The following is a 55,707-nucleotide window of genomic DNA, read 5'->3' on the forward strand; positions in this document are numbered from 1 at the left end:
CCCTTCCGGCACCCCCAGCGCCACTGACATCTGCGGCAGCAACCCGGCGGGCAGCAATTCCGTCATCACCGCCGTGAACGCCGCGGCCTGCTCGACTCGGGGCTCACGACGGAGATCATCCGCCGCATCCTCCCGTTCCTCGACGGGCCCGGCAAGATCGACCTGCACCCGGAGTGCCTCACACCCGAGCTCGTCGGCCTTCTGGAGGCCGAGGCGGACCGCATCCAGCAGCGCATCGACTGCCTGTCCCGCAACCGCGACGCCATCCACGCCTACCTGGCGGCCGTACGGGCGACGCGGCGGACGGCGGCGTCATGATCGCGCCCCAGCCCTCGCACCGCGTCGCCGGCGTGATCGCCCTCACCCCGCGCTGCTTGCCTGACCGCCGGCGGGGCAGGCTGATGTGGTGCCGACCGAACAGGAGGTGACCGGCATGGGTCGCGGAAAGCTCCTGCGCCACCACCACGAGCATTCCGGCACCATCGACCATCCACGCGCCTACGAGCTGCTCTCCCGGCTGGGCTACGCGGGGCGCCGGCGGCTGGTGTTCACGCAACTGGCCGCCCTGGCCGGCGCCGGACCCGGCGAGAGGGTGCTGGACGTGGGCTGCGGCACCGGCTACCTCACTCGCCGTCTGGCTCCGCTGGTCGCGCCGGGTGGCCGGGTCGTCGGCGTGGACCCGGCCCCGCGGATGATCGCCTACGCCCGCCACCGCTCCCCCGCGAACTGCGTCTACCTGGTGGGCGAGGGGCAGGCGCTGGACGTGCCCGGCGGGCCGTTCGACGTGGTGGTCTCCAGCCTCGCCGTGCACCACATCCCTCCCGGGGCGCGGGAGACCGCCGTGCGGGAGATGTTCCGCGTGCTGCGGCCGGGCGGCCGGCTGCTGATCGCGGAGCTCCGCCCGCCGCGGCGGCCGCTGGTGCGCCGGCTCACCGGCCCGCTCACCAGGCCGGTGAGCGGGCCGGTGAGCGGGCCGGTGAGCGGGCCGGGTGAGGCGGGCGACCCGGGTGAGGCGGGCGCCCTGGTTCGGGCCGCCGGGTTCCGTGTGCAGGCCGAGGGCGACCTGTGGCCGCTGCTGTGCTACGTGCGGGCGGTCAAGCCGTAGGCCCGCGCTGGCGCCCCTGTTGATCAAAACAGGCGTGGCGCTTCTTGCTCCTACAAGATCGCTACGTATAGTGATGGCCGATGTCACTTTCGTGATTACAGGGGGAGATCATGAGAAGTACCCTCATCGCCACCGGCGGTGCACTGGCCGCGGCGGCCGTGGTGTTCGGGGCCGGCGCGGCCGCTGCCGCCTCCGGCCACAACCCGCGCCACTGTGACCTCGCGGTGAACGAAGACTCGACCTACCACCACGTGACGGAGCACGGAAGGTTCGCCGGCACTCGCGACATCGACGCCTGCGTCCCCGGCCGCCACCACCATCACCACGACTGGCGCGGCAACCCGGACCGGGACGAGCGCAGCTGGGTCTTCGACTGGCTCAGGCGCTGATCTCCCGCCTCCTGGTCCCGGCGCCCCGCCAGGCGGGGCGCCGGGACCTCGGCTTTTCCGGTGCGTCGCCGAGTCGTTCGCGTTCGATAGCCTGACCGGGTGCGACTTGGTGTGAACGTCCCCAATTTCGGCCCTGGCACCGACCCCGGCATCCTGCGGCGATGGGCGCAGACCGCGGAGGGGCTGGGCTATGACCTGCTCATGGTCTCCGACCACGTGGTGATCACCCCCGACGTGGCGCGGAAATATCCGGCCCCCTTCTACGAGCCATTCACCACGCTGGCGTGGCTCGCCGGATGCACCGGCCACATCGCCCTCGGCACGACCGTGCTGATCGTCCCCTACCGGCATCCGCTGCTCGTGGCCCGCATGGCGGCCAACCTCAACGACCTCAGCGGCGGGCGGTTGGTGCTGGGCGTCGGGGCCGGGTGGGCGCGGCAGGAGTTCGAGGCGCTCGGCGTGGCGCACGAGCGGCGCGGCCGGCTGACCGACGAGCATCTCGCGGCGATCCGCGCGGCCTGGGCCGACGAGCGCGACTACCGCGCCGGCGACATCCCGATCTGGGTCGGCGGCAACAGCGACGCGGCCCTGCGCAGGGCGGCCCGGTTCGGCGAGGCCTGGCACCCGCTCAGGAACACCATGTCCTACCTGCGCGAGACATGGCCCCGGCTGAAAGACCTCGCGGCCGAGCACGGGCGGCCCACTCCCGACCTGGCGCCCAGGATTCTGCTGCGGATCACCACCTCGCCCGTCACGGGCCCCGACCGGCTCGCGGGCGAGGGCACGATCGACCAGGTCGCCGACGACCTCGAGCAACTGCGTCTGCTCGGCGCGGAAAGCGTCCTGCTCGACCCCTTCTCCGGCGACCCCGGCGAGACGCTCCACCCGGAGGCGGCCTGGGAGATGATCGCGGCGGTGGCCGCCCGCAGGACCGCCCGCTGATAGCGTTTATGGCGTAAAGAGTTCTTTCCGCGTGGGGAGTTCCGCGTTGGTCGTCTTCGCCGGGCAGGGTGACGCGCGCCGTTCGATGGCACTGCTGTGGCGCACGGGAGAGCCGGGCGAGGTGCGGCCCGGCCCCAAGCCTGGGCTGAGCGTCGACACGATCGTCGACGCCGCCATCGCCGTGGCCGACAGCGAGGGCATGGCGGCGCTGTCCATGCGCAGGGTGGGTGAGCGGCTCGGCCGCACCGGGATGGCCCTCTACACGTATGTGCCGAGCAAGAGCGAACTGGTCGACCTGATGTACGACCGGGTGCTGGCGGAGCTGCCCGCCGAGCACGACCTGGGCGGCGGGTGGCGGCCGGCGGTCACGTCGTGGGCCGAGCATGTGCTGGCGTTCTACCTGCGGCATCCGTGGGTGCTGCAGGTGTCTCAGGCGCGGCCGGTGCTGGGGCCGAACGAGTTCGCGATGCTGGACGGCCTGGTCCGGATCCTGCGCGAGACCGGCCTCGGGCCGCGGCGGTTGCGGGGCGTCGTGGCGCTGCTGTCCGACTTCGTACGAGGTGCGGCGCGCACGGTCTCCGAGTCGCGGTTGGCGCCGTCGGCGACCGGGGTGTCCGACGAGGAGTGGTGGCGGGCGCGTTCGTCGCTGCTCGAGGAGGTGGCGCCCGGTTTCGCCGCCAGCTACCCCATGGTGACGTGGGTGGAGTCGGAGGACAACGAGCCCGCGACGGACGAGCCCTACCTGGAGCACCGGGTCGGCGAGACGTTCGCCGTCGGCCTGGCCGTGCTCCTCGACGGCATCGAGGCGGCCGTGAAGTCCGGCTGACCGTCAGCGCGGTGCGGCGGGGTCATCGCGGCCGGAGCGCCGCTCGGACAGCTCGTCGAGGTCGCGTACGAACCAGAGGTGCTCGCCCCGGTTCGACTCGGTCACCCAGGCCTCCAGCGCCGAGCCGGGCGTGACGTGCCGGGAGATGTCGCCGACCACCGCGAGGCCGATCCGGTAGTTGACGAACTTCTGCGCGAACTCGCCCGCGACCCCGCTGCGGAGGACGAAGAAGTCGTCGTGCAGGCGTTCCACGGGGACGGCGACCCAGGTGGCGCGGCGCCCCCAGGCCTCGCCGATCAGGTCGATGGCGTCGCGGGCCTCGCGCAGGGGCTCGCCGTCCGGGTCGCAGACGTAAAGGTCGGGCATGGTGGTCTTCCTCCAGTTGGGGCCGGCACGGTCAGTCGCGCACGAGGGCGTCGACGATCCGCAGCACCTGGGCGGTCTCCTCGAGCCGGCCCAGGATGATGATCTTCAGGTGGGAGCGTTCCTCGTCGTGGACGAACTCCGCGCGCAGCCCGCGCGGCCCGCCGGACAGGGCCCCCAGGACCATCGTGCTGACGCGGTCCATGTCGCTCCTGGCGATGCCGTCGATCTGCACGATGCTCGACACCTCGGCGCGCCGGGCGGGGGCCGCGACCGGCAGGCCGGTGAACGCCTCCAGATCCTCTTTGGCGATGCGATAGCGCTTGCCGACCCGCACGGCGGGCAGCCGTCCGTCACGCACGTAGTTACGCACGGTCTTGACGTGCAGCCCCAGCCGGGTCGCCACCTGCTCCACGGTGAAATGCTCCATAACACTCCCTATTATGGAGTAGGTCAGGGAGTGATAGGGACATTCAGTGGGCTCAAGGTGGCGCAGAGCCGGAACGGCGGCGGCAGGTCGAGGGCCGCCGCCTCGGCCTCGTGGTAGCCGGCGCCCACACCGAGCCAGGCCCGGCCGCCGGTGGCGCTCGGTCAGCGCGGCCACGAACCCGCAGCTCTCCGGCCGCGGTACGCGCGCCACGCGCCGTACGCGGGTCAGGGGCGGGAGAAGACCGTGTCCAGTTCCGGGATGCGGGCCCGGTAGCCGGCGAGCAGGTCGCGGGCCACCGTCACCGAGTCGACCAGCGGGTGCAGCGCGAACGCCGCCGCCGCCAGCCGCGGCGACCCCGTCAGGGCCGCCTCGATGGCCGTCTGCTCCACCGCCTTGACCTGCTGCACCAGTCCGAGGAAGCGGCCCGGGAGCGGACTGGTGGCCAGGGGCCGCACTCCCCCGCCGCCCACCGCGCACGGTATCTCCACGACCGCCTCCGCGGGCAGCCCGGCGACCGCGCCGCCGTTGCGCACGTTGAGGATCATGGTGGACGGTTCCCCGCGCGCGAGGGCGGCCATGAGAGCGAGGGCGATGCCTTCGTACCCGCCCGCCTCCAGATCGGCGGCGTCGCGTTCGCCGGCGGCGGTCACGCCGCGGGCCTCGGCCATGTACGACTCGTCGCGTTCCCTGCGCGCCCTCTCCCATGAGTCCAGGGCGTCCGCGGGCCGCGCGCGTACGGCCGCGTAGAAGTCGTCCTGCTGGCGCAGCAAGGTCTCGCCGCGGGTGCGGCCGGAGACGGCGGCGACCGACTCCCGGGTGAAGTAGTAGTAGTACAGGTATTCGTTGGGGATCGCGCCGAGCGCGCGCACCCAGTCGGCGCCGAGGACGCGGGCCTCTTCCACCTGCCGCAGTGCGGCGTCGTCGGCGAGGAGGCGGGGCAGCGCGTCCTCGCCCTGGTGGGTGAGCCCGCACAACCAGCCGAGGTGGTTGAGCCCGACATATCCGGGCGAGACGCGGGCCGGGTCGAGCCCGAGCGCGGCGGCGGCCCGGCGTACCAGCCCGATGGGCGAGTCGCAGATGCCGATGACGCGGTCGCCGAGCACCTGGCGCATGGCCTCGGTGATCATGCCGGCGGGGTTGGTGAAGTTGATGACCCAGGCTTCGGGGGCGAGGGCGGCCACCTGTTCGGCCACCCGCACCGCGACCGGGACGGTGCGCAGGCCGTAGGCGATGCCGCCGGGGCCGGTCGTCTCCTGCCCGAGCACTCCCAGCTCCAGCGCCACGCGTTCGTCGGCGACGCGGCCCGCCAGCCCGCCGACGCGGATGGCGGAGAAGACGAAGTCCGCGTCGCGCAGCGCGGTGTCGAGGTCGGTGGTGACCCGCACCCGGGGCGGGTCGTCGTGCCGGGCGGCCATGGAGCGCAGCACGTGCCGCACGGCCTCCAGCCGCTCGGCGGACACGTCGTGGAGCACAATCTCCTCCACGCGCGGCTTGGCGGTGTCGCGCAGCAGCGCGCCGTAGACGAGCGGGACCCTGAAGCCTCCGCCGCCGAGGACGGCCAGTCTCATCCGAACCCCTTACGTGAGAAGCACCTGGGCGCCCGCCGCGGCGCAGGCGTCCAGTGTCGTCCTGTCGGCGCCCTCGTTCGTGACGATCACGTCGATGTCCTCGGGCCCGCACACCCGCAGGGCGCCGGTGCCGGGGAACTTGTGCCGGTCGACGAGCAGCACCACCTGCTCGGCCGCCGCGATCATGGCGCGCTTCAGCGGCACCTCGGCGAGCGTGGTGTCGACGAGCTGCCCGTCGGGCCGCACGCCGCTGGCCCCGAGGAACACCCGGTCGGCGACGACCTGGCTCAGCGCGGCCTCGGTGAGCACGCCGACCAGCGAGTGGTACGTCCTGCGCACCATACCGCCGAGCAGCAGCAGCTCGACCGCGGTGTCGGAGCGGAGCGCGTCGAGCACGGCCAGGCTGGAGGTGACCACCGTGACGCGCCGGCCGCGCAGCCGGCGGGCCAGCCGCATCGTGGTGGTCCCGATGTCGAGCAGCAGCACCTCGCCGTCGGCGACGAGCTGCGCGCCCCGGGCGGCCACCGCCTCCTTGTCCTGCTCGTCGACCGCGGCCACCTCGGCGAAGGGACGGTCGTCGTCGGCGTCGGCGCTGGCCAGGGCTCCGCCGCGGACCCGTCTGAGCGTGCCGTCGCGGTCGAGCACCTCGAGGTCCCTGCGGATGGTGGACGGGCTCACGCCGAGCTGGCTGGCGAGATCGCGGACGCTGGTCGCGCCGGAGAGCCGGACCCTTCGCATGATCTCGGCATGCCGGAGGCGCTGAAGCACGGCGCGAGTGTATCAGTCAAAATCGAGCAGGAGTGAGCATGTTCGAGCAAAACCAATGGCAAAGCACTTGAAGTAGCCGAGCAAACGTGCAAGATTTCCCACAATCGGAGTGTCGAGGAGGCCCCATCCCCGTGTCTGCCCAGGCGTACGACCCTCTCGCCGATGAGCGCACCCCGGAGGGTCCGCAGTTCGACGTGTTCCTGGCGGGCACCGTCTTCCTCGACATCGTCTTCACGGGCCTGCCCGCCATGCCCGCCGCGGGGACGGAGATCTGGGCCGAGGGCATGGGTTCGTGCCCGGGCGGCATCGCCAACCTGGCCATCGCGACCAGCCGGCTGGGCCTGCGCACCTCGCTGGCCGCCGCCTTCGGCGACGACGACTACGGCGACTTCTGCTGGCGCACGCTGGAGGAGCAGGAGGCGGTCGACCTGTCCAGGTCGCGGCGCTTCGAGCACTGGCACTCGCCGGTGACGGTCTCCATGGCGGTCGACCGCGACCGCAGCATGGTGACGCACGGCCACCCCGCACCCATGGCGAGCTCCGAGATGATCGGCTCGCCGCCACCCTCGCGGGCCGTGATCGTGACGCTCTCCCCCGACGAGCCGCTCGGCTCGCCCGGCGGCCTGTGCAGCTGGGCCGAGCTGGCGCACCGCAACGGCTCCCTCATCTTCGCGGACGTGGGCTGGGACCCGTCGGGCTCCTGGCCGTCGTCCATGCTCGAGCAGTTGTCCTTCTGCCACGCGTTCATGCCCAACGCGATCGAGGCGATGGCCTACACCGGCGCCGACACCCCGCGCGACGCTCTCTACGCGATCGCCGACAAGGTGCCGCTCGCGGTGGTGACCGACGGCGCCAACGGCGCCATGGCCATCGACTCCATGACGGGCGAGGAGGCGTTCGTCCCGGCGCCGCGGGTGACGGCGCTCGACCCCACAGGCGCGGGCGACGTCTTCGGCGCCGGCCTGGTGCTGGGCACGCTGTGCCGCTGGCCGCTCGCCGACCGGCTGGCCTTCGCCGAGGTCTGCGCGGGGCTGGCGGTGCAGCAGTTCGGCGGCTCGCTGGCCGCGCCGGGCTGGGGCGACATCGCCGACTGGTGGCACGAGGTGCGCGCGGCCGCCGCCCACAGCGGCGCCTACGGCAGCTCGCTGGCCCGCCGCTACGCCTTCCTCGACCGGCTGGTGCCCACCGTCCCGGTGGGCGCGGTCCGCCGCGCGGCGGCCACCATCGCCCGCTACGCCGACGTGGGCATGCCGCCCGGGTCTGCCGGGACGCAGCCGCACCACAACCCCCACGAGGCGTCAGGCCAGCCCGGCGACGGGGGCCCTGCCACGTCTCGCGTGCCTGCGCAGAAGGAGTAACACCATGATCGCCCCGACGCGAGAAGGCCGGACCACGAGATCGCCGGGCTCCAGGACACTCGCCGTGCTCGCCGCGGCGGCCCTGACCCTCGCGGCGTGCGCACCCGGCTCCTCCGCCCCGCCTGCGGCCACCCCCTCGCAGCCCGGCGCGTCGGCGGTCCGCACCGACGCCGCGACCCTAGGCGACGTCACCCTCACCGTCTGGGACCAGGAGGTACGCGGCGGTCAGGCGGCCCAGATGAAGCAGCTCAACGCCGCGTTCGAGGCGAAATACCCCAATATCAAGCTCAACCGGGTGTCCCGTTCCTTCGACGACCTCAACGCCACCCTGCGCCTGGCGCTCAGCGGCAACGAGCCGCCCGACGTGGTGGAGGCCAACAACGGCCGCTCGGCGATGGGCGCGTTCGTCAAGGCGGGGCAGCTGCTGCCGCTCGACGCCTACGCCGAGGCGTACGGGTGGAAGGAGCGCTATCCGGAGTCGGTGCTGCGCTACTCGCGCTACAGCGCCGACGGCAAGGTGTTCGGCGACGGCAACCTGTACGGCCTGCCGCAGGTCGGCGAGGTCGTCGGCATCTTCTACAACGCCGCCAAGCTGACCGAGCTCGGCCTCGAGCCGCCGAAGACCTGGGAGGAGTTCCAGGCCGCGCTGGCCAAGGCCAAGGCGGCCGGCGAGGTGCCGATGCAGCTGGGCAACCTCGACAAGTGGCCCGCCGTCCACGTGTTCGGCACCGTGCAGAGCCGCGACGTGCCCGCCGACCAGATCCGTACGCTGGCCTTCGGCCGCAAGGGCGCCTCGTGGAACACACCCGAGAACACCAAGGCCGCCCAGCAGCTCGTCGACTGGGTCGGCAAGGGCTACTTCAACAAGGGCTTCAACGGGCAGGGCTACGACCCGGCCTGGCAGGCGTTCGGCAAGGGCGAGGGCGTCTTCATGATCGCCGGCACGTGGCTCCTCGCCGACCTGCAGAAGAACCTCGGCGACGACGTCGGCTTCATCCTGCCGCCCGGCGCCACGGTCGGCGCGGCGCCCGTCGCGACCGGGGGCACCGGCCTGCCGTTCGCCATCACGGCGAAGAGCCCGCACCCGGACGCGGCGGCGGCGTACATCGACTTCATCACCAGCGCCGAGGCGATGAAGGTGCTCACCGACACCGGCAACCTGCCCGTCGCCGACACGGCCGCGCAGAAGGTGCCGGAGGGCCCGCAGCAGGACGTCTTCACCGCGTTCGGCACGGTGAGCGCGGAGAACGGGCTGGTCCCCTACCTCGACTACGCCACTCCGACGTTCGCCGACACGCTGGGCGCGGCGCTGCAGGACCTGCTGGCCGAGAAGGCGAGCCCGCAGGAGTTCCTCGCCACGCTGGAGAAGGACTACAAGACGTTCGCTGAGAGCAACGGGTGACCCAGCGTTCCGGTGCGGCGCGGCCCCCCGGGGAGCCGCGCCGCGTCGCCTACCTCTACCTGCTTCCGGCGTTCCTGGTCTACGCGGCGTTCCTGCTCTACCCGATCGGCCGCGCGGTCCACCTGTCGTTCTTCGACTGGGACGGGCTGTCGCTCGGCCGCTGGGCGGGCCTGGACAACTACGTGGCGATCGTCACCGACGAGGGGCTGCGGGCCGCCTTCGGGCACGCCCTGGTGCTCATCGTGTTCTACGCGGTCGTGCCGCTGGCCGTCGGGCTGGCGCTGGCGGCCATCCTGCACCACGCCAAGGTGCGCGGGCTCGGGTTCTTCCGCACCGTGGTGTTCCTGCCGCAGGTGATCGCCATGGTCGTGGTGGCCGTCGCCTGGCGTCGCATCTACGCCCCAGACGGCACGCTGAACGCCCTGCTCGGCGCGCTCGGACTCGACTCGCTGACGCGGGGCTGGCTGGGCGACCACACGTTCGCGCTGCCCTCGGTCGGGGTGGTCGGCACGTGGTTCGAGACGGGGCTGGTGACGGTGCTGCTGCTGGCGGGGATGAGCCGCATTCCCGGCGAGCTGTACGAAGCGGCCCGGCTCGACGGCGCCGGGGCCGTCAAGGAGTTCTTCGCCGTCACGCTGCCGTCGGTGCGCGGGGAGATCGCGGTGGCGCTGACGCTGACCGTGATCGCCGCGCTGCGCACGTTCGACCTGGTGTACGTCACCACGCGCGGCGGCCCCGGCGACTCCACGTCGGTGCCGTCGTACGAGGTGTACCACCGGGCCTTCGGGCTCAGCCAGGTGGGTTCGGCGGCGGCCATCGGCGTGACGCTCACCATCGTGATCTTCGCCATCTCGTTCGGCATCAACCGGTTCGCGGACAGGAGCACCACGTGATCTCGCGAGGGGAGCGGGTGGCCAACTACGTCATCCTGTCGGCGTTCGCCGCGTTCGCGCTCTTCCCCATCGTGACGATCCTGTCAGCCGCTCTCGGCCCCGCCGACACCGGCGGGACGTCGGGGTTCGGCAACTTCGCCGCGGCGTGGGAGATCGGGCACTTCGGCACCTACCTGCGCAGCAGCCTGCTGGTGTCGGGGTTCGTCGTGATCGTCAGCGTGGTGCTGTCTATCATGAGCGGGTACGCGTTCGGCACGATGCGCTTTCGCGGCCAGTCGGCGCTGTTCTACCTGTTCCTGCTCGGAATCATGATGCCGAGCGAGGCCATCGCGGTCCCGCTCTACTTCGACCTGCGCACCCTCGGCCTGATCGACACGTTCTGGTCGGTGACGTTGCCACAGGTCGCGTTGTCGGTGGCGTTCGGCACGTTCTGGATGCGGGCGTACTTCCGCGCGAGCAACCGGGCGATCGTCGAGGCGGCGCGCATCGACGGCGCGTCGAGCTGGCGCATCCTGTGGCGGGTGCTGCTGCCGCCGGCCCGGCCCGCCGTCGTCACCCTGACCTTGCTGATCTTCATGTGGACCTGGAACGAGTTCCTCATCCCGCTGATCATGGTGACCAGCGAGTCGTTGCGGACGGCGCCGCTGGGCCTGGCCTTCTTCCAGGGCCAGTACACCTCAGGCTTCACCCTCCTCGCGGCCGGCTCGGTGATCGTGGCCACCCCTGTCGTGATCTTCTATCTGTTCCTCCAGCGCCATTTCGTCCGCGGGCTGCTCCAGGGGGCGGTCCGCGAGTAGTCATCCGGAGGTTCCATGCATGCTACAGCCGTGGGCCGGCTGGCCGTGACGGCCGCCGTCCTACTCGCTCTCCTGCCGGCCGCACCGGCCGGCGCGGCCGGCCCGGCCGGTCCCGACTCCCCCGTGGACCTCGACGCGCTGTTCGTCGGCGCACACCCCGACGACGAGGCCTTCAGCCTGTCGACGCTCGGGCAGTGGAACGAGGACCACGGCGTGCGCACCGGCGTCGTCACCGTGACCAGGGGCGAGGGCGGCGGCAACGCGGTCGGGCCCGAGGAGGGCCCGGCGCTCGGCCTGCTGCGCGAGGCGGAGGAGCGTACGGCCGTGGGCAAGGCGGGGGTGCGCGAGGTGTTCAACCTCGACGACGTCGACTTCTACTACACGGTGAGTGCCCCGCTGACCGACCAGGTGTGGGGCGGCGACACGTTGGAGAAGGTCGTCAGGGTCGTCCGCACGACCAGGCCGGAGATCCTGCTGACCATGGACCCGGCCCCCACGCCCGGCAACCACGGCAACCACCAGCTGGCCGCGCGGCTGGCCGTCGAGGCGTTCTACGCGGCGGCCGACCCGAAGGCGTTCCCCCACCAGATCAGCCGGGAGGAGCTGCGGCCGTTCGCGCCCGCCCGGCTGCTGACCGGCGGCGGGCGCGGCACCTCCAGGAACGGCCCCGACTGCGCCTCCACGTTCCGCCCCGACAACCCGGCGCAGAACGTCTACGGCGTGTGGAGCGGGCGCGCCTCCGCCGCGCGGGGCGCCACCTGGGCCGCCGTCGAGCGTGAGGCGCAGCGCACGTACGCCTCCCAGGGCTGGGCCGGCTTCCCCGACGTGCCGACCGACCCCGCTCAGCTCGAATGCGACTTCTTCACGCAGGTGGACGCCCGGGTGCCGTTCCCCGAGCCGGGCACCGACGCCGCGGCGGCCCCCACGGCCGTCCTCGACGGCTCGCTGACCAGGGCGAAGGACGCCGTACCGCTCGGCACGCTGTTCGCCCTGCGCTCGGAGACGTTCGACGTGCGCCCGGGGACCGCGTTCACGGTCGAGGTCACCGCGACCGCTCCTCCGCGCACGGCGCTGGGCCGCTCGTCCGTGGCGCTGCGCGTGCCGGACGGCTGGCAGGTCAGCGGGTCCGGCGACCTCGGCAGGATCGGCGCCGGCCGCACCGGCGACGCGACGTTCACGGTGACGCCTCCCGAGGGCGGCGCGGGCGAGCGCGCCCGTCTCGCGGCCACGCTGAGCACCGAGCGGGGCCGCGGCTACACCGACCGCCAGGTCGAGCTCAGCCCGTCCGTACGCGGTGAGCAGCAGCCGCTCCCCCAGGTCGCCCAGTTCCGCACCTGGGTGGAGGAGGTGGGCGTGCCGCAGCTGCGCGGCCTGGTCACCCCGGTCCTCACGCTGCCGTCGGGCGGGTCCCGGCAGGTCGGCGTCGTGGTCACGAACGTGAGCGAGGACACCCGGTCGGGCACCGTACGCCTCGGCCTGCCCGACGGCTTCACCGCAGACCGCGCCGAGGCCGCCTTCGACGATCTGGCGGCGGGCGAGTCGGCGACCGTGCCGTTCACCGTCACCAACTCCGACCCGTCGCTGAAGACCTCGAACGAAGGCGGCGACTACGCCTACACCATCACCACCACGAGCGAGGACGGCTCCAGCACGAGCAGGCCGGCGCTGGAGCTCGTGCCCGCGGCCACCGTCCCGCAGGCCGGTTCCGCGCCGGACGTCGACGGCGCCGAGGGTGACGGCGAGTACTCCGGCGCCGCCCTCGACGTCTCCCGCCTGTGGGAGGGCGACGCCTGCTCCTCGGCCGCCGACTGCTCGGGCACGGCCAGGGCGGCCTGGCGCGACGACACGCTGTACCTGCTGGTGCACGTGAAGGACGACGTGCTCGGCACGCGGCTGCCCGCCTCCGACTGCAAGCGGCACTGGCGCACCGACGCGGTGGAGATCACCCTGGACCCGCGGGGCACCTCGGAGAACACCTCAACGACGTTCAAGGCCGCGGTGCTGCCGGTGACCGCCGAGGGCCCGCCGTGTTTCCTGCGGGACGCGGACAACCGCCAGGGTCCCGGTGAGGAGACCGCTCCCGGCATGCGGGTGGCCTCGGCGGTGTCCGAGGGCGCGTACACGGTGGAGATGTCCATCCCGATGGAGGTGCTGCCCGCCGCCGTCGACCCGGAGCGCCTCGGGCTCAACATCCTGGTGTACGACTCCGACACCCAGGACAAGACCGGCCAGACCCGGATCGGGTGGTCGACGTGGGGCGGCGTGCAGGGCGACCCGTACCGGTGGGGCGTGGCGACGCTGCCCGGGTACGAGCCGCCGGCGGACCGGCCGACCACGCCCGCCGACCCGGTGATCCCCGACACGGCCCTGTCCAGCCTCGACTCGCCGCAGTCGCTGGAGCAGGCGGTACGCGTGCACGTGCCGCTGGCCGGCGGCCCCGCGGCCAGGCATTCGCGCGGCGGCCAGGTCGTCTCCGCGGCGCGCGCCGAGGGCGCGGTGAAGGTGCGGCTGCGGGCGCGGGCGGCGGGCAAGGCGCACCTGTTCGTCCGCGACGGCCAGGGGACGGCGGGCGGCCGCGTCGTCACCGTGCCCCACCAGGGGACGACGACCGTGACGGTGAAACCGGACCGGGCCCTGGGCCCCGGTGCGAAGGTCGTGGCCGGGTGGGAGGCCTCCGGCGACGGGACGGCCGTCTCACAGGTGAGCGTGCGCTGACGTAAGGCAGCGGACCGCGCCCCGCCCCGGGTGTGTCACCCCGGGGCGGGCTCGCGGACCACGTCGTAGCGCAGCCAGAGCATCCCGTCGCCGCCGACGTGGGCGAAGAGCAGCCGCAGCCGGGTCGGGACCTCCCCGTCGGCGAGTTCCGGGCCGTCGAAGAGCGTCGGCGTGCCCAGCCCGCCGATGGCCGCTGGGATGACGAGCAACTGGATCTCGTCGACGAGGCCGGCCCGCAGCAGCGCGCCGTTGAGGCCGCCCCCCGCCGTCGAGACGACACAGGTGACCCCGAGTTTCTCCCGCATGCGCCGCAGGGCGGCGGCGAGGTCGACACGTTCGCCGCCGGCGACCAGGTAGGGGATCCGCTCCCGGCGCAGATGGGCCAGATAGGGCGCGGGCGTGGCACGGGCCACCAGCACCAGCAGGTCGTATTCGCCGTCGCGCTTCATGGACCACCGCACCCGGCCGCGGCTGTCGACGACCGCGAACCACTTCTCGTGCCCTGGCCGCTCGGCGACCTCCTCGGGCAGGAAGTCCGTGTGGAGCGCGTCCACCGGCTCGTCGAACTCCTCGGGCAGGCCGGTCAGCGGCCCGGCGGAGTCGGTGACGAGCGATCCGCTCCCTTCCAGGACCGCCTGCGGCCCATGCAGGCCTGCCAGCAGCGACGAACGCGCGTCCTCGGCCGCCTGCGCCCCCTCCGGCTGCATGGACCGCCAGATCCTGTGGGCGCTGTCGTCCATCAGCAGGCGGTCGCGACGGAGTGTCACGCGCCCGTCGACCGACGTCGACACGGAGACCACGACGCGTGGCCGGGGCGTCTCGTCCATGACGGCTCCCCCTCCTCTTGCCCGGGGACGTGCGGTCTCCTTCCTATCGAGTGGCACCGACAGTTTCGCGTGGGTCATCGAAACCGTGGCGTGCGCCGGCGGGGCTCAGTACGTTGACCGGATGGATCTTGACGATTTCGAGCCGCCCGCCCCGGCGTTCTTCGATCTTCACGCCGACGTGCTCGCCACGCTCCCTCCCGTGCGTCTCGCCGGCCTGCGTGAGCTGGCCGCGGGCGCGAGACGGAGTCCCGGGTTGCGGCGGGCGGCCGAATACGCCAGAAGCGCCCGGGATCTCGGGTACGACCCGGGCGACCTCCCGCCCCCGGACATCTCCGAGGAGGAGGGCAAGATGTTCACGCTCGCGGCCGATGCCGGCTTCCTGGAGGTCAAAGAGGGCTTCTTCGCGACGCCCCGCGGTGTCGCCTGGCCGGACGTCCCCGATGCCGAGGCGGCAGAGACGTGGGCCGCGGGCATGTACGGCGTCCTCGTCGGGAACGTCACCGACCAAATCCCGATCGAGCCTCTCGACGACGAGCTGCTCGATCAGGACCCCGACGGCGAGGACGCCCTGCCCAACTTTAACGACGCGTTCCACGACCTCGTCCCCGCGTTGCTGGTCACGCTGCTCCGGACGCCGGGCGGCGTGCCCGTCAGCGAGCTGCGCCGGGCCGCCGCGGAGCATACCGGGCAAATCTCCTGGGACACCGTCGCGACTCACCAAGGCGACCCGCTCGCCTCGACACTGGAGCCCCTCGCCGAGTACGGCGTCGTCGCGGTCGAGGACGACGCGGTGCGGCTGACGCCCCTCGGGCTCCACGGCACGGTGTTCCACATCCGGGAAGAGGGTCACTCAGTAGGATTATCGAACACGGCCGGCTGACGGGCCGGCCGCGGTCCCCGTTCCGGATGCCGCGTGCTGGGTAGCGGAGGTGACCGGCGTGGTCCGCCGAGGGCCCGGGGGGGGAATCATGGTCCGTACACCCGAAACCACCATCGATCCGCGCTACAGCAGCGACAACGCCGAGGCGATCCCGTGGCAGGACGCCGTCGCCGCCCTCGGGAACGCGGAGCTGTTCTGGGTGTCCACCGTCCGGCCTGACGGGCGGCCGCACGTCACGCCGGTCGTCGGGGTCTGGCTGGACGACGCCTTCTACTTCTCCACCGGGCCGGAGGAGCAGAAGGCGAAGAACCTCGCGGCCGGCCCGCACTGCGCGGTGACCACGGGGTGCAACCGGTGGAACGAGGGCCTCGACATCGTCCTGCACGGCGACGCCGTCCCGGTGCGCGACGTGCAGGTGCTGCGCCGGGTGGCCGACGCCCACACCGCCAAGTACGGCAGCGCCTGGGCCGCCGAGGTCGGCGACGACGGCGTCTTCCGCATGCACGGGCACGAACCGCTGGTGTACGAGGTCGTACCGGCACAGGCACTGGGGTTCGGCAAGACGGAGGGATTCAGCCACACCCGGTGGGGCTTCACCGCCGAGCCCGCCTGACCGGCGGCCCGGTACGACGCCCCGGACCTCACGTGCGGACCCAGCGGTGGTAGGCGTCCAGGGCGACGTTGCCGCCGCAGACGATGGTGGCCACGTGGCGCCCGGCGAAGCGGTCACGGTCCTCCATGACGGCGGCGACGCCGAGGGCGGCGGAGGGTTCGGCGACGGGCCCGGCGTCCTCCAGGAGCATCCGCATGCCCGCGACGATCGACGACTCCCGCACCAGGACGGCGTCGTCGGCCACCTGGAGAAGGTCGTCCAGGGCCGCGGGGACGGGGTGGCGGCAGCCCCAGCTCGGCGCCGCGCGGCGGTCACGGTCACCTTGCGCAACGTAGGCGGCTGGTATGAGCGGAAGGTCCGTGACGACGGCGGCGCGGCGCCGGTGCAGGACGGCGCCGGTCACGGCCTGGTCGGCATGCGGGAACGCGCCGAGCTGCTCGGTGGCTCGCTCACGGCCGGCCCGGAGGGCGACGGCTTCCGTTAATGGATGCCGTCCTCGCGTATACAGGCGACGTTGCAGCATTGCGTGGGTTTGCCCCACATGGCGGCTCCGATGTGGGGGAAGAAGGCAACCGGTCGGGCCCGTTGAGCAGATCACGGCGCGGGCATTCCGGCCGGCAACCGTCTCCCTGATCATGGTTCGACATGGCGGGCGTGGCCGATGGCGGGGCCGGCGTCGCCGGAGCGCAGGGTGCTGGTTCCCGCGCGGCGACCGGCGCCGTACAGACTTCGCCTGTCAAGTGTGCACCCGGTTACCTGGGGAATCAGGCCAATTGGCTGCTTTACGCCGCCGTACACGCGCCGCCCGGTGCCGCAGTTCACCGGCGCCACCTGGGGCGGCCGCTTCCGCACAGGGGAGATGAGCGATGCGGGTCCATGCCGTCCCTGCCCCGATGACCGTCGCCTCCGACGCCCGGCTCGCCGACGTGGTCTTCGCCAGCGACCGGGTGGACAGCGACATGGCCCTGTTCCGGCGCCGGTCGACCGGCGGCTGGCGTCCCGTGACGGCGAGGCGGTTCGCGGCCGACGTTCGCAGCCTGGCGGCCGGCTTCCTCGCCGCCGGGATCCAGCCCGGCGATCGGATCGCGCTGCTGGCCGCCACCAGCTACGAGGGGACGCTGGTGGACTACGCCCTGTGGACGGTGGCGGCGCCGCCGGTCCCGATCTACGAGACCTCCTCGGCCGAGCAGGTCCGCTGGGTGCTGCAGGACGCCGGCCCCGTCGCGGCGGTGGTCGAGCACGAGACTCGTCACCGCGCAGAAGATCGGCACGGTGGGGCCGCCCCTGCCCGGGGTCGAGGTCCGGATCGCCGACGACGGCGAGATCCTGATCAAAGGCCCGATCGTGTTCCAGGGTTACTGAGGCGCTGGCGTCGTGGAAGCGGGCCGCCGGCCGGCCCGAGCAGGACGCGGCCGAGCTTCGCGACGATCCTGACCTGCTGGCCGCGCTGCAGGCGGCCGTGGACGAGGCCAACACGACGGTGAGCCGGGCCGAGTCGATCCGCAGGTTCCGGATACTTCCGGTCGACCTGACCGAGCAGAACGGATATCTGACCCCGACCATGAAGGTCAAGCGTGCCATGGTCCACAAGGACTTCGCGGCCGACATCGAGGAGCTGTACCGCTGAGCACCAGACGCCAGGACCGGCGGATCCGCCGCGTCGCGGGGGCGCGATCGACGCTGGATCGACTGGTGGCGTCCACGCCGGCGTCCCGTGACCGGGTGGTCGACGCCGCCCGTGCGCTGTGCGTCGTGGTCGTCACCCTCTGGCACTGGACATTGTCGGTCACCCACCGCACCGCCGACGGCAGCCTGACCATGCCCAACCCGATCCATGCCGTGCCCGGTGGCTGGCTGGCCACCTGGGTGCTGCAGATCATGCCGGTGTTCTTCCTGGTCGGCGGGTACGCCAACCTGGTCGGCCGGCAACGGGCTCGGGAACGCGGGACGACCGCCGGCCGGTTCGTCCGGGACCGGCTGCGCCGGCTGCTGTGGCCGGCCGCCGTCTGGGCCGTGGTCTGGCTCGCCGGCGAGCTGATCGCGGCCGCCCTGCCCGGGTCGCATCGATGGATGTGGGAGTGGTTCCCCGGCTACCTGACGCCGCTGTGGTTCCTGGGCGTGTACGGCCTGCTGATCGCCGCCGTGCCGATCACCGTGCGCCTGCACGACCGCTACGGAGCCGGCGTCCTGGTGGCGCTCGTGCTGCTGATCGCCCTCGGCAGCGTGGCGCACCGCGGCGCCGGCCTGGCCTGGGCGGGCTGGGTGACCGCCGCCCTGGTGTGGCTGTTCTGCCACCAGCTCGGCTACGCCTGGCGCGGCTGGGAGCTGGGGCGCAGGCCGCCGGCGCAGCGGCTGGCGGTCGCCGGAGCCGGATTGGCCGGGCTGGTCGGGCTGACCGTGGGAGTGGGCTACCCCCTGTCGATGGTGTCCACCACCGGCGCCGCCGAATCCAACATCTTCCCGACCAACGCCGCCATCGCCGCCCTGGCCGTCTTCCAGCTCGGGCTGCTGGTCCTCATCACGCCGGCCGCCGAGCGCCTGCTGCGCCGACCGGCCGTCTGGAAGCCGGTCGTGGCCCTCAACGTGGTCGCGTTGACCATCTTTCTCTGGCACATGACGGCGTACCTGGTGGTGCTGTGGGCCTATGAAGGGCTTGGTGGCACGCTGGCGGCGGAGCCGACCGCCGGTTGGTGGGCACAGCGCTGGCTATGGCTGCTGGCCCCGTCGGCCGTGCTGGCCGTGCTGGCCGTCGTGTTCGCCAGGGTGGAGCTTGCCGCCCGCCGACCTCGGAAAGGGGCAGGTCGCTGAGCTCGGCACCCGCGAAAAGCGCCGCGTGTGAGGAGCGGCCGTTCCGTCACGATCTGGATCGTCACGTTCGTGATCGGATACAGAACGCCCCGAACAAGGTGCCGGTAGGTCCCGCGACCCGTGCTTCAGGCGCCTCTGGGGCTGGGGCACGCAGCGCTCCTGAAGGCCGCTGACCAGGGGCGACGGGCAGCGCGGGTAAAATGTACGGACCCCCGCACCGCCGGGGCCCTGACCAAGGGCTCCTGCCTACGGAGGTGAGCGCGTCATGGTGTTCGACCAGGCAGATCTACGCGAGCTGGCGGCCTTCGGCGACGAGGTCGGTGTGCTGTCGCTCTACACCACGATGGAGCCGGGCACGCAGGCCGGTCGGACCCGGCTGCGCAACGAGATCGCCGCGCTGCGCCAGGAGCTGGCCGCAGGCTCCGACCAGGAGCGGGCCAGGCTCGTGGACCTGCGCCTCGACCTGCTGGAGCCGCGGATCACCGAGCTGCTCGACCCGGCCGGTCCCGGTCTCGGGCGTGCCCTGTTCGCGCAGGTGGCCGGTGAGGAGGTGCGTACCGCGTGGGTTCAGCTCCCGGCGGGTGTCCTCGCCGTGCTGAAGGAACACGCTTATCTGCTGCCGCTCGTGACCGCCGTACAGGCCGACAAGCCCGCCGGGGTGGTCAGGGTGGGGCGTGACGGCGTGCGGCTGTTCGACTGCCGCTACGGCCTGGCCGACGAGCTGGAGCCGGTCGGCTTCGACCTGGCGACGGCGGGCTCGTCCAGAGAGGCGACGCTGCCGGGGCTCTCCCGGCGCGTCATCCACCCCGACCGCTTCGACCAGCGCGTGGAGGAGCACCTGACCAGGTTCCTGCGCGAGTCGGCCCCGCACGTGGCCGGGCAGGCCCGGCGGCTGGGCTGGGAGACGCTGCTGCTGGTGGGCGATCCCCGCGACACCTCGGTGCTGGGCGAGGCGCTGCCGGCGGACAGGGAGATCGTCCAGGTGGACGCCGTGCTCGATCCCGCTCTGTCGCCGTCGGAGGTGCTGGAGTTCGTCCGCCCCACACTCGACGAGGTGCGGGCCAGGCATGACGCCGCCCTGGCCGTACGCGCCCGGGACCTGGCCCTGTCGGGCGGTAACGGCGCGGTGGGCCTCGACGACATCCTCTCCCTTCTGCGGCAGGGCCGGGTCGAGCACCTGCTGCTCGACCCGGCGGGCGGGTGGAACGCCGATCCCGTCGCCGTCGCCCCCGAGGAGCTGAAGGAGGAGATGTTCGAGCTAGCCTTCGAGCACGGAGGCGACGTCACCGTGCTGGAGACCCGAGCGGCGGAGGAGCTCGCCGAGGCGGGCGGAGTGGCGGCGATGCTGCGCTGGTGAGCGGTCGCGCACTCTTTCACGTCGAGGGCCTGCGCAACCCAGCGCATCCCCGGCGCGATCGGCGGGATCGGGGACACCACGATCGTGGGCATGGCGGAACGGGTCCTCGACCGGCTCCACCCGGCGCATCCGGTGCGGGCTCAATCCGGCGGGCGGAAGGCCGCGCAGAGGCGTTCCAGGCCGATACCGCTGATCATCAGGCGTTCCTTGGCGTTGCCGAGCAGGCCGGCGGTCCAGGTGACCGATCCGCCGTCGCCGAGGTCGACGTCGTCGCCGGCCGGAGTGGCGGCGCGGATCCCGAAGCATACGCCGCCGTAGTAGCCGCGGCCGGCGGCGCGGTCGTCGTCGAAGGCGAACCCGGTACCGGGGTGCTCCTGCGCGAGCCGGTCCAGGACCTTCTCGCGCAGCGCCCGGCGGTGGCGCCCGCCGGTCAGGTCCGTGACGGACACGCGCACCTTCGTGGCCTCGTAACCGAGGGCGCGTGCCTCCCGCAGGAGGTCGAGGTGGACGCCGATCTGCTCGGTCAGGGCGGCCGTCTCGAAGGCGAACGAGCCCTCGTCGCGACCGGCGGTACACAGGCCCAGCAGCGAGAAGTGCGCCGCCATGCCCGGCCCGAAGGCCTGGGCACGCACCACGCGGTGAACGGCCCCGAGCCGGACCCGCCGGCGTGAGCGCGGATCGGCCCCGAGCAGGTCCCGCCGGCGTACCGCGCACTCCAGAGCCAGCACGTTGGTGACGTCCGCGACGACCTCCGAGGTACGGACCGTGGTGACGACCTTGTTCTGGTCCGCGGTGGCCACCGACGAGACGGTGCCCAGCGGGCACAGCGGCGACAACTGCACCGCGGTGAAGGCATGCCGGCCGAGCCGCCGGAGCACCATAGCCTCCAGGCGTGCCAGCTCACCGGCGTCCAGCGGCGACGGCCGGGTGAAGCGGTTGTCCTCATAGGCCTTCAGCAGGCGCGCGGGCGTCACCGCGGCGGCACGCCGGCGGGAGACCTCGATCAGCAGCGTCTGCAGATCGGTGGGGGACAACCGCTCGGCCAGCACATCCAGCACCTCGGGAACGGCTCCCTCGCGCAGGATCCGGCCGAGCCAACGCTCACGCGTCCGCGCCGCCGGCAGATCTTCACTATGGTCGGACGCCTCACTCATCGACCTATCGTGGCGGTTTTCCGGACGCCCTCGCACCGGGTTTTCCTACCGTCCCCATACCGCCTCCAGAGAGAGCGGCGTTTCGCGGCGGGCCTGTTGATCAGGTGGGCGACCGAATGGGCGAGGTAGCACGGCAGTGGGCGTTTGCCGACCGCCGCCAGCGCCACGCGCTTCGTCGCGGAAACAACATCCGCCGTCCAGGACGCCACCCGGGAGGTCCGTAAGATCGCCGGCGACTGGCCCGGGCCTCGTGCGAGCCGGTGGCCCATGTCACATCCGTCCTTGTCACACTTCGCCGGGCCGCTCCGTCAATGGGGTATGACCAGCGACAACGACAAGGAGCACACCATGAACGCTCGTCTCAACCTGTTCGGCAACGACTTCGCGGCCAAGGCGCTGAAGCACTTCATCGGAGTGAGCCAGGCGGTCAAGGACTCCAGCCTGCCGGCCACGACCCGGGAGCTGGTGCAGCTGCGCGCCAGCCAGATCAACGGCTGCGCCTTCTGCGTCGACATGCACACCAAGGACGCCGCGCACGCCGGGGAGAGCTCGGTGCGGCTCAACCTGGTCGCGGCCTGGCGGGAGGCCACGGTGTTCACCGAGGCCGAGCGCGCCGCCCTGGAGCTGGCGGAGGAGGGCACCCGCCTCGCGGACGCTGCCGGCGGTGTCTCCGACGACGTGTGGGCGAACGTCGCCAAGCACTACGACGAGGAGCAGCTCACCGCCCTGGTGACGCTCATCGCCACCATCAACGCCTTCAACCGCCTGAACGTCATCACCCAGCAGCCGGCCGGCGACTACCAGCCCGGCCAGTTCGGGTAACCAGATCGGGGGAAGGAACGCGGCCGCCGGCACCGGACGCCGACCGGCGGCTCACCGGTCGGCGGCACGTGCGGGGTCACAGGCCGGCGCTCGTCACTCGCCGAGGAGCCGCCACGTGGTGAGGGCGATCCTGGCCCGGGTCAGCCCGGCCGGTTCGGTGAGGTCGATACGCAAGGCCTTGCCGATCTGTTCGACCCGGCGGGCGATGCTGCTGTGGTGCAGGTGCAGGAGGTCGGCGGCCTGGCGCAGGGAACCGGTGGCGCAGTAGGCGTCCAGGGTCTCCAGGTCCTCGGGAACGCCGACCAGCCGGTCGATCGCCGCCACGTCGGGGTTGCCGCGCGCGACCTCCGGCGGGATCTCGGCCAGCAGGGCCAGCGCGCCCAGGTCCTCGTAGTGGACGACCGGCCGGCGCGGAGTGGTGTAGCGCAGGGCGGTGCGCGCCTGCTGCCAGGACACGCAAGGGCCGGCCGCGGAACCGATGCCCGCCCGCGCGCCCTCGGGCAAGCGGCTCTGGTCGACGGTGGTGGCCAGGATGACGCCCACGCCGCCGACCGGCGCCGCCCTGACCGGGCGTGTCGGGCAGATCAGGCCGCCGACCTGGTCGAGCGGGAGCCGTGACCGTACGGCGGCGACGCGTACGGGCAGGTCGGCGGCGAAGCCCAGCAGGCGCAACGCCCGGGCTCTGGCGGCGTCCTCGCTGCCGGGGCTGATCGCGAGCTCGACGAGGGCCGGGTCGGCCATGGTGGTGCTGGCCGGGCCGTACCTCTCGACGACCGCCGCGACGGCGATGGCGAGCCGGTCCAGCAGCAGCTCGTCGAGCGGGAAGGGAGGGGCGGAGCGTTCCAGCCAGACCGTGCCGACCTCCTCGTCGTCGAGGGTGATCGGCGCCGTGGTGGACGCGGGCGCCGGCGGGCCGGCCGCCTGCCTGCCGTCGGGCGAGAAGCGGACCACGCGGTCCGGGTCGTGCAGCCTGATGCCCGCCACGCAGCCGGCCAGGTTGGCCGAGGCCCGGGCGAGTGCCGGGAGATCCACCCGGCGGCGCATCAGCGTGTCGTAGAACATGACGACCCGGAGCGCCCCTCCGGCCTCCGCGTCCAGGTGCGACAGCCGTACAGCCAGTGCCTCCATGCAGGGAAGAGTACGCGACGATCGGTGCGCGGCCGAGCCGTGATGGGCGACGGATGGCGGATGACCTGGTGGGCCGGCGCCGCGAGGATGAGCGGCATGGATCCCGAACTCGAAGCTTTCATCCCGTTGTTCCCCCGAGCCGACCTGCGCGACCCGATCGCCGAGCGCGACAGCTTCGCCGTCCTGGCCGCGTCGGTGGCGCCTCCGGACACGACGGGCCTGGAGATCGAGGACCATGTCGTGCCCGCCGGCCCCGGCGTGCCGATCCGCGTCTACCGCCCCCGGCAGGCCGGCCAGGGCGCCATCGTGTGGATGCACGGCGGCGGCTGGGTCATGGGCGACCTCGACACCGAACACCCCTGGGCCGCGCGCCTGGCCGAGGTCTCCGGCACGGTGGTGATCTCGGTCGGCTATCGTCTGGCGCCCGAACACCCCTTCCCGGCCGCCCTCGACGACTCCTACGCCGTCCTCGCCTGGGCGGCCGAGCACGCCGGGCGGCTCGGCCTCGACCCCGCCCGCATCGCCGTCGGCGGGCACAGCGCCGGCGGCGGGCTGGCCGCCGGCATGGCCCTGCGAGCCCGCGACGAGCACGGCCCGCGGATCTGCTTCCAGCTGCTCAACCAGCCCGGCCTCGACGACCGGCAGCAGACGTGGTCGGCCCGCACCTTCACCGACACCCCCTGGATGAACCGGGACAAGGTGAGCTCCGCCTGGGGCCACTACCTCGGCGGCGCCCCCGCCACCCCGTACGCGGCCCCGGCACGCGCGGAAGACCTGACCGGCCTGCCTCCCGCCTACATCGCCACGGCCGAGCTGTGCCCCAACCGCGACGAGGACATCGTGTACGCCACCCGCCTGCTCCAGGCCGGCGTCTCGGTCGAGCTCCATCAGTGGGCGGGCACCTTCCACGGCTCCCAGGCCATCCTGTCCGCCGAGGTCTCACAACGTCAGATCGCCGAGCTCGGCACCGTGCTCCACCGCGCCCTCACCGGCTGACGCCATCCGCCACCACCACCGCTCAGGAAACGCGATGAGATCCACGACCACGGGAGAGCCATGACCGCGACCGACCTCGCCCCGGCCAGGGAGCAGCCCGCTCCCCCGCCGGATGCCGGAACAGGGTCGGCACCGGGCATGACAGGACTGCTGCGCCCGTACGGGTGGGCTTTCGCCGCCGTCGTCCTGCTCCAGATGGTCGGCGCCGTCGCCGGCCTGGCGCCGCTGCTCGCCGTCGTCGAGGTGGGCCGGGTCCTGCTCTCGCCGGGCCCCGCCGACCCGGGCCATGTCTGGGCCGTCGTGACGGCGGGCGCGGCCGGCCTGCTGGTCCGGCTGCTGCTCACGGCCGCGTCGTCGGGGATCGGGCACGTCCTCGACGGTGAGGTGCAGCTGACGCTCCGCAGGCGGCTGGCGGCGCGGCTGGGGCGCGTACCGATCGGGTGGTTCTCCCGGCGCGGGTCCGGAGAAGTGGCCAAGGTGGTGGGCGAGGACGTCAGCGCCGTGCACCCGTTCATCGCCCACGCCCCCGGCGAGCTCGTCTCGGCCTTCGTCGTGCCGCTGGTGTCGCTGGTCTACCTGTTCGCCGTCGACTGGCGGCTCACGCTGATCACCCTGATCCCGGTGGCCCTGGCGGTGGCGATGGTCCCCCTGATGATGGTGCCGGCCCGGCTGCGCGAGCAGGAGGAGTTCGACGCGGCGATGGGACGGATCGCGGATTCCACCGTCGAGTTCGTGCAGGGCATCGCGGTGGTCAAGGCGTTCGGCGGGGCCGAGCGCGCCCACCGCACGTTCATCCGGGCCGCGGACGACTTCGTCGACGTCTTCGTCCGGTGGGTGCGCAACATGTCGCTGATCGCCGCGGCGATGCAGCTGGCGCTGTCGCCGCCGTTCGTGCTGCTGGTCGTGCTGATCGGCGGCGCGGCGCTGATCACGTCCGGCGGCATGGCCCCCGCGGACCTGCTGCCCTTCCTGCTGCTCGGGCTGGGCCTGACCGCGCCGGTCGCGGCCCTCGGCCACGGCTTCGACGACCTCCAGGCCGCCCGGCGGGCGGTGAGCCGGATCAAGGACGTGCTCGAGGTGCCGCCTCTGCCGGAGCCGGCCGAACCCGCCTCGCCGCGAGGGCACCGGGTCGAGCTGCGTGACGTGCGGTTCGCCTACGACGACGGCCGCGAGGTGTTGCGCGGGATCGACCTGGTGCTGGAACCAGGGACGGTCACCGCGCTCGTCGGGCCGTCGGGGAGCGGCAAGTCCACGCTGGTCCAGCTGTTGCCGCGGTTCTTCGACCCGGTGAGCGGCTCGGTCCTGCTCGGCGGCGTCGACCTGCGCGAGCTCGGGAGCGGCGAGCTCTACCGGATGGTCTCGTTCGTCTTCCAGGACGTCCGCCTGCTGCGCGCCCCGGTCGCCGACAACATCGCCCTGGCGGTGCCGCACGCCGGGCACGACGAGGTGGTCCGCGCCGCCCGGCTGGCCGGCATTCACGACCGCATCCTGGAGCTGCCGCGAGGGTACGACACCGTGATCGGGGACGACGCGCGGCTGTCGGGCGGCGAAGCGCAGCGGGTCGCCGTCGCACGCGCGCTGCTGGCCGACACACCCGTCCTGGTGCTCGACGAGGCGACCGCGTTCGCCGACCCGCAGACCGAGCAGGCCGTACGCCGGGCGCTGGCGACGCTGGACGGCGATCGCACAGTCCTCGTCATCGCCCACCGCCTGGAGACGGTCGCCGACGCCGACACCGTCGTGATGCTGGAGAACGGGTCGATCGTCGAACGCGGCAGCCCCGCCGAACTGCTGGCGCGCAACGGAAGGTTCGCCGCGTTCTGGCGCTCCCGGCGGATCGCCGGCGCGGCCGGGACGCACGGCGGTCCGGCGCAAGGAGATGAGCCCCGATGATCCACATGCTGCTGCGTGTGCTGGGACACGAGTACGCCAGGACGATGCGCCGCGCCATGGCCCTCATGACGATCACGGCGACGGCCGAGGGACTGTCGTACGCGCTGCTCGTCCCCGTGCTGCGGGCGTTGCTCGGGGGTTCGCCCGCGGACGCCTGGCCGTGGCTGGTGGCGTTCGGGGCCGCGGTCGCCGCCTACGCCGTGCTCCGCTACACCAGTGACCTGTCCGGCATGCGCGTCGGGACGACGATGTTGCGCGGCATGTACCACCGGCTCGGCGAGCACCTGGCCCGGCTGCCCATCGGCTGGTACGACGCCGGCCGGGTCGGCGAGGTCTCCGTCATGGCCGGCCGCGGGCTGCTGGCGGCGATGAGCGTGGCGGCGCATCTGCTGGCGCCGTTCGTCTCCGCGGTGGTGACGCCCCTGACGGTCGTGGCCGTGATGCTCGTCTTCGATTGGCGTATGGGGCTGGCGGCGCTGGCGGGCGTACCCGTCGTCGCGGCGATCCAGTGGTGGACGGTCCGCTCGACGGCCGCCACGGACGCCGAGCGCCACCAGCGCGACCACGAGGCGAGCGGGCGCGTCATCGAGTACCTCCAGGCCCAGCCGGTGCTGCGGGCCGGCGGCCGGACCACGGAACGTTTCACGCTGCTCGACGACTCGCTGCGCGGGATGCAGCGGGCGTCCCGGCGTACCGTGCTGGCCGCGCTGCCGGGTGTGGTGGGGCTGACGGTCGTGGTGCAGGCGCTCTTCACCGTGCTGCTGGTCCTCGGCGCCTACCTCGTGCTCGGCGGGAACATCGGCGCGGCGGAGGTGCTGACGATCCTGGTGCTGGCCGCCCGGTGCGCCGACCCGCTGCTGTCGTTGTCGGACATCGGCGGCAAACTGCGCGGCGCCCGGTCCGAGCTGGACCGGCTGGACCAGGTGTTGCGGACGGATCCGCTGCCGGAGCCGGCCGAGCCGATCGAGCCGGCGGGGCATGACCTGGAGCTCGCGTCCGTCACCTTCCGGCACGGCGACCGTACGGTGTTCGACGACGTGTCGTTGTCCGTGCCGCAGGGGCGGCGGCTCGCCGTCGTGGGGCCGTCGGGGGCGGGGAAGAGCACCCTGCTGCAGGTGCTCGCGCGCTTCTACGACGTGGACGCGGGCGCGGTGCGCATGGGAGGCGTGGACGTGCGCGCGATCGACACCAAGGTGCTCATGGAGCGGATCGCCATCGTCTTCCAGCACGTCTATCTCTTCGACGGGACCATCGAGGAGAACGTACGTCTCGGCCGTCCCGGCGCGACCGAGGCGGAGGTGCGGGCGGCGGCGACGGCGGCGCGGCTCGACGAGGTGATCGAGCGGCTGCCCGGCGGATGGGAGACGAACGTCGGCGAGGGCGGCTCGCTGCTGTCGGGCGGCGAGCGCCAGCGCGTCTCGATCGCGCGTGCGCTGCTCAAGGACGCGCCCGTCGTGCTGCTGGACGAGGTGACCTCCGCGCTGGACCCGGTGAACGAGGCGGCCGTGCACGAGGGGATCGAGCGGCTCATGGCGGGCCGGACGGTGGTGTTGGTGGCGCACCGCATGCGGACCGTTCAGCGCGCCGACCGGGTCGTCTTCCTCGACGGCGGCCGGATCGTGGAGGAAGGCACCCACGACGAGCTGCTGCGCCGTGGCGGACGCTATGCCGGGTTCTGGGAGGTCTCCCATCACGAGGCCGCCCCGGGCTGAGCACCCGGTGGCCCTTCCCTCGGCCGGGGTTCCCGAGCACCCTCGACGGCCCGCGGCGCCCTGGGCGTTTCGCCGGCCCGGCCGGGGGAACCGGGGCAGCCCAGGACGAGGGAAGGCGGGCGGAGATGGCGCGCAGGCTGGTGGCGATCGGCAATCCGGCGGCGGGCGGCGACGACGACGAAACCCGGCAGGCGGTGCTGCGCACGCTGGAGAGCGAGGCCGACATCGTGGCCCCCGCCACGGCGACACCAGAGGATGTCGGCCGCGTCCTGGCCGGGTACGCCGACCGCGACCCCGTCGTGATGGGCGGCGACGGCACCCTGCACACCGTGCTGGAGGCGCTGCTCGCCCGCGGAGAACTCGCCGACCGGCCGGTGGGGCTGATCCCCATGGGCACCGGCAACGACCTGGCCCGCTTTCTGGGCGTCCCGCTGGACCTCGGGAAGGCCGCGCTGACGGTGCTGCACGGCACCGAACGGCCGCTGGACCTGCTGGTGGACGACGAGGGCGGGATCGTGATGAACGCCGTGCACGTCGGCGTCGGCGCGCTGGCCTCGGAGCAGGCGGCCCCGCTCAAGCCGGTGCTGCGCCGGGCCGCGTACGCCGTGGGCGCGCTCCTCGCCGGGGCACGCAGCCGGGGCTGGCAGCTGCGGGTACGCGCTGACGGCGTCGTCGTCGCGTCCGGCCGCCGGCGGGTGCTCATGGTGGGCGTCGGGAACGGCGCCACGATCGGCGGCGGCACCCCGCTGGCGCCGGACGCGTGCCCGGACGACGGGCTGGCCGACGTGATCGTCTCCTTCGCCGTCTCCCCCTGGGCACGGCTGGCGTACGGGCTGCGGTTGCGGCGCGGCGAGCACCCCGAGCGCGGTGACGTGGTCACCATGCGGGCGGGCAGGGTCGTCATCGAGGGTGAGCCCGTACCGGCCAACGCCGACGGCGAACTGCTGCCGGCCTCGCCCGTCTGGTCCTGGACCGTACGCCCCAGCGCCTGGCGGCTCATCGCACCAGACGAGTGACACAGGTCGAGGGTCGGCGGGCCGGGTGAGCGACCGCCGGTCGCGCCGGACCGTGACGCTTGACGCTTGTGAGATCATCGGTCGGATACGCGTGATGATCGCTCGCCGGCCGCCCCGCCTGGAGGCGGGCCGCTTCCGCCGGCGCGCGGCGGATGGGAGGCTCCCATGTCGTTGTCCGGTCGGCTCATTCTGGTGTTACCCCTGGTGGCGACGTTCGCGGCGGGCGGAGGCGAGGCCCGCGCGGCGGTCGCTGCCGTCGCGCCACCGGCGGTCATCGAGGCCGACTTCCCCGACCCCGACGTCATCCAGGCCGGATCCACCTTCTACGCCTACTCCACCAGCAGCCGGGCCGGCCGCATCCAGGTGGCCGACGCGCCGTCGCCCACCGGGCCGTGGACCGTGCGCGGTGACGCCCTGCCCGGCAAGCCGAGCTGGGCGGGCGACGGCGGTTTCTGGGCGCCTGACGTGACGCGCCGCGCGGACGGCCAGTACCTCATGTACTTCACCGGCCCGAGCACCGCGACCGGGCGTATGTGCATCGGCGCCGCGCTGTCGCCCACCCCGCTCGGCCCGTTCCGGCCCATCGGCGACTCCCCGCTCGTGTGCGACCCCGCCGAGGGCGGCGACATCGACCCGTCGAGCTTCGTCGATGCGGACGGCACGCGCTATCTGCTGTACAAGAACGACGGCAACGCCGTGGGCAAGCCCACCGTCATCTGGTTGCAGCAGGTGCAGGCCGACGGCGTCACCTTCACCGGGCCCAGGAGGGAGCTCATCCGCAACGACCGCCCGGAGGAGGCCGGCGTGATCGAGGCGCCGGTGCTGGTCAAACGCCCGTCGCAGTACGTGTTGTTCTACTCGGGCGGCTCCTACACCGGCAACTCGTACTTCACCGGTTACGCCACCGCCCCTTCGCTCACCGGCCCCTACACCAAGGCGTACCGGCCGCTCATGACGACCGGCACGTTCGACGGCGCGGTGCAGGGCCCTGGCGGCACCGACGTGCTGGGCGACCGTGTCTTCTTCCACGGCTGGGTGGGCGACGCGCGCTGGATGTACACCGCGGACCTCGGCTGGGCGAACGACTATCCCGTCGTGCGCGGCAGCCGGGTGCGGTACGAGGCCGAACGCGGCACGGTCAACCACGCGGAGGTCCGCACGGGCGCGGCCGGCGCGTCGCAGGGCGCCGTGGTGGCCAAGCTGGACCACGCCGACAGCTGGGTCGACATCAAGGTGTTCGCGCCGGTGGCGGGCGACTACACCGCGAACGTCGCGTACGCCGCCGGATACGGCGACGCCCAGCACGCCCTGACGGTGAACGGGGCGGCGCGGGCCACCGTGGACTATCCCGACCGGGGGTGGGACAACTGGACGCAGGTCAAGGCGACGGTCACCCTGGTCGCGGGCTGGAACACGCTGCGCCTGCAACACCTGACGCGGTGGGCCGAGCTGGACTACGTCGAACTCGCCTGATCGGGCCGGCCGCGCGGCGACGTAGGCGACGGGCACCTCGCCCCAGTGCGGGCGGGGCCGTGCGACGACCGCGGCCTCCTGCACGGCCGGATGGTCCACCAGGGCGTTCTCCACCTCGACGGAGGCGATCCTGCACGTAGCCGTCGGGGTGGCTCACCGCCAGGTCGCCCGTACGGAACCAGCCGTCGGGGGCGGCCTTGCCGGTGGCGGCGATCAAGATCAACGGCTACGCGCACGGCGCGCTCCAGGCCGCCCGCCAGGCGCTGGCCAACCTGCCCTGACGACGCCCGCGGCGTGCCGGCCGGGGGCGGTCCCGCGTGGGGCCACCGCGAGAGAACGTGCGCGCGGGTCAGTCTGTGGTCGCAGCCCGGGTGCGACCACCGGGGCAGGCGAGGTTCGTCAGGAATGAGGACGAGGACGGCCGCGGGCCCTTCGAGGATGGAGATCGTTCACCGCCGTCCATCGAAGGAACGCGTACATGTCCCTCCTGACCGGCCGCCGTGTGGCGGCCACCATTCTCATCGCCGCGGGACTGCTGTCCCCTCTGCCGGCGAACGCGCAGGCGAAGGAGCATGCCGGCGTGCGCCAGGCGCTCGACGCGATGGTGGCCGCGGGCGCTCCCGGCGTCCTGGCCAGGATCGACGACGGTCACGGCACCTGGATCGCCACCAGCGGGGTCGCCGACCTGGAGACCCGCGCGCCGGTGCCGCGCGAGGCGCGGTTCCGGATCGCCAGCCTGACCAAGAGCATGGTGGCCGCGGTGGTCCTGCAACTGGTGCGGGAGGGCAGGGTGAGCCTGGAGGAGAAGATCGCCACCCGGCTGCCCGGCCTGGTCGAGGGTGGCGACCGGATCACCGTGCGGCAGTTGCTCAACCACACGGGCGGCCTGGCCGACTACGCGCAAGCACCCGAGTTCGCCGACCCCGCCCGCCTGACCAAGACCTACACCCCGCGGCGGCTCGTCGCCGAGGCCGAGCGGCTGCCGCGCCCGCAGCGGGGCCGCTTCTCCTACTCCAACACCGGCTACATCCTGCTCGGCCTGCTGGTGGAGAAGGTCACGGGCCACGACCTGGGCGCCGAGCTGGAGCGGCGGATCTTCCGCCCCGCACGGATGACGCGCACGTACCTGCCGCTGACCCGGCCGGGCATCCGCGGCCCGCATGCCACCGGCTACTACCTGCCCAAGGGCGCCGACCCCGGCGTGCCGGGGTCGCTCAAGCCGGTCACCCGGCTGAACCCGTCGTTCGCGTGGGCGGCGTACGGTGTGGTGTCGGACGCCCGGGATGTGAACCGCTTCTACCAGGCGTTGTTCGGTGGCCGGCTGGTCACGCGCGAACTGCTTGCCCAGATGCGCACCGGGGTCGGGACGCCGCAGGCGCCGGTGTTCCCGCGGTACGGGCTCGGGCTCGAGTCGGCGGGGCTCACCTGCGGCGAGATGTGGGGCGCGACCGGGGCCATCCCGGGCTACCAGACGTTCGCCTTCGCCGACGCGACGGGAAAGCGCCGGATGACGCTCTCGGTCAACGTGCACCGCAGCGATCCGAAGGTCGCGCCGATGTTGCTGGCGGGTGTGGACGCGCTCAACCGCTACTTCTGCGGCGAGCCGTACAAGCCGCCGACGAAGTGACGCCGAGCCCGGTGATCGCGTAGGCGCCGGCCGCGATCGCCACGTCGGCCCAGCACAGTCCCCTGCCCCAGGCCATGGGTACGGCGGCCGCCAGCGCCGCGAACGGAGCCAGCACGGATGCCCAGAGCGCGGCCGCCGCCACGACCGGCCTGCGCTCCGGCGTGGGCGCGGCGGCGGCCGCACGGCTTTGATCGGCGATGCCTGTTTCCGTTGGAGCCATCCCAGATCCGCCTCCCGTCGAACGGCTGTAAGCGGAAGCCCACGCCTGCCCGACCAGAAACCGTCATACCGCTCATCGGTCCGGATTTGGCATTGACTAGGGTGATTCTGGGCCGGATCGCTGCGCGTGTTTGCCACCGGTCTACCAGCCGCCGCTGAGCGGCTACTCAGGCCACCGGTATGATCCCACTAAACCTACTCATTTAGTGCATATTGCTCGGGAGTGATGGTGAACAGCAAGCTCGCCGGCGTCGTGGCCGCACTGGCGCTCGTTCTGGTCGCGTGCGGCTCCGGCCAGGAAGGTCCGGCGGGAGGCGGCGCCACGCCCGACGCCGCGGCCGTGATCGAGATCGGATCCCTGTACGAGCCCCAGAACCTCGACAACACCGCCGGCGGCGGGCAGGGCGTCACCGAGGCGTTCAACGGCAACGTGTACGAAGGATTGTTCCGGCTGACCGACGCGGGCAAGGTGGACAACCTCCTCGCCAAGGAGTACGCCGTCTCCGACGACGGCCTGACCTACACCTTCGAGCTGCGCGACGGCGTCACCTTCCACTCCGGCAAGGCGCTGACGGCGGCCGACGTGAAGCACAGCATCGAGCGCGTCACCGCCGATGACTCCCAGTCGGCGCGCAAGAGCAACCTCGAGGTGATCGAGTCCGTCGAGGCGCCCGACGACGGCACCGTGGTCGTCAAGCTGGCCCACAGGTCGGTGTCGCTGGTGTACAACCTCACGTACGTGTGGATCGTCAACGCCGGCGCCAAGGACCTGGCGACCGCCGAGGACGGCACGGGGCCGTACACGCTGGGGGCCTGGAAGCGCGGCTCCACGCTCAGCCTCGACCGTTTCCCCGGCTACTGGGGCACGCCGCCGGCCAACGGCGGCGTGGTGTTCCACTACTTCACCGACGCCACGGCGCTCAACAACGCGCTGCTGACCAACGCCGTGGACATCGTGACCAGCCAGCAGAGCCCCGACGCGCTCGAGCAGTTCACCGGCAACCCCGACTACAAGGTCAGTGAAGGCCACTCCACCACCAAGCTGCTGCTCGCCTTCAACGACAGGAGGGCCCCCTTCGACAAGCCGCTCGTGCGCAAGGCTGTCTCGTCGGCCATCGACGACGCCAAGCTGCTGGAGTCGATCTGGGCGGGGCACGGCAGCCTGATCGGCTCGATGGTGCCGCCCACCGACCCGTGGTACGAGGACCTCACCAAGGTGAACCCGTACGACGTGGAGCTGGCCAAGCGGCAGCTCGCCCAGGCCGGCTACGCCAAGGGTCTCCGCTTCACGCTCGACACCCCCAGCTACGACCCCCACCCGACGGCCGCCGCGTTCATCAAGAGCGAGCTGGCCAAGGTCGGCATCACGGTCGACATCAACGTCATCACCGCCGACGAGTGGTACTCGAAGGTGTACAAGAACCACGACTTCGCCGCCACCCTCCAGGAGCACGTCAACGACCGCGACGTGGTCTGGTACGGCGACCCCGGCTTCTACTGGGGCTACGACGACGAGCAGGTGAGCGAGTGGATCAAGGACGCCGAGCGCGCCAGGACCCCTGAGGAGCAGACGGAGCTGCTGAAGAAGGCCAACCGGCGGATCGCCGAGAACGCGGCCAGCGACTGGCTCTACCTCTACCCGCAGATCGTGGTGGCCGCGTCGAACCTGTCCGGCTACCCGGTCAACGGCCTGAACTCGCAGTTCTACGCGTACGGGATCAAGAAGAGCTGATGGGGCGCTACCTGCTGCGCCGCACCGCGTTCCTGCTGGCGTCGCTGCTGCTGGCGGCCTCGCTGCTGTTCGTGCTGCTACGGCTGCTGCCCGGCGACCCGGCCAACGCGCTGGTGTCGGTCGGCGCGACGCCGGAGCAGCTCGCCGCGGCACGCCGGCAGCTCGGCTCCGACCTGCCGCTGCCCCAGCAGTTCGCCTCGTGGCTGGGCGGCCTGGCCAGGCTCGACCTCGGCACGTCGTTCGTCAGCAAGCTGCCCGTCGGGTCCGAGATCGCCGCGCGGCTGAACGTCACCGTGCCGCTGACGCTGCTCGCGTTCGTGCTGGCCGTCGTGGTCGCCCTGCCGGTGGGTTTCCTGGCCGCGTGGCGGTCGGACCGCTGGTACGGGCCGCTGCTGAACGGGGTCGCGCAGCTCGGCGTCGCGGTGCCGGTGTTCTGGATCGGCATGCTGCTGGTGACGGTGTTCGCGCTGCGGCTGCGGGTGTTGCCCGCGGGCGGCTTCCCGCGCGAGGACTGGGCCGAGCCGGGGCGGGCGCTGACGTCGCTGCTGCTGCCGGTCGTCACGATCGCGCTGGTGATGTCGGCCTCCCTGATCCGTTACGTGCGCTCGGCCACCGTGGACGTCCTGGGCAGCGACTTCCTGCGCACGGCCAGGGCGATGGGCGAGTCGTTCGGCTGCGCGATGTGGCGGCACGGGCTGCGCAACGCGTCGGTGCCCGTCATCTCCATCCTGGGCATCGAGCTGGCGACCACGTTCCTCGGGGCGGTGGTCGTGGAGAGCGTGTTCACCCTGCCCGGCCTCGGCACCCTGTTGGTCGAGGGCATCTCCGAACACGACTACCCCGTCATCCAGGGTGTGCTGGTGGTGAGCACGCTCGCGGTGCTGCTGATCGGCTTCGCGGCCGACGTCGTCCAGCGGCTGGTCGACCCGCGGTTGCGCGCGCACGTCGGGGGAGGCCGTTCGTGAAGGGCCGGCACACGTTCGCCGCCGGGTGCGTGCTGGTCGGCCTCGTGCTCGCCGTGGCCGTCGTGTCGCTGGTGTGGCTGCCGTACGATCCGTCGGACACGACGGGCGGGCGGCTCGCGCCCCCGGGCGGCGAGCACCTTCTCGGCACCGACAAGCTGGGCCGCGACCTGCTGACCCAGCTCATGGTGGGCGCCCGCATCGCGCTGACGGTGGGCGCCGGCTCCGTGCTGGTGGGCGGGGTGCTGGGCGTCGCGGCAGGGCTGCTCGCCGGGTTCGCCACCCGCTGGCTGGACGACGCGCTGTCGGCCGCGCTCGACATCCTCATCGCGTTCCCGACGCTGCTGCTGGCCATGCTGGTGGTGGCGGTGCGCGAGGCGTCGCTCGGCTCGGCGGTCGTCGCGATCGGCCTGGCCATGTCGGGCGTCGTGGCGCGGCTGACCCGGGTGCTGGTCAAGCGCGTGCTCGCCCAGGACTACATCACGGCCTCGCGAACGTCCGGCACCCCGTGGCCGCGCCTCGTGACCGAGCACGTGCTGCCGAACATCTGGCCGACGCTGCTCGTCAACCTGGCTCTCCAGCTCGGCCTGGCCGTGCTCGCGGAGGCGTCGCTGTCCTACCTCGGGCTGGGCCCACCGCCGCCGAACGCCTCATGGGGCCGGCTGCTGCAGGAGGCGCAGGCCACGGTGCTGACCGCGCCGCTCGGCGCCATCGCCCCCGGGCTGCTGCTCGTCGTGCTCGTGGTGGGCGTGAACCTGGTCGCCGACGGGCTGCGCGACCTGGCCGACCCTACGCGGAGGAGCAGCCGATGACCCTGCTGCGGGCGGACGACCTGTCGGTACGCCACCCGGACGGCCACGACCTGGTCCGCGGCCTGTCGTTCGCCGTCGAAGCCGGCGCGCGGCTCGGCCTGGTCGGCGAGTCGGGGTCCGGCAAGTCGCTGACCGCGCTCGCCGTCATGGGGCTGCTGCCCGCGGGCATGACGGCCGCTGGCGGCGTGGTGCTCGGCGGGACGCAGGTCGTCGGCGCGTCCGGCAGGACGCTGGACCGCGTGCGCGGCCGGTCGGCGAGCATGGTCTTCCAGGAGCCGCTGACCGCGCTGGACCCGCTGATGCGGGTCGGCCGGCAGGTCGCCGGGCCGATCAGGCGGCGGCGCGGCCTGCGCGGCGGCGCGCTGCGGGCCGCCGTCATGGACGCGCTGTCCGAGGTACGCCTGCCCGAGCGGGTGGCGGGGGCGTACCCGCACGAGATCTCCGGCGGGCAGCGCCAGCGGGTGGCCATCGCGATGGCGCTGGCCTGCGAGCCCGAGCTGCTCATCGCCGACGAGCCGACCACGGCGCTGGACGTGACCGTGCAGGCGGAGGTGCTGACGCTGCTGGACGGGCTGGTGGCGGGCCGGGGTATGGCGCTGTTGTTCATCAGTCACGACCTGGCCGTGGTCGCCGACGTGGCCGACCGGATCGTGGTGCTCAAGGAGGGGTCGGCGGTGGAGTCGGGAAGGACGCGGGACGTCGTACGGGAACCGCGGCACCCCTACACGCGCTCGCTGGTCGACAGCGCGTGGGCGCTGGAGGGTGAGCTGGATCGGCTGGCCCCATGACCGGCACCAGAGCGGGAGCCCCGGAAAGCAGCGGGGCAAACGGCGGGGCAGGCGGCGGGGACGTGCCTGTGCTGGAGGCCAGCCGGGCGGGCTTCTCCTATCGGGGCGGGCGGCCGGTGCTGGAGGACGTGTCCGTCTCCGTGACGGCGGGGCGCAACGTGGCGCTGGTCGGCGAGTCGGGCGCGGGCAAGACGACGCTGCTGCGGCTGCTGCTCGGCCTGGCCAGGCCGAGCACTGGGCGGATCCTTTTCGACGGCGCGGAGCTCGCGCCGCGCGACCGCGCGTTCCGGCGCGCCGTGCAGCCGGTGTTCCAGGACCCGTACTCCTCGCTGGATCCACGCCAGCGGGTGGGCCGGATCGTTTCCGAGCCGCTGCGCTCGCTGGGCCTGCCGGCGGCGGGGTCGCGGGCGGCCAGGAGGGCCGAGGCGGCCGAGCGCGCGGCCGAGGCGCTGGAGTCGGTGGGCCTGCCCGCCGACGCGGCGCGCCGTTACCCGCACGAGTTCTCGGGCGGGCAGCGTCAGCGCATCGCGATCGCGAGGGCCGTGGTGTGCGGGCCCCGCGTGCTGCTCGCCGACGAGCCCGTCAGCGCGCTCGACGTGTCGACACGGGTGCGGGTGGTGGAGCTGCTGGCCGAGCTGGGCAGGAGCAGAGGGCTGACGCTCGTGGTCGTCTCGCACGACCTGAGCGTGGTGGCCGCGCTGTGCCCGGAGGCGGTGGTCGTCGAGAGCGGGCGGGTGGTGGAGAGCGGACCGACCGAGCGGGTGCTGGGCTCGCCCGCCCATCCGTACACGCGGCGGCTGGTCGAGAGCGTGCCGAGACTCAGCCGCGCCGCCCGCCTCAGGTAGCGAACGTCACCCGCCGCGCCGCCGCTTCAGGTAGCGGATGTCCCCCCCGAGCAGCGCGGCCACCAGTGCGGGGCGTACGTCTTGACCCGGGTGCGCTCGCTCCACAGGGCCCTCGCGCACGTGGGTGCGGGTGGCACCGTCGAGCCTGAGCCCGATGGACGCCTCGGCGGCCGGCAGGATGAACCCGGCGCCCGCCCATCGCCTCGAAGGCCAGAGCGGGCGACCTAGGGGGCGCCGCCGTCCTGGGCGAGTGCACGCAGTTCGGGGCCGTAGGCCGGGTGCGCGAGGGCGGCGGCGAACTGGGCTTTCAGATAGTTGAGCGGCGATCCCGTGTCCCACCAGGTGCCGTCGATGACCTGCCCGTACACGGGGTGCGTCCGCGCGTGGTCGTGCAGGGCGCCGGTGAGGTAGATCTCGCCCTTAGGGTGCCGGTGCCACGCCCGCGTCCTGGCCTCCAGCTCGTCGATGACCCCCGGCGTGACGACGTATCCGCCGATCGCGGCGTAGCGGGAGGGAGCCTCGTCAGGGGCCGGCTTCTCCACGAGCCCCGAGATCAGGAGCCGGCCGTCTCCGAGATCCTCCTTCACGATGGGGACGCCGTAGCGGGAGGCGTCCTCGAGCTCCATCGGCATCAGCGCCAGGACCGGGGCGCGCGTAGCCTCGTACGCGGCCTTCAGCTGCCGCGCCCGTGGCACCTCCGCCACGAAGACGTCGTCGGCCCACAACACCATGAACGGCTCGTCGCCGATGACCCTGGCGGCGTTCAATACCGGGGTGCCGTTGCCGTAGGGGCCGTTCTGGTGGAGGTACGTGATGTGGGCCAGGGACGACACCTCGCCGACCGCGTCGGCCAGATCGTGTTTGCCCGTGGCGCGCAGTTGCAGTTCGAGATCGGGATCGGGAGCGAAATGCTGCTGGATGAGGCTCTTGCGGCCCGACGTGACGATGATGATGTCGTCGATGCCCGAGTCCACGAGTTCCCTGATGGTGTGCTCGATGACCGGTTTGTCGCCGATCGGCAGCATCTCCTTGGGAAGCGCCCGGGTCAGCGGCAGCAGGCGGCTGCCCAGACCGGCCACCGGAATCACGGCTCTGCGGACCACGTGTGTTCTCCCTTGATCGCGGACCCGACATTATCTGCCCGCCAGCCGGGGATCGAGGCCGTGACGTGGGTCACGCGCCGCAGGCGGCCGGTACGTCCGCGGCCAGCCGCGCCGCCGCGTCGATGGTGCGGCCGATCTCCTCGGGGTCTGCCCCACCGAGGCGAGCAGCTCGCCGGCCGGGCTGCGATCGGATGGAGATCCGGTACGCGCACGGGGCCGAGCCTACCCGGCCGTTTGACAAAGTTTTTTGTCGGTGACATGGTTCGTCCATGGACGAAGTGGCGGTGATCGAAGACCCCGCGGCGGCCGAGGCGTCCCTGGACCCCATGCGCTCGAAGCTGCTGGCCGAGCTGGTGGAGCCCGGCTCTGCCACATCGCTGGCCGCCAGGGTGGGCCTGGCCCGGCAGAAGGTCAACTACCACCTGCGCACGCTGGAGAAACACGGCTTGGTGGAGCTCGTCGAGGAGCGCAGGAAGGGCAACGTCACCGAGCGGGTGATGCAGGCCACCGCGGCGTCCTTCGTGATCTCGCCGACCGCGCTGGCCTCCATGCAGCCCGACCCCGGCCGGTCGCCCGACCGGCTCTCCGCGCGGTGGCTGCTGGCGCTGGCGGCGCAGCTCGTACGCGATGTCGGCGCGCTGATCAACGGGGCGGCCCAGGCGCGCAAGCGGGTGGCGACGTTCGCCATCGACGGGCAGGTGCGTTTCGCGTCGGCGGCCGACCGGGCGGCGTTCGCGGAGGAGCTGACGCAGTGTGTGACGTCGCTGGTCAGCAAATATCATGACGAGTCCGCAGCGGGGGGGCGTGATCACAGGCTGGTCGTGGCCGTGCACCCCGCCGTGAAGGAGCAGTGACGTGGGGCACGAGTTCGAGCTGCCCCAGGAGGCGCTGGTCGAGGCGGACCCCGGAGAGGTGTGGGAGGCCATCTCGACGGGTCCGGGCATGGATTCGTGGTTCATGGGCCGCACCGAGGTGACCGGCGGGGTGGTCCGCACGGCCTTCGGCGGCTTCGCGCTGCCGGAGTCCACGGTGACGGCCGCCGAGCCCGGCAAGCGCTTCGCCCACGGCAGCACCAGGGGCGAGGACGGCCGCTTCGTCGCCTACGAGTTCCTCATCGAGGGGCGCGGCCGGGGCAGCACGCACGTCCGCCTGGTGACCAGCGGGTTCCTGCCCGGCGACGACTGGCAGGACGAGTTCGAGGCCATGTCCAGAGGCATGGAGATGTACTTCGCGACGCTGGTCGAACGTCTCGGCCACTTCGCGGGACGGGCGGCGACGCCGGTCACGGAGTTCGGGCCGCCGGTCGGCGACTGGCCGCGCGCCTGGGAGCTCCTGCACACCGCTCTCGGCGGCCCGCCGTCCCCCGGCGACCGCGTGCGGTTCGGCCCCGGGCCGGTCGAAGGGGTGGTGTACTTCCGCAACTCCCAGACCCTCGGAATCCGGGCAGACCATGCGATCTACCGGTTCCTCCAGGGTTTCCACGGTCCCATGATCGCCGCCCACCTGCTCTTCGACGACGCGGGCGCGGGCGAAGGCGAGGGCGAACGCTGGCGGGCGTGGCTGGGCGAACCGTACGCGCAGGAGACGTGAGGCTCACGGCGACCGGGGCATGAAGGCGGGCATGAAAGTCGTCGCGCTGTCCGATACGCACGCGCCCAGGCGCTGGCGCTCCTGCCCGCCCCGCGTCGCCGAGCACGTACGCGGCGCGGACGTGATCCTGCACGCGGGAGACGTCTGCGTCCCCTCGGTCATCGACGAACTGGCCGCCTACGCCCCCGTGCACGTGGTGAAGGGCAACAACGACGGCCCCGACCTCGACGCGCCGGCGACCCTGGAGCTGACCCTGGACGGCCTGCGCATCGGCATGATTCACGACAGCGGCCCGGCCAAGGGCCGCCTGCCCCGCATGCGTCGCCGCTTCCCGCGCGCGGACCTGGTCGTGTTCGGTCACTCGCACATCCCGCTCGACGAGTCGGACGGCGACCTGCGCATCTTCAATCCCGGCTCCCCCACCGACCGCCGCCGCCAGCCGCACGGCACGCTCGGCTTGCTCACCATCGAGGACGGCACGCTCACCAGGGCCGAGATCGTGCCCGTCACCTGACGACGTCGTCGCGCGACTTGTCGAGGTTGGCCTTGAGCTCCTCCATGACCTTGGCGTAGCCGAGGTGGCTGTAGCGTTCGGCCGCGTGCCACGGGTAGAGCTGGCCGGCCTTGACCGCGGGCAGCTTGGCCCAGGTGGGCTTCCCGGCCATCTCGTCGACCTTCATCGACTGGGCGCGGGCGTCCACCAGGATCACGTCGGCGTCGTACTTGTCGGCGTTCTCCCAGCTCAGCACCTCCCAGAAGCCGCCCTCGCTCTCCGTGGGCCGGTCCGGTGAGACGATGTTCAGGCCCAGCTCGCCCCAGTACTTGATGTCGGGGTGGTCGGGCAGGTAGGCGACGTACAGGTTGTCCGGGGTGCCTGTGACGATCATCACCTTCAGGTCCGGCCTGGCGGCGGCGAGCGTTCTCAGCGCTTCACCGGCCGCGTCGAAACGCTTCTTGGCCTCTGCCACGGGGGCGGCCTCCGGATCGGCGCCGAGGGCGGCGGCCAGCCTGCCGTACGTCTCGATGATCTCCGGCAGGGGCTTGCCGCTGAGCTGCACGCCGACCGTGGGGGCGATCTGGTCGACCACCTTGACCGACTCCTCGGGGACGTACCAGAGGGTGTCCTTCTGGTACATGCCGTCCACCAGGAGGTCGGGCCGCAGCGAGGCGTACTTCTCGATGTTGAACTCGCCCCACACATTGCCGATCGACTCGACCGTGGAGATGTCGACCTCGCCCACCTCGGGGTCGCGACCGCCGCCCTTCAGCCGGTGCGGGCCGAACACCGCGACGGGCCGCACGCCGAAGTCCCACAGCGCCGCCGCCGCGCCCGACTGGGCGACGACGCGCCGGGGCCGCGCGGGGAGGGAGATGTGTTTGCCCCGGTCGTCGGTCCAGGTCCACGGCCCCTGACCGGACGCGGAAGGCGCGGAGGGCGCGGAGGGCGCCGCGGCTGACGGCGGGGCGGTCCCGCCGCACGCGCTGACGCCGAGCAGTGTGGCGGCGCCGACGGCGGCCAGGATGCGTCGCGGGACAGTGGCCATGGAATCTCCTCGTCGCGGCAATCTTCGCCCTGATGGACGATATATTAGATTAGCCTTACCTAACCGAAAAGTCCGGGCTGAAGGTCCTGCACGCCGGGACGGCGGAGGAGGCACGGCGGCTGCTGGCGCCGCCGTACCGGGCGACGGGCCCTGCGGGCCGCGGAACTGGCGGGGACGGTGGAGATCCGGCACTGGGGCGGGGCGCCGGCCAACGTCCCCGCCTGACCTCGCCGCACGCGTACAGACTTCCGTCGGAGGTGTGCGGCTGGGCCTGCCGCCACTGCTCGCCCCGCGTGAGCGCCGCCGGCGACGGGCGGGCGCTCTGCTCTGAGGGAGCCGCGTCGGCACGGCCGCGGCGCGGCGGCCGTGCCGCTGCGATCTCATCCCGGCACGATCGCCGGGCGGGGACGGCCTATGGGCGCATCCCGCGGTCGGAGACGTGTTCCGAGGTGCCGACGTGGCGCTGTTTACGCATGCCGGCCAGACCCAGCAGGCCCAGCAGACCCAACAGGCCCCACAGGCCGGCGTTACCGCCTCCGTCCCTCTCTTGCTGTGGCGCGGGTGTGACCTGGCTCTGCGCGACGGTGTCGACCGGTGTGTCGGCCGTCGCCGCGGCGGCCGGGACGAGCGTCAAGAAGAACGCCAGGCCCAGCCCGGTGAGCGTCTTACGCATTGGGTTTCCCCCGATCCGGCGGTCTCACAACCGCGGAGACCGCCTATCACGCCTTCCCCCCGGAAGGCTACCGATAGCGGGGCGATCTCCATTTCCCCTGCTAGATGGCCTCTACCATCGTCACGCCCGCCTCAAACGCCTTCTCCCGCCGGGCGGGGCCGAGGCACGCCCGCTCGTACGACGGGCGCGGCGATCCGGGCCCGCCGCCCTTCGGTCCTCCGGCAGCCGGTCCCCGCGGGCGTGCCGGGAAATCCGGTTTCCTCCGTCACCGGCGTGTCGTTACACTCCCCCCATCGAACGCCGTACCGCATCGATGAGGGAAAGGAGCCGGCCGTGCGCCACCACAGCACCGCTGCCGTCGTCCCTCCGTCGCGGCACGAGGTGATCCTGGTGTCTTCGTCGTCCCGATGCCGGCTGCGCGGCCGCCATCGGACGCCCTGACGAAGCGACCTCGCCACCCTCGCGGGCCTGATCCCGCGCCGGGATTCTCAAACGGACCGGGCTCCTCCGGCCGTGCTTCGTCCGGGAGATCGCGCTGTCCTGTTCGACGACGCCCCGAAAGGGTCATCGACTGTGCGTGCTCACCTTTCCACCTCTCTCACGACCGTTCGCAATCTCGGCATCCTCGCCCACGTCGACGCCGGCAAGACCACCGTCACCGAGCGGATGCTGTTCCTCGCCGGCGCCACGTACAAGCGCGGCGAGGTGCACGACGGCACCACCGTCACCGACTTCGACCCCCAGGAGCGCGACCGCGGCATCACGATCTTCGCCGCGGCGGTGAGCTGCGACTGGGACGGGCACCGGATCAACCTCATCGACACCCCCGGCCACGTCGACTTCTCCGACGAGGTGGAACGCTCGCTGCGGGTGCTCGACGGCGCGATCGCGGTGTTCGACGGCGTCGCGGGCGTCGAACCGCAGAGCGAGTCCGTGTGGCGGCTGGCCGACCGGTACGGCGTGCCGCGGATCGCGTTCGTCAACAAGCTCGACCGGGCGGGCGCCGACCTGGACGCCGCGGTCGAGTCGATCCGCCGGCGGCTGCATCCCGCGCCGCTCGTGGCGCAGCTGCCGATCGGGCGCGAGGACGGCTTCTCCGGCGTCGTCGACCTGGTTCGGATGCGGTCGCTGGTGTGGACAGGCGGCGCGTACGAGGTGGGCGAGGTGCCGGAGGGACTGCGCGAGGAGGCGCTGCGGCGGCGCCGGCTGCTGGAGGAGTCGGTCGCCGAGTTGCACGCGCAGGCGCTGGAGGAGTTCTGCTCGGGCACGTCGATCTCCGACGGCACGCTGGCGGCGGCGCTGCGCGACCTGACCCGCACCGGCGCGGGCCTGGTCGTGCTGTGCGGCTCGGCGTACCGGGACCGCGGGGTGGAGCCGCTGCTCGACGCGGTGGTGGCGTACCTGCCCTCGCCGCTGGACGTCCCGGCCGTGCGCGGGCAGGACGGCGAAGAACGCCCGGCGGATCCGGCCGCGCCGCCGGTGGCGCTGGTGTTCAAGGTGAACGCGACCGCCACCGGGCGGCTGACCTACGTGCGGATGTACTCGGGCACGATCCGGAAGGGGGACACGGTGCTGGACGCCGGCACGGGCCGTACCGAGCGGATCAGCCGCATCCTGCGCGTGCAGGCCGACCGGCGCACCGAGGTGGAGCGTGCGGTGGCCGGGGACATCGCCGCCGTCGTCGGGCCGAAGACGGCCCGGACGGGGACGACCCTGTGCGCGCCGGGCTCGCCCCTGGTGCTGGAGCCACCGGGCGCGGCCGACCCCGTGGTGTCGGTGGCGGTCGAGGCCCGCAGGAGCACCGACGCCGACCGGCTGGGCTCGGCGCTGGCGCGGCTGGCCGAGGAGGATCCGTCGCTGACGGTCCGTACCGACGCCGAGACCGGGCAGACGCTGCTGTCGGGGATGGGCGAGCTGCACCTGGAGGTGGCGGTGGAGAAGGTCCGCCGCGACCACGGGCTGGCCGTCGGCGTCGGCCGGCCGCAGGTCGCGCTCAGGGAGACCCTCGTACGCGGCGTGTCCGGCCTGCTGTACCGGCACGTCAAGCAGGACGGCGGCGCAGGACAGTACGCCCACGTCGTGATCGACGTGGAGCCGCTGGCCGAGGGCGACTTCGCCTTCTCCTCGACCGTCACAGGCGGGCGGGTGCCGCGCGAGTACGTGCGCGCGGTCGAGGCCGGCTGCCGGGACGCCCTGGCCGACGGGCCGCTCGGCGGGCATCCGGTGACGGGCGTGCGGGTGAGGCTGACCGACGGCGCCACCCACACGAAGGACTCCTCGGAGCTCGCCTTCCGCACGGCCGGCCGGCTGGCGCTGCGCGAGGCGCTGCGAGCCGGCACGATGGCGCTGCTGGAGCCGGTGGCCGAGGTGACGGTCACGGTGCCGGACGACGCGGCCGGCGGGGTGCTGGGCGACCTCGCGGCCCGGCGCGGGCGGATCTCCGGCTCGACGACGCGGTCGGGCACGGTTGTGATCACCGCGATCGTGCCGCTGGCCGAGGTGTTCGGCTACGCGACCCGGCTGCGCAGCCGCACCCAGGGCAGGGGCACCTTCACCGCCCGCCCGGCCGGCTACGCCCCGGCCCCGTAGGAACCGGCCCGTAGGAACCGGCCCGCAGGAACCGGCCCGCAGGAACCGGTCTGTAAGGGCCGGACCCGGCCGGCGCATCGGGCGCCGCTCGCCGGGTGGTGCGCGCGTGCGGCCCCGTCGCGGGGGCGGGGCCGCACGTGTCCCCGTGGCGGCCAGGCCAGGGACGGCCGGCGCGGACACCGTGACGGCGCGGTCACGGGGTCGTCAGGGTGGAGCCCGTGACCGCGGCCGACCAGTACAGTGCCCTGGCCACCTGCGGGAACTGCCCCTTCGGGTGGTTGCGGAACAACGGCTCGGTGCCGAAGAGCACCACGGCCGCCCCCCGTTCGTCCCTGCCGCTGATCACGGCCGCCTGGCCTCGCGCCGCGTCCTGGCCGCCGGCGCCGTCGGGGCCGGGCCGCCAGTGGCCGGAGACGAGCGGCCCGTCGGCGGCGTACGACTGCTCGGCCGTGACCTCGGCCCCGAGCGCGGTGAACCAGCGCGGCGAGTACACGAACGCGTGCCCGGCCCACCCGGCGCCGGCGGGGCCGCCGGAGGAGACGGTGCGCACGACCCCGTTGGCGTCGCCGCGGCCGGCCACCGCGGTCGCGGTGAGGAGCCCGGCGGCGGCGTTGAAGGCCGCGCCCGTGCCGCCCCTGGCGACCACGCCGCCGGTGGCGAGGAACGCGTCGAGCGCCGTTCTGGCCTCGGCGTCGAGCGCCTGGTGGTTCAGCCCGCTGGAGACGAACAACACGTCGATCCCGCTCCAGTCGAAGCCCTCGTTGAGCACGGCGGTGGAGACGGGGGTGACGTCGAAGCCGAGCTCGCGCAGGGTGAACAGCTCGTCGGCGGACGCGGCGGCGGCGATCCGCACCCGCGGCAGGGGCGTGCCGTGCGTGGACGTGGCGCGGGCGAAGCGCACGCCGTAGCGATCGGACACCGTGGTCGCGGCCTGTCTTGCGGCGGCGGGCACGATCGCGGTGCCGTCGCCTCCCCAGGTGACGGAGACGCCGCGGGCGAGCAGGTCGTTCAGCGCCATGACGTCCTTCGCGTCGCTCACCTGGAGGGCGAGCGGCCCGCGTGTACGCGGCAGCGAGCCGGTCGGCGCGGCGGCCTGGACCGGGTCGGCGCGCACGCGCAGGGAGGTGACGCCGTCCACGCGGGCGCCCCACAGCAGGGCGTGGCTCCAGCCGGATATGTCGTACATGGCGTCCACCCGGTCCGAGATGTCGGCGCCCGCCTCCAGCATCACGTTGGCCAGGCCGCGTTTGGGCTGGCGCATGTCCACGACGTAGGAGCCGGCCGGGTAGGTCGTGCCGTCCGCCCTGAACACGTGCCTGGCCCGCCCGACCCGCACGTCGTTCGCGATCAGGTGGTCGACGAGGCGCGCGGCCGCGGGAGCGGAGCGCTCGCCGGTGATGACGTACGCCCGGGGGAAGGTGGTGGTGTAGACGTCCTCGGGACCGAAGCCGGGCACGATGCCGAGCGGCACGGCCCTGGACGGCTCGCCTGCCGCGCCCCGGCGGAACACCTCGATCTGCCCGGCGATCAGCTGGTCGTGCCCGGCCCGCACGAACCCGTACGTGGCACGGATGGCGGCGGCGGCCACGTCGGTGTTGATCGCCGAGCGGCGGCGCAGTTCCTCGACCGGCTGCTGGGTGTAGTCGGAGCCGTTGACCCTGAGCGGGATCTCGACGGTGTGCGCGGCGACCGCGCCGTGGAACGGGGCGTACTGCGGGGTGAAGATCGGCGGCCAGTCGTCCCAGCCCTCGGCGGAGTCGCGGAACGGGATCTGCGCGGGGTGCACGCCGTCCTTCTCCACGGTGTAGCCGAGCGCGTTGACCGCGGCTTCCATGCCGAGCCCGTTGGCGTAGGTGTGGGTGATGAACAGGTCGTACTCGTAGTTGGCGCCGTGCGGCGGGGTGGTGGGCTCGATGAGCGTGCCGTTGACGTAGCCGTGCAGGTCGATCATGGCGACCGGCTGGGTGTCGATCATCACCTGGCGCATCGCCCGCACCTCGGGTTGTGAGGCGGTGACGAAGTCGCGGTTGAGGTCGAACCCGGCGCTGTTGGGGCGCACGCCGGCGACGCGCCCGTCGGGGTTGGCGGTGACGTTGAAGTACAGCCTGGTCGTGGCGAGCAGCCGGGCGGTCTCCGGATCGCGGCTGGTGGCGAGCTCCTCGATGGTGCGCAGGGCGGCGTCGGTGCCCTCCCACTCGTTGCCGTGGATGTTGGCGTTGACGAACAGCGGCGCCTTGTAGCGCCCGGCCAGCTTCCTGTCGCGGGCGGCGGCGGCCGGGTGCTCCTCGATGCGGTCGCGGATGCGGGCCTGCTCGCGGGCTTCGGCGGCGCTCTCGGGGGCGGTGACGGTCACGAGGTAGAGGTCGCGGCCCGCGGCCGAGCGGCCGATGATCTCGGCGCTCACCCGGTCGCCGCGCCACTGCAGGTCGTTGAGCCTGGGCGCGATGCCGTGGTAGGGCACCAGGCCCAGCTTGACGGAGGCGTCGGCGGGGTTCTCCGCGGGCACGGGCAACCGTGTCCGCCGGGGGTATCCGCGGTCGCGGGACAGCCCGTACGGCTGGTCCGTACCGGCCCCGGCGCGCGACGTGCCGGGCCGCTCGGGCAGGCCGGCTGCGACCTCGTTCCGTTCGGGGCCGTTGCCGAAGTCGCGCACGGCGGCGGGCGGCGGCTCGGCCGGTTCGGCGGTCCCGGTCCGCGGGACGGCGAGGAGCGCCGCCGAGACGGCCACTCCCAGGACAGCGGTGGCGAAGCGCAACGCGACCTCCAGAGGCTCAGCGTTCCCGGTAGTCGGCGGCCACCCCGACGAGCGCGATGAGCCCGGAGGCGAACTCCATCGCCTCGGCGTGCCCCTCGCTGAACGGCGGCTGGAAGCCCACGCCCTCCCACCTGCGCGTCCCGGGGTTCCACAGGTCGGCGCCGACCTCGAAGTCCCATCCGTAGACGCCGTGGTCGTACCAGAGCTCGTCGGCGGAGTTGCCGGCCGCCGAGTACAGCACGTCGGTCACGGGACCCGTCTGCTGCGGCCAGGTGACCGTGCCGCGTTCGGCGGCGATGGCCTCCTCGATCGTGCGGGCCGAGCGCAGGAAGTACGCCAGGTCCTGCTCCGACGGCCTGGGGAGGGTGACGCGGCCGTCGAGCTTGTAGGCGCCGGGCGGCCACATGAAGTAGCCGCCGTAGCTGTGGACGTTCAGGGCGAACCTGATGTTGGGGTACGTCCGCGCCAGCCAGATCACGTTGCGGCTCTCCGGCTCGGAGTGCTCGGCCGGTCCCGCGTACGTGCCGCTCTGGCAGTTGGCCGAGGCGCCGAAGTAACCGTCGTGCAGCGAGCCGACGGCGTAGTTGCGGTTGACGTCCACGCCCCAGGTGTTGCGCGAGGCCGGGTCGGACTGCGCGGCGGGGCAGTGGTTGGTCATGTTCTTACGCTGGGCGTTGAAGTCGTAGAAGCTGTAGTTGGCGCCGTCGGGGTTGACGGTCGGCACGATGAAGACGTCGGTGCGCTCCAGCAGCCGGCGGGTCGCCTTGTCGCGGGCGTGGTTGCGCAGCAGCCGCTCGGCCGCCTCGATGGTGACCAGGGGCGTCACCCATTCCCTGGCGTGCTCCTGGGCGTAGGCGAGCACGCCGGTGCGCGAGCCGTCGCGGTGCGCGCCGATGCGCAGCGCCAGCACGCGCGCCGGCTCGCGGGAGACGTCGGCGGGCGCCTGGAGGAAGTCGCTGAGCCGAGCGGGCGGCGCGGGCGCCATGACCCCGCTTCCGGCGTCGTCGCGGTAGGTCGTGGCGGTGAGGCCGGCGCCCTCCGTGGTGTTGATCGCGGCGGCGACCTGGGCGGCGGTGCTGACCGGCGTGCCGGAGCCGTCGGTGGCCAGGCTGACGGTGACGAGCTTGCCGTCCACGTTCACCCGCAGCGGCCGGTCCGGGGCACCGGGGGCGGCCAGCTCGACCGACAGGTCGTTGCCGCCTTCCGAGCCGTAGGCGGCGGAGGTGACCACGACGGCCGCCGCGGGCGGAGCGCCGATGAGGGCCTGGGCCTGACGCCGGTAGCCGTTGGTCCGGTACGGCAGCGTGATGATCTCCGTGAGCCTCGGGTAGCGCCGGTGCAGGCTCTTGACCCGCTCGTCGAGCTGCGCGGGCGTCATGTACTGGGTGACGAAGTCGCGTTGGTACCCGTGGCCCTCGCGGTCCGGCCGCTCGCCGTCGGGCCACTCCTTGACCCGCGCCTCGGCCTTGCCGCCTCCGGCCGAGGTGACGGTGACCCACCGTGGCCTGCCGTCCGCCGGGACGGGGGCGCTGAGCTGGTGGCCGAGGTACGCGCCCGCGTCGACGTACGCGACCATGGGCGCCTGCCCATGGGATTCGCGCGCACCCTTCCACGTCACGCTGAGCGTGGCCGCCTGCCCCACGTTGCTGGACGCCTCGACGGACAGGAAGTAGCCCCCGCGTGACCTGAACCAGACCGCCCGCTCGATGACGATCTGGTCCTTGCCCGCGGTGGTTCCGGGCCGGGCCTGCGGCGGGGCGCCGGGCGCGAGGGTGGCGCCCAGCGACCTCAGGCCGTCGAGCTGGCCGGGAGTGACGACGGCGTCGACCTGGATGCTGCCGTCGGGCTGCGGGCGTACCCGTTCTGTGAGGTCGGCGCCCGAGGCGACCAGGCGGTCGAACGCGGCCTGGTCGGGAACGGCGAGCGTGACCAGCGAGGCCGGCTCGGGGTCGGTGGGCCCTGAGGCGAGTGCTGAGGAGGCCGGGGCGGCCGGCCCGGCGGCGGCGAACGTCGTGAGCACCATCATCAGAACGACTGCGGACGCCCGTGCAGCGCGCATCGGCCCCTCCTGGATCGCCGTATGGAGATCATTGAAGGACGACTTGACCCGCCGGGCAAGACCCAGACCGCTCCCGGCGTGGCTCAGGAGGCCGTGACGTGAGGGACCTCCTGGTAGACGGCCCAGTCGGCGCTGATCGCGCCGGCCGCCTTCAGCAGCAGCGGCAGGTGCACCTCGGTCAGCTTGTCGATGGAGGTCTCGGCGGCGTGGGCGTTGACGTTGACGGCCGCGATGACGTTGCCGAGCCCGTCTCTGAGCGGCGCGGCGACCGACCGGATGCCGAGGGCGAGTTGCTCGTCCGTCATCGCCCAGCCCTTGGCCCGCACCTCGCGCAGCACCGCGTCGCGCTCCTGCGGATCCGGCCGCCAGCGCGGCTCGATGCCGGAGCGGCTGGGCTCGGTGAGGACCCGCTCCACCTCGGCGGGTGAGAGCGCGGCGAGCAGCACCTTGCCCAGGGACGTCTGCAGTGCGGGGAAGCGGGTGCCGATCTGCACCGACAGGGCGACGATCTTCGGCACGGCGACCCTGGCGACGTAGACGATGTCGGAGCCGTCGAGCTGGGCGATCGAGGAGGACTCGTGCGTCTGCATGACCAGCCGCTCCAGGTGGGGCCTGGCGACCTCCCACAGCCCCATGGAGCGCACGTAGGTGACGCCCAGCTCCAGCACCCGCGGTGTGAGGGCGAACCCGCCCGCCTCCTGCCGGGCGTAGCCGAGCTCCTGGAGGGTGAGGAGGATGCGGCGGGCCGTCGGCCTGGCCAGGCCGGCGGCCGTCGCCACCTCCGTCAGGGACATGACCGGGCGCCCGGGCTGGAATGCCCTGATGACATCGAGGCCGCGGGCCAGCGCCTCGATGAAGTCAGGTCCGGTGTCGCCGCGTGCCATCGATGCCCTCTCGTTCGGATCCGCCTGCTCCGACTTTAGACGGTCGGCCTGGTCGGCATGGTCGTCCGTCCGCACGGCGGCAGGTCACAGGCGGTGCGTGGAGTCGCTGCGGTAGTCGGTGTACGTGTAGGGGTTGTCGAGGATCTTTGTGGCGGGGATGTCAGGGTTCATACCCTTCTCCCATGCCTCGTCGCCCATCGCGGAGCGCAGGTGCTCGACCGTCCGCTCGACCTGCCGGCGGGCCGCGGCCAGATCGACGCCGACGAGGCGATGTTCGTGCTTGACCACCCGGCCGTCGACCAGGACGGTGTGCACGTCGCCGCGCTGCGCCTGGAACGCGACGTGGCCGAACGGGTTGAGCAGCGGGAACGACACCGGCGACGCGTCGTTCTTGATGAGCACCAGGTCGGCCTTCTTGCCGGGTTCGACCGTGCCGAGGTCGTCGCGGCCGAGCGCGCGGGCGCCGCCCCTGGTGGCCCAGGTGACGACCTCGTCGGCGCGCAGGCCGCAGTGCGTGACGGTGTCGCCCTTGGCGTGAGCCTCCAGGTGCTCGCGTGAACGGTCGGCGCCGAGGGTGGCGCGCATGGCCGAGAACAGGTCGCCGCTCCACCAGACGCTCGTGTCCATGGACAGCGACACCGGGATGCCGTGGGCGCGGATGGCCCACGTGGGCGGGTAGCCCTGCCCGGCGCTCTGCTCGCTCTCCGTGGAGACCGAGATGGAGCCTCCGGTGGCCGCGATGCGGTGGTAGGAGTCGGCCGACAGCGAGGCCGCGTGCACGTAGATGGTCTCGGGGGTCATGAAGCCGTGCTCGTACATCAGCTTGATGCCGTCGTCGCTGGTGGCCCCCCACACGCCGGCGTGCGTGGTGACGGGCACGCCGAGTTCGCGGGCGACCTCGAAGGCGGACTTCTCCGGGAACGACGGGTCGCCTAGCACGTCGAAGGCGAGCTGGAAGCCGAGCAGGTCGTCGCCGGTGACGCGCCGGGCGACGAAGTCGCGGAACTCGGGGGTGGCCGTCCACTCGGCGGGCGGCTGCTGGATGTTGCCGTACGCGAGCACGTACCGGCCGGGGACGGACTGCAGCGCGTCGGCGGCGGCGTCGGCGTGGTCGACGGTCTGCAGGCCGTGCGACCAGTCGACGACGGTGGTGACACCGGCGTCCAGGGCCTCGACGGCGGCCAGGGTGTTGCCCGCGTGCACGTCCTCGGGCCTGAAGAGCTTGCCGTATTCCAGGTAGAACCAGACGAAGTACTGGGTGAGCGTCCAGTCGGCGCCGTAGCCGCGCATCGCGGTCTGCCACATGTGGCGGTGGGTGTCGATCATGCCGGGCATGACGATGCCGCCCGAGGCGTCGATCTCGATGGCGTCCTGCGGGGCCTGCAGGTCCTGGCCGACGGCGGCGATCCTGTCCCCGGTGACGAGGACGTCCGTGCCGGGCAGCACCCGGCGCCCGTCCATGGGCAGCACCGTGCCGCCGCGCAGCACCACGGGGCGTCCGGAGTCGAAGTCGTTCATGGCACGCTCCTCGCTGGCGAACAGTTGTCCGCTATACGGTCATCGTCACTGTGATGAGCGTTCGCCCGGCTGTCAAGGTGCTTGACGTCATAGCCTTTAGATGCTGGGATCGGCTGGGCGGACATATGTCCGTTCAACGGACGCGAGGATGGGACTCGATGACTGACACCGAGCCGCGGGGGCCGCTGTCCGGCGTGCTGGTCGCCGACTTCTCCAGGGTCCTGGCCGGGCCCTACGCCACGATGTTGCTGGCGGACATGGGAGCCGACGTCATCAAGGTGGAAGGGCCCGGCGGGGACGACACCCGCACGTGGACCCCGCCCGCCAGGGGCGAGGCGTCCACCTACTACCTGGGGGTCAACCGCGGCAAACGCTCCATCGCCCTCGACCTGCGCGACGAAGGCGACGCCGAGGCCGCCAGGGAACTGGCCGGACGCGCAGACGTCCTGGTGGAGAACTTCCGGCCGGGCGGGCTGGACAAGTACGGCCTCGGCTACGACGCCGTGCTGGCCGCCAACCCCGGCATCGTGTACGCGTCGATCAGCGGCTTCGGCTCAGGGGCCGGGGCACGGGTGCCCGGCTACGATCTGATGGTGCAGGCCATGTCGGGGCTGATGAGCCTCACCGGCGAGCCGGACGGGCCGCCCTACCGGGCCGGCATCTCCGTGTTCGACGTGATGGCCGGCAACCACGCCGTCATCGGCATCCTGGCCGCGCTGCGCCACCGCGAGGCCACAGGGCGCGGCCAGCACGTCGAGGTCAACCTGATGTCGTCGGCGCTGACCGGGCTGGTCAACCAGAGCTCGGCGTACGTCGCCGGAGGCGTGGTCCCGTACCGGATGGGCAACGCCCACCCGAGCGTGTTCCCGTACGAACCGCTGCCCACGGCCGACCAGGACCTCATCGTCGCGGCCGCCAACGACGGCCAGTTCCGCAAGCTGTGCGAGGTGCTCGGCATCCCCGAGGTGGCCGATGACCCGCGCTTCGCCCGCAACGCGAGCCGCACGGCCAACCGCGAGGAGCTGCGGCCGATCCTGGTCGAGCGGCTCGCCCGGCGCTCCGCGGACGAGTGGTTCGACCTGCTCGTGGAGGCCGGTGTGCCCTGCGGGCCGATCAACACGATCGACGGCGGGTTCGCCGCGGCGGAGCGGTTCGGGCTCGACCCGGTCGTCGTGGTGGGCGAGGGCGAGCGGGCGGTGCCGACGACGCGGCATCCGATCCGGTTCTCCGAGACGCCCGCGGGCTACGCGCTGCCGCCGCCCGAGCTGAACGAGCACGGCGCCGAGCTGCGCACGTGGCTCGCCGAGGAGCGGCGGTCATGACGCCCAGGGACTACCCCACCGCTCTCGGGGCGTCGTCGCCCACGTCGATCACGCTGCTCGGGCACGACCTCGCCGCCGACGTGATGGGCGAGGTGGGCTTCGGCGAGCTGGCCTTCTGGCTGGCCACGCAGCGCCGCCCGTCGCGGGGCGAGGTGCGGGTGTTCGAGGCGGTGCTGGCCGCGCTGGCAGACCACGGGTTCACGCCGACGGCCATCGTGACGCGGCTGACGTACCTGTCGGCGCCCGACTCCGTGCAGGGGGCGCTGGCCGCCGGGCTGCTCGGCGGCGGCTCGCGGTTCCTCGGCGTCACCGAGGACTGCGGGCGTTTCCTCGCCGGCGTGCTCAAGGAGCACGACCCCCTCCCCTCCGACGACGCCGGCTGGGACGCGCTCGCGCTGGAGACCGTGACGGCCTGGCGTGAGTCGGGGCGGCGCGTGCCCGGCCTCGGCCACCACGTGCACAAGGACGGCGACCCCCGCACGCCGCGGCTGTTCGAGATCGCGGCAGAGGAGGGCCTGTACGGCCCGCACCTGTCGCTGTTCGCCGCGGTCGGCCGGGTGCACCCGCGCGTGCTGGGCAGGACGCTGCCGCTCAACGGCGCCGGTGTCTGCGGCGCCGCGCTGGCCGACCTCGGGCTGCCGCTGGAACTGCTGCGCGGGTTCGCCCTCCTGGCCAGGACCGCCGGGCTGATCGGCCAGCTCGCCGAGGAACTACGGCACCCCGTGGCCAACGACATCTTCCTGTCCGTGGACCTGAACAACCGGTCCGTGCCCCCCGACCCCTACGGAGAGTCGCATGGCTGAACTCGTCGCGGTCATCGCATCCACCCACCACCCCTTCTACTACCGCGCCAGCACCTCCACGGGTGAGGACCGCCCGCCCTTCGCCGACGAGTGGGTGCGCAAGGTCGAGGCGTTCCGCGAGACTCTGACCAGGGCCAGGCCCGACGTGCTGGTCATGGTCGGCTCCGACCACTTCCACCAGCTGTGGCTGGACAACATGCCGCAGTTCCTCGTCGGCAAGGCGCCCTTCTACGACGCGAACTTCTACAACGAGGAACGCGAGTTCGGGCTGCCCAGGATGGTGTTCAGCGGGCAGGAGGAGCTGTCGGCGTACATCCTGCGCGAAGGCCTCGACGCGGGCTTCGACCTGGCCTTCTCCAACGAGCTGCGGATCGACCACTCGATCACGTGCCCGATCATCACCCTGCGCCCGCAGAACGACCTGCCGATCGTGCCCGTCTACACCAACATCTTCGCCCCTCCCCTGCCGCAGCCGAAACGGTTCGTGCAGCTCGGCCGGACCATCAGGGAGCTCGTCGAGTCGTGGCCCTCCGGCCAGCGGGTCGCCGTCATCGGCACCGGGCACCTGTCGCTCGAACTTGGCGGGCCGCGCCAGTTCGGGCCGCACGGCCCCGACCCCGAGTTCGACCGCAGGGCCGTCGAATGGATCTCCACCGGCGACCTCGAAGGCTGCCTGTCGGAGGTCACGCTCGACAGCCTGTGGGAGCCCGGCAACGCCACCCACGGCTTCATGGACTTCATGCTGATGATGGGAGTGGCCGGCGAGGGGAAGAAAGCCGACTATGTGGATACGTACGACCTGTTCCACACCATGGAGGCGTACTTCACCTGGTACCCGAACGGAGGTGACGGGTCATGAGCAAATACCTGCTGAACAAGTTCCTCTTCACCGTCGACCGCGACCCCGAGCTGGTCGAGCGCTACCGCGAGGAGCCGCGCGCCACGGTGGAGATGTGGGAGGCCGAGTACGCCAACCGCATCCTCGGCTGCCACACCGGCGAGTCGTCGACGTGGCTGCGCTTCGACGACGTCGAACGCGAGGCGCTGGCCGCCCACGACTACCCGAAGTTGTTCGAGCTGGGGGCTCATCCGTTCCTCACGCTGACGTTGTTCATCGCGATGTTCGAGCGCGACCATCCGCCGCTGGGCTTCCAGAAGGAGTACGCGCGGCGGTTGTCCCACATGAGCCTGCCGTACCCGGACATCGCCACATGACGGAGGTCGCCTGCCTTTCCGCCCGGGGCGGCCCTGCCACGGGGGTGGTGTCGTGATGCGGGCCGTGCTGATCGAGACGTGCGGCCGGCCGCCGGTGGTGGCCGAGCGGCCCGCGCCCGTGGCGGCTCCCGGAGCGAAGAAGGTCGGGGTCATCGCCGCCCCGATCACCCCGCTGGACCTGCTGTGCGCGGGCGGGGCCTCCTACTTCGGCACGCCCGCCGTCCCCTACGTGCCCGGTGTGCAGGGTGTCGGCACCGTGGGCGGGCGGCTCGTGTGGTTCCCCACGTCGGCGGGGATGGCGCCAGGCGACGGCAGCATGGCGGAACTGGCGGCGGTGCCCACCGGGGACCTCGTGGAGCTGCCCGGCGGCGCCGACCCATTCGCCGTGGCCGCGCTGGGGTTGTCGGCCGTGGCCGCGCACATGGCGCTGAC

At 72.6% G+C, this 55,707-nt stretch carries 54 protein-coding genes and 1 pseudogene (1 of these 55 only partly in view); 37 read left to right on the forward strand and 18 right to left on the reverse strand.

Annotation, left to right across the window (positions count from 1 at the left end; translation table 11 throughout):
• On the reverse strand, positions 1 to 270 hold a 270-nt coding region (locus E1267_RS44140), incomplete at its 3' end, for a hypothetical protein (protein ID WP_165959513.1).
• A 163-nt stretch (positions 271 to 433) separates the two neighbouring features.
• Here E1267_RS44140 and E1267_RS08430 point away from each other — a divergent pair.
• From E1267_RS08430 to E1267_RS08445, 4 genes are all read left to right on the forward strand, one after another.
• Positions 434 to 1,105: a class I SAM-dependent methyltransferase gene (locus E1267_RS08430; protein ID WP_220449381.1), complete on the forward strand. Its 672-nt coding sequence runs from the start codon at positions 434 to 436 to the stop codon at positions 1,103 to 1,105.
• Positions 1,106 to 1,215: 110 nt separating this feature from the next.
• Positions 1,216 to 1,494, forward strand: coding sequence for a hypothetical protein (locus tag E1267_RS08435; protein WP_132331497.1), 279 nt, complete (start codon positions 1,216 to 1,218; stop codon positions 1,492 to 1,494).
• 99 nt (positions 1,495 to 1,593) lie between these two features.
• A complete protein-coding gene (locus E1267_RS08440; protein ID WP_132331499.1) occupies positions 1,594 to 2,436 on the forward strand; it encodes an LLM class flavin-dependent oxidoreductase in 843 nt (280 codons plus the stop codon).
• A gap of 46 nt (positions 2,437 to 2,482) precedes the next feature.
• Entirely contained in the window at positions 2,483 to 3,262 is a 780-nt protein-coding gene (locus E1267_RS08445; protein WP_132331501.1) for a TetR/AcrR family transcriptional regulator, read from the forward strand.
• A 3-nt stretch (positions 3,263 to 3,265) separates the two neighbouring features.
• Here the strand turns inward: E1267_RS08445 and E1267_RS08450 are convergent, their stop codons facing one another.
• The 4 genes from E1267_RS08450 to E1267_RS08465 form a co-directional block, all read right to left on the reverse strand.
• The gene (locus E1267_RS08450) at positions 3,266 to 3,628 is read right to left on the reverse strand and encodes a DUF4180 domain-containing protein (protein ID WP_132331503.1); all 363 of its coding nucleotides are present in this window, start codon (positions 3,626 to 3,628) and stop codon (positions 3,266 to 3,268) included.
• 31 nt (positions 3,629 to 3,659) lie between these two features.
• The gene (locus tag E1267_RS08455) at positions 3,660 to 4,055 is read right to left on the reverse strand and encodes a helix-turn-helix domain-containing protein (protein ID WP_132331505.1); all 396 of its coding nucleotides are present in this window, start codon (positions 4,053 to 4,055) and stop codon (positions 3,660 to 3,662) included.
• Positions 4,056 to 4,279: 224 nt separating this feature from the next.
• Entirely contained in the window at positions 4,280 to 5,623 is a 1,344-nt protein-coding gene (locus tag E1267_RS08460) for a 6-phospho-beta-glucosidase (RefSeq protein ID WP_132331507.1), read from the reverse strand.
• Between the two features lie 9 nt (positions 5,624 to 5,632).
• Entirely contained in the window at positions 5,633 to 6,391 is a 759-nt protein-coding gene (locus E1267_RS08465; protein ID WP_132331509.1) for a DeoR/GlpR family DNA-binding transcription regulator, read from the reverse strand.
• A 131-nt stretch (positions 6,392 to 6,522) separates the two neighbouring features.
• On the opposite strand from E1267_RS08465, the gene E1267_RS08470 reads away from it, so the two are divergent.
• Genes E1267_RS08470 through E1267_RS08490 form a run of 5 tightly spaced genes read left to right on the forward strand, consistent with a single transcriptional unit; the run spans position 6,523 to position 13,556 of the window.
• Positions 6,523 to 7,749: a PfkB family carbohydrate kinase gene (locus E1267_RS08470; RefSeq protein ID WP_132331511.1), complete on the forward strand. Its 1,227-nt coding sequence runs from the start codon at positions 6,523 to 6,525 to the stop codon at positions 7,747 to 7,749.
• 4 nt (positions 7,750 to 7,753) lie between these two features.
• Positions 7,754 to 9,151, forward strand: coding sequence for an extracellular solute-binding protein (locus tag E1267_RS08475; protein WP_132331513.1), 1,398 nt, complete (start codon positions 7,754 to 7,756; stop codon positions 9,149 to 9,151).
• Entirely contained in the window at positions 9,148 to 10,044 is an 897-nt protein-coding gene (locus E1267_RS08480) for a carbohydrate ABC transporter permease (protein ID WP_132331515.1), read from the forward strand. The genes E1267_RS08475 and E1267_RS08480 overlap by 4 nt, the downstream gene beginning before the upstream one ends.
• The gene (locus tag E1267_RS08485) at positions 10,041 to 10,841 is read left to right on the forward strand and encodes a carbohydrate ABC transporter permease (RefSeq protein WP_132331517.1); all 801 of its coding nucleotides are present in this window, start codon (positions 10,041 to 10,043) and stop codon (positions 10,839 to 10,841) included. The genes E1267_RS08480 and E1267_RS08485 overlap by 4 nt, the downstream gene beginning before the upstream one ends.
• A 15-nt stretch (positions 10,842 to 10,856) precedes the next feature.
• Positions 10,857 to 13,556 (forward strand): sugar-binding protein, encoded by a 2,700-nt coding sequence (locus E1267_RS08490; RefSeq protein ID WP_132331519.1) that lies wholly within the window; start codon positions 10,857 to 10,859, stop codon positions 13,554 to 13,556.
• 35 nt (positions 13,557 to 13,591) lie between these two features.
• Here E1267_RS08490 and E1267_RS08495 read toward each other — a convergent pair whose 3' ends face one another.
• On the reverse strand, positions 13,592 to 14,383 hold the full coding sequence (locus E1267_RS08495) for a RibD family protein (protein ID WP_132331521.1): 792 nt from the start codon (positions 14,381 to 14,383) through the stop codon (positions 13,592 to 13,594).
• A gap of 121 nt (positions 14,384 to 14,504) precedes the next feature.
• Between E1267_RS08495 and E1267_RS08500 the strand changes: the two genes are divergently transcribed.
• Entirely contained in the window at positions 14,505 to 15,263 is a 759-nt protein-coding gene (locus E1267_RS08500) for a hypothetical protein (protein WP_132331523.1), read from the forward strand.
• 88 nt (positions 15,264 to 15,351) lie between these two features.
• Positions 15,352 to 15,876 carry a pyridoxamine 5'-phosphate oxidase family protein gene (locus E1267_RS08505; protein ID WP_132331525.1) on the forward strand — a complete coding sequence of 175 codons (525 nt, stop codon included), beginning with the start codon at positions 15,352 to 15,354 and terminating at the stop codon, positions 15,874 to 15,876.
• Between the two features lie 28 nt (positions 15,877 to 15,904).
• Here E1267_RS08505 and E1267_RS08510 read toward each other — a convergent pair whose 3' ends face one another.
• The gene (locus E1267_RS08510; protein ID WP_246063624.1) at positions 15,905 to 16,264 is read right to left on the reverse strand and encodes a pyridoxal-phosphate dependent enzyme; all 360 of its coding nucleotides are present in this window, start codon (positions 16,262 to 16,264) and stop codon (positions 15,905 to 15,907) included.
• Here E1267_RS08510 and E1267_RS44145 point away from each other — a divergent pair.
• From E1267_RS44145 to E1267_RS08525, 5 genes are all read left to right on the forward strand, one after another.
• The gene (locus E1267_RS44145; RefSeq protein ID WP_165959514.1) at positions 16,199 to 16,360 is read left to right on the forward strand and encodes an ATP-binding protein; all 162 of its coding nucleotides are present in this window, start codon (positions 16,199 to 16,201) and stop codon (positions 16,358 to 16,360) included. The genes E1267_RS08510 and E1267_RS44145 overlap by 66 nt on opposite strands.
• A 382-nt stretch (positions 16,361 to 16,742) precedes the next feature.
• Positions 16,743 to 17,360: an AMP-binding protein gene (locus E1267_RS08515; protein ID WP_132331526.1), complete on the forward strand. Its 618-nt coding sequence runs from the start codon at positions 16,743 to 16,745 to the stop codon at positions 17,358 to 17,360.
• Positions 17,336 to 17,503, forward strand: coding sequence for a hypothetical protein (locus tag E1267_RS46215; RefSeq protein WP_246063618.1), 168 nt, complete (start codon positions 17,336 to 17,338; stop codon positions 17,501 to 17,503). The genes E1267_RS08515 and E1267_RS46215 overlap by 25 nt, the downstream gene beginning before the upstream one ends.
• 65 nt (positions 17,504 to 17,568) lie before the next feature.
• The gene (locus tag E1267_RS08520; RefSeq protein WP_246063620.1) at positions 17,569 to 18,684 is read left to right on the forward strand and encodes an acyltransferase family protein; all 1,116 of its coding nucleotides are present in this window, start codon (positions 17,569 to 17,571) and stop codon (positions 18,682 to 18,684) included.
• Positions 18,685 to 18,949: 265 nt separating this feature from the next.
• Positions 18,950 to 20,041 carry a VLRF1 family aeRF1-type release factor gene (locus E1267_RS08525; RefSeq protein WP_132331528.1) on the forward strand — a complete coding sequence of 364 codons (1,092 nt, stop codon included), beginning with the start codon at positions 18,950 to 18,952 and terminating at the stop codon, positions 20,039 to 20,041.
• A gap of 140 nt (positions 20,042 to 20,181) precedes the next feature.
• Here the strand turns inward: E1267_RS08525 and E1267_RS08530 are convergent, their stop codons facing one another.
• Positions 20,182 to 21,195, reverse strand: a complete 1,014-nt coding sequence (locus tag E1267_RS08530) for a hypothetical protein (RefSeq protein ID WP_132331530.1) — start codon at positions 21,193 to 21,195, stop codon at positions 20,182 to 20,184.
• 348 nt (positions 21,196 to 21,543) lie between these two features.
• Between E1267_RS08530 and E1267_RS08535 the strand changes: the two genes are divergently transcribed.
• The gene (locus tag E1267_RS08535; protein WP_132331532.1) at positions 21,544 to 22,017 is read left to right on the forward strand and encodes a carboxymuconolactone decarboxylase family protein; all 474 of its coding nucleotides are present in this window, start codon (positions 21,544 to 21,546) and stop codon (positions 22,015 to 22,017) included.
• A gap of 93 nt (positions 22,018 to 22,110) precedes the next feature.
• Here the strand turns inward: E1267_RS08535 and E1267_RS08540 are convergent, their stop codons facing one another.
• Positions 22,111 to 23,145, reverse strand: a complete 1,035-nt coding sequence (locus E1267_RS08540; protein WP_132331534.1) for a helix-turn-helix domain-containing protein — start codon at positions 23,143 to 23,145, stop codon at positions 22,111 to 22,113.
• 60 nt (positions 23,146 to 23,205) lie between these two features.
• Between E1267_RS08540 and E1267_RS08545 the strand changes: the two genes are divergently transcribed.
• From E1267_RS08545 to E1267_RS45530, 5 genes are all read left to right on the forward strand, one after another.
• Complete coding sequence (locus E1267_RS08545; RefSeq protein ID WP_246063622.1) at positions 23,206 to 24,141, forward strand: alpha/beta hydrolase; 936 nt, start codon at positions 23,206 to 23,208, stop codon at positions 24,139 to 24,141.
• Between the two features lie 60 nt (positions 24,142 to 24,201).
• Complete coding sequence (locus E1267_RS08550; RefSeq protein WP_132331536.1) at positions 24,202 to 26,034, forward strand: ABC transporter ATP-binding protein; 1,833 nt, start codon at positions 24,202 to 24,204, stop codon at positions 26,032 to 26,034.
• Positions 26,031 to 27,746 carry an ABC transporter ATP-binding protein gene (locus E1267_RS08555; RefSeq protein ID WP_132331538.1) on the forward strand — a complete coding sequence of 572 codons (1,716 nt, stop codon included), beginning with the start codon at positions 26,031 to 26,033 and terminating at the stop codon, positions 27,744 to 27,746. Before E1267_RS08550 ends, E1267_RS08555 begins: the two co-directional genes overlap by 4 nt.
• A gap of 125 nt (positions 27,747 to 27,871) precedes the next feature.
• Positions 27,872 to 28,762: a diacylglycerol/lipid kinase family protein gene (locus E1267_RS08560; protein ID WP_132331540.1), complete on the forward strand. Its 891-nt coding sequence runs from the start codon at positions 27,872 to 27,874 to the stop codon at positions 28,760 to 28,762.
• A 165-nt stretch (positions 28,763 to 28,927) separates the two neighbouring features.
• Positions 28,928 to 30,235: a family 43 glycosylhydrolase gene (locus E1267_RS45530; RefSeq protein ID WP_132331541.1), complete on the forward strand. Its 1,308-nt coding sequence runs from the start codon at positions 28,928 to 28,930 to the stop codon at positions 30,233 to 30,235.
• Positions 30,236 to 30,292: 57 nt separating this feature from the next.
• Here the strand turns inward: E1267_RS45530 and E1267_RS47840 are convergent.
• A pseudogene (locus tag E1267_RS47840) lies at positions 30,293 to 30,349 on the reverse strand (AMP-binding enzyme); the annotation flags it as partial.
• 364 nt (positions 30,350 to 30,713) lie between these two features.
• Between E1267_RS47840 and E1267_RS08575 the strand changes: the two are divergent.
• Positions 30,714 to 31,862: a serine hydrolase domain-containing protein gene (locus tag E1267_RS08575; protein WP_132331543.1), complete on the forward strand. Its 1,149-nt coding sequence runs from the start codon at positions 30,714 to 30,716 to the stop codon at positions 31,860 to 31,862.
• On the opposite strand, the gene E1267_RS46220 is transcribed toward E1267_RS08575, so the two are convergent.
• Complete coding sequence (locus E1267_RS46220) at positions 31,816 to 32,082, reverse strand: hypothetical protein (RefSeq protein WP_132331545.1); 267 nt, start codon at positions 32,080 to 32,082, stop codon at positions 31,816 to 31,818. The genes E1267_RS08575 and E1267_RS46220 overlap by 47 nt on opposite strands.
• Before the next feature lie 225 nt (positions 32,083 to 32,307).
• On the opposite strand from E1267_RS46220, the gene E1267_RS08585 reads away from it, so the two are divergent.
• The 5 genes from E1267_RS08585 to E1267_RS08605 are packed head-to-tail and all read left to right on the forward strand — an operon-like array spanning position 32,308 to position 37,220.
• Positions 32,308 to 33,813 (forward strand): ABC transporter substrate-binding protein, encoded by a 1,506-nt coding sequence (locus E1267_RS08585; RefSeq protein WP_132331547.1) that lies wholly within the window; start codon positions 32,308 to 32,310, stop codon positions 33,811 to 33,813.
• Positions 33,813 to 34,778 carry an ABC transporter permease gene (locus tag E1267_RS08590; RefSeq protein ID WP_132331549.1) on the forward strand — a complete coding sequence of 322 codons (966 nt, stop codon included), beginning with the start codon at positions 33,813 to 33,815 and terminating at the stop codon, positions 34,776 to 34,778. The genes E1267_RS08585 and E1267_RS08590 overlap by 1 nt, the downstream gene beginning before the upstream one ends.
• On the forward strand, positions 34,775 to 35,587 hold the full coding sequence (locus E1267_RS08595; RefSeq protein WP_132331551.1) for an ABC transporter permease: 813 nt from the start codon (positions 34,775 to 34,777) through the stop codon (positions 35,585 to 35,587). The genes E1267_RS08590 and E1267_RS08595 overlap by 4 nt, the downstream gene beginning before the upstream one ends.
• Positions 35,584 to 36,375 (forward strand): ABC transporter ATP-binding protein, encoded by a 792-nt coding sequence (locus E1267_RS08600; RefSeq protein ID WP_132331553.1) that lies wholly within the window; start codon positions 35,584 to 35,586, stop codon positions 36,373 to 36,375. The genes E1267_RS08595 and E1267_RS08600 overlap by 4 nt, the downstream gene beginning before the upstream one ends.
• Entirely contained in the window at positions 36,372 to 37,220 is an 849-nt protein-coding gene (locus E1267_RS08605; protein WP_132331555.1) for an ABC transporter ATP-binding protein, read from the forward strand. The genes E1267_RS08600 and E1267_RS08605 overlap by 4 nt, the downstream gene beginning before the upstream one ends.
• A 224-nt stretch (positions 37,221 to 37,444) precedes the next feature.
• Here E1267_RS08605 and E1267_RS08610 read toward each other — a convergent pair whose 3' ends face one another.
• On the reverse strand, positions 37,445 to 38,323 hold the full coding sequence (locus E1267_RS08610; RefSeq protein ID WP_132331557.1) for a UTP--glucose-1-phosphate uridylyltransferase: 879 nt from the start codon (positions 38,321 to 38,323) through the stop codon (positions 37,445 to 37,447).
• A gap of 269 nt (positions 38,324 to 38,592) precedes the next feature.
• Between E1267_RS08610 and E1267_RS08615 the strand changes: the two genes are divergently transcribed.
• Genes E1267_RS08615 through E1267_RS08625 form a run of 3 tightly spaced genes read left to right on the forward strand, consistent with a single transcriptional unit; the run spans position 38,593 to position 40,427 of the window.
• Positions 38,593 to 39,177: an ArsR/SmtB family transcription factor gene (locus tag E1267_RS08615; protein WP_181957762.1), complete on the forward strand. Its 585-nt coding sequence runs from the start codon at positions 38,593 to 38,595 to the stop codon at positions 39,175 to 39,177.
• A gap of 1 nt (position 39,178) precedes the next feature.
• A complete protein-coding gene (locus tag E1267_RS08620; protein ID WP_132331559.1) occupies positions 39,179 to 39,913 on the forward strand; it encodes an SRPBCC family protein in 735 nt (244 codons plus the stop codon).
• Between the two features lie 31 nt (positions 39,914 to 39,944).
• Entirely contained in the window at positions 39,945 to 40,427 is a 483-nt protein-coding gene (locus E1267_RS08625) for a metallophosphoesterase family protein (protein ID WP_132331561.1), read from the forward strand.
• Here the strand turns inward: E1267_RS08625 and E1267_RS08630 are convergent.
• Positions 40,420 to 41,457 (reverse strand): ABC transporter substrate-binding protein, encoded by a 1,038-nt coding sequence (locus E1267_RS08630; RefSeq protein WP_132331563.1) that lies wholly within the window; start codon positions 41,455 to 41,457, stop codon positions 40,420 to 40,422. The genes E1267_RS08625 and E1267_RS08630 overlap by 8 nt on opposite strands.
• Positions 41,458 to 41,869: 412 nt before the next feature.
• The gene (locus tag E1267_RS08635) at positions 41,870 to 42,130 is read right to left on the reverse strand and encodes a WGxxGxxG family protein (RefSeq protein WP_132331565.1); all 261 of its coding nucleotides are present in this window, start codon (positions 42,128 to 42,130) and stop codon (positions 41,870 to 41,872) included.
• Positions 42,131 to 42,703: 573 nt separating this feature from the next.
• On the opposite strand from E1267_RS08635, the gene fusA reads away from it, so the two are divergent.
• A complete protein-coding gene (gene fusA, locus E1267_RS08640) occupies positions 42,704 to 44,719 on the forward strand; it encodes an elongation factor G (protein ID WP_132331567.1) in 2,016 nt (671 codons plus the stop codon).
• Between the two features lie 193 nt (positions 44,720 to 44,912).
• On the opposite strand, the gene E1267_RS08645 is transcribed toward fusA, so the two are convergent.
• The 4 genes from E1267_RS08645 to E1267_RS08660 all read right to left on the reverse strand — a co-directional run bounded on the left by E1267_RS08645 (position 44,913) and on the right by E1267_RS08660 (position 51,935).
• Entirely contained in the window at positions 44,913 to 47,474 is a 2,562-nt protein-coding gene (locus tag E1267_RS08645; protein WP_181957763.1) for a M14 family zinc carboxypeptidase, read from the reverse strand.
• Positions 47,475 to 47,490: 16 nt separating this feature from the next.
• The gene (locus tag E1267_RS08650; RefSeq protein ID WP_132331571.1) at positions 47,491 to 49,533 is read right to left on the reverse strand and encodes a M14 family metallopeptidase; all 2,043 of its coding nucleotides are present in this window, start codon (positions 49,531 to 49,533) and stop codon (positions 47,491 to 47,493) included.
• A gap of 83 nt (positions 49,534 to 49,616) precedes the next feature.
• A complete protein-coding gene (locus tag E1267_RS08655; RefSeq protein ID WP_132331573.1) occupies positions 49,617 to 50,417 on the reverse strand; it encodes an IclR family transcriptional regulator domain-containing protein in 801 nt (266 codons plus the stop codon).
• 84 nt (positions 50,418 to 50,501) lie between these two features.
• A complete protein-coding gene (locus E1267_RS08660) occupies positions 50,502 to 51,935 on the reverse strand; it encodes an amidohydrolase family protein (RefSeq protein WP_132331575.1) in 1,434 nt (477 codons plus the stop codon).
• A 158-nt stretch (positions 51,936 to 52,093) separates the two neighbouring features.
• Between E1267_RS08660 and E1267_RS08665 the strand changes: the two genes are divergently transcribed.
• The 5 genes in view from E1267_RS08665 to E1267_RS08685 are tightly spaced (at most 55 nt apart) and all read left to right on the forward strand, a layout consistent with a single transcriptional unit that may run on beyond the window.
• Positions 52,094 to 53,257: a CaiB/BaiF CoA transferase family protein gene (locus tag E1267_RS08665; RefSeq protein WP_132331577.1), complete on the forward strand. Its 1,164-nt coding sequence runs from the start codon at positions 52,094 to 52,096 to the stop codon at positions 53,255 to 53,257.
• Positions 53,254 to 54,060 (forward strand): citryl-CoA lyase, encoded by an 807-nt coding sequence (locus E1267_RS08670; RefSeq protein WP_132331579.1) that lies wholly within the window; start codon positions 53,254 to 53,256, stop codon positions 54,058 to 54,060. Before E1267_RS08665 ends, E1267_RS08670 begins: the two co-directional genes overlap by 4 nt.
• Complete coding sequence (locus E1267_RS08675; RefSeq protein ID WP_132331581.1) at positions 54,053 to 54,919, forward strand: DODA-type extradiol aromatic ring-opening family dioxygenase; 867 nt, start codon at positions 54,053 to 54,055, stop codon at positions 54,917 to 54,919. The genes E1267_RS08670 and E1267_RS08675 overlap by 8 nt, the downstream gene beginning before the upstream one ends.
• Complete coding sequence (locus E1267_RS08680) at positions 54,916 to 55,275, forward strand: hypothetical protein (RefSeq protein ID WP_132331584.1); 360 nt, start codon at positions 54,916 to 54,918, stop codon at positions 55,273 to 55,275. The genes E1267_RS08675 and E1267_RS08680 overlap by 4 nt, the downstream gene beginning before the upstream one ends.
• Before the next feature lie 55 nt (positions 55,276 to 55,330).
• Positions 55,331 to 55,707, forward strand: partial view of a quinone oxidoreductase family protein gene (locus tag E1267_RS08685; protein WP_132331586.1) — the beginning only. Its footprint extends 580 nt past the window's final position; 377 of the gene's 957 nt are visible here — the first part of the coding sequence; it begins with the start codon at positions 55,331 to 55,333; its stop codon lies off the right edge, out of view.

The organism is Nonomuraea longispora, assembly GCF_004348345.1.
GTDB lineage: Bacteria > Actinomycetota > Actinomycetes > Streptosporangiales > Streptosporangiaceae > Nonomuraea > Nonomuraea longispora.

Excerpts from the sequence above, each read along its gene's own strand:
- E1267_RS08555 (WP_132331538.1), top strand. The coding sequence starts at position 26,031 with ATGATCCACATGCTGCTGCGTGTGCTGGGACACGAGTACGCCAGGACG.
- E1267_RS08605 (WP_132331555.1), top strand. The coding sequence starts at position 36,372 with ATGACCGGCACCAGAGCGGGAGCCCCGGAAAGCAGCGGGGCAAACGGC.
- E1267_RS08500 (WP_132331523.1), top strand. The coding sequence starts at position 14,505 with ATGGATCTTGACGATTTCGAGCCGCCCGCCCCGGCGTTCTTCGATCTT.
- E1267_RS08660 (WP_132331575.1), bottom strand. The coding sequence starts at position 51,935 with ATGAACGACTTCGACTCCGGACGCCCCGTGGTGCTGCGCGGCGGCACG.
- E1267_RS08630 (WP_132331563.1), bottom strand. The coding sequence starts at position 41,457 with ATGGCCACTGTCCCGCGACGCATCCTGGCCGCCGTCGGCGCCGCCACA.
- E1267_RS08550 (WP_132331536.1), top strand. The coding sequence starts at position 24,202 with ATGACCGCGACCGACCTCGCCCCGGCCAGGGAGCAGCCCGCTCCCCCG.
- E1267_RS08490 (WP_132331519.1), top strand. The coding sequence starts at position 10,857 with ATGCATGCTACAGCCGTGGGCCGGCTGGCCGTGACGGCCGCCGTCCTA.
- E1267_RS08590 (WP_132331549.1), top strand. The coding sequence starts at position 33,813 with ATGGGGCGCTACCTGCTGCGCCGCACCGCGTTCCTGCTGGCGTCGCTG.
- E1267_RS08545 (WP_246063622.1), top strand. The coding sequence starts at position 23,206 with ATGACCTGGTGGGCCGGCGCCGCGAGGATGAGCGGCATGGATCCCGAA.
- E1267_RS08450 (WP_132331503.1), bottom strand. The coding sequence starts at position 3,628 with ATGCCCGACCTTTACGTCTGCGACCCGGACGGCGAGCCCCTGCGCGAG.
- E1267_RS08615 (WP_181957762.1), top strand. The coding sequence starts at position 38,593 with ATGGACGAAGTGGCGGTGATCGAAGACCCCGCGGCGGCCGAGGCGTCC.
- E1267_RS08665 (WP_132331577.1), top strand. The coding sequence starts at position 52,094 with ATGACTGACACCGAGCCGCGGGGGCCGCTGTCCGGCGTGCTGGTCGCC.
- E1267_RS46220 (WP_132331545.1), bottom strand. The coding sequence starts at position 32,082 with ATGGCTCCAACGGAAACAGGCATCGCCGATCAAAGCCGTGCGGCCGCC.
- E1267_RS08495 (WP_132331521.1), bottom strand. The coding sequence starts at position 14,383 with ATGGACGAGACGCCCCGGCCACGCGTCGTGGTCTCCGTGTCGACGTCG.
- E1267_RS08475 (WP_132331513.1), top strand. The coding sequence starts at position 7,754 with ATGATCGCCCCGACGCGAGAAGGCCGGACCACGAGATCGCCGGGCTCC.
- E1267_RS08435 (WP_132331497.1), top strand. The coding sequence starts at position 1,216 with ATGAGAAGTACCCTCATCGCCACCGGCGGTGCACTGGCCGCGGCGGCC.
- E1267_RS08680 (WP_132331584.1), top strand. The coding sequence starts at position 54,916 with ATGAGCAAATACCTGCTGAACAAGTTCCTCTTCACCGTCGACCGCGAC.
- E1267_RS08635 (WP_132331565.1), bottom strand. The coding sequence starts at position 42,130 with ATGCGTAAGACGCTCACCGGGCTGGGCCTGGCGTTCTTCTTGACGCTC.
- E1267_RS08525 (WP_132331528.1), top strand. The coding sequence starts at position 18,950 with ATGGTGTTCGACCAGGCAGATCTACGCGAGCTGGCGGCCTTCGGCGAC.
- E1267_RS08670 (WP_132331579.1), top strand. The coding sequence starts at position 53,254 with ATGACGCCCAGGGACTACCCCACCGCTCTCGGGGCGTCGTCGCCCACG.
- E1267_RS08535 (WP_132331532.1), top strand. The coding sequence starts at position 21,544 with ATGAACGCTCGTCTCAACCTGTTCGGCAACGACTTCGCGGCCAAGGCG.
- E1267_RS08455 (WP_132331505.1), bottom strand. The coding sequence starts at position 4,055 with ATGGAGCATTTCACCGTGGAGCAGGTGGCGACCCGGCTGGGGCTGCAC.
- E1267_RS08515 (WP_132331526.1), top strand. The coding sequence starts at position 16,743 with ATGCGGGTCCATGCCGTCCCTGCCCCGATGACCGTCGCCTCCGACGCC.
- E1267_RS08540 (WP_132331534.1), bottom strand. The coding sequence starts at position 23,145 with ATGGAGGCACTGGCTGTACGGCTGTCGCACCTGGACGCGGAGGCCGGA.
- E1267_RS08575 (WP_132331543.1), top strand. The coding sequence starts at position 30,714 with ATGTCCCTCCTGACCGGCCGCCGTGTGGCGGCCACCATTCTCATCGCC.
- E1267_RS08600 (WP_132331553.1), top strand. The coding sequence starts at position 35,584 with ATGACCCTGCTGCGGGCGGACGACCTGTCGGTACGCCACCCGGACGGC.
- E1267_RS08430 (WP_220449381.1), top strand. The coding sequence starts at position 434 with ATGGGTCGCGGAAAGCTCCTGCGCCACCACCACGAGCATTCCGGCACC.
- E1267_RS08655 (WP_132331573.1), bottom strand. The coding sequence starts at position 50,417 with ATGGCACGCGGCGACACCGGACCTGACTTCATCGAGGCGCTGGCCCGC.
- E1267_RS08650 (WP_132331571.1), bottom strand. The coding sequence starts at position 49,533 with ATGCGCGCTGCACGGGCGTCCGCAGTCGTTCTGATGATGGTGCTCACG.
- E1267_RS08675 (WP_132331581.1), top strand. The coding sequence starts at position 54,053 with ATGGCTGAACTCGTCGCGGTCATCGCATCCACCCACCACCCCTTCTAC.
- E1267_RS08560 (WP_132331540.1), top strand. The coding sequence starts at position 27,872 with ATGGCGCGCAGGCTGGTGGCGATCGGCAATCCGGCGGCGGGCGGCGAC.
- E1267_RS08505 (WP_132331525.1), top strand. The coding sequence starts at position 15,352 with ATGGTCCGTACACCCGAAACCACCATCGATCCGCGCTACAGCAGCGAC.
- E1267_RS08625 (WP_132331561.1), top strand. The coding sequence starts at position 39,945 with ATGAAAGTCGTCGCGCTGTCCGATACGCACGCGCCCAGGCGCTGGCGC.
- E1267_RS08530 (WP_132331530.1), bottom strand. The coding sequence starts at position 21,195 with ATGAGTGAGGCGTCCGACCATAGTGAAGATCTGCCGGCGGCGCGGACG.
- E1267_RS08460 (WP_132331507.1), bottom strand. The coding sequence starts at position 5,623 with ATGAGACTGGCCGTCCTCGGCGGCGGAGGCTTCAGGGTCCCGCTCGTC.
- E1267_RS08585 (WP_132331547.1), top strand. The coding sequence starts at position 32,308 with ATGGTGAACAGCAAGCTCGCCGGCGTCGTGGCCGCACTGGCGCTCGTT.
- E1267_RS45530 (WP_132331541.1), top strand. The coding sequence starts at position 28,928 with ATGTCGTTGTCCGGTCGGCTCATTCTGGTGTTACCCCTGGTGGCGACG.